We start from the raw sequence: 52,785 nt of genomic DNA, 5'->3' as shown, positions 1-52,785 counted from the left end.
GGGGTTGCGGCGGGTTCGCTGGCTGTCCCGGATACCACTACAACTCTCGAGAACAGGTGAGCCTCGTGCCTCCACGTGCCAAGCAGTCCACGGCTCCTTCGACGATGAAGGAGCTGAAGGACACTCTGTGGAAGGCCGCCGACAAGCTGCGCGGTTCGTTGTCGGCGCACCAGTACAAGGACGTGATCCTGGGGCTGGTGTTCTTGAAGTACGTGTCCGACGCCTTTGACGAGCGGCGCGAGCAGATCCGTGCCGATGCCGAGGCAGACGGGTGGACCGAGGACCAGATCGCCGGGCTGATCGACGACCGGGACGAGTACCAGGGGTACGGGGTGTTCGTCGTCCCGCCGGTGGCTCGGTGGGCCTATCTGGCGCAGTACGCCAAGGGCAAGCCGGCCGAGGGCCACGAACCCGATCGCACGATCGGTGAGCTGATCGTGGCGGCGATGGACGCGCTCATGGTGGCCAACGAGAACCTGCGCGGCACGCTGCCCCGGCTCTACAACAACGACAACATCGACCAGCGCCGTCTGGGCGAGCTGATCGACCTGTTCAACAGCGCCCGGTTCAGCCGGCAGGGCGAGCACCGGGCCCGGGACCTGATGGGCGAGGTCTACGAGTACTTCCTGGGCAACTTCGCGCGGGCGGAGGGTAAGCGCGGTGGGGAGTTCTTCACCCCGCCGTCGGTGGTGCGGGTGCTGGTCGAGGTGTTGGAGCCGACCAAGGGCCGGGTCTATGACCCGTGCTGCGGCTCGGGGGGCATGTTCGTGCAGACGACGAAGTTTCTGCGCGAGCACGACGGCGACCCGAGCGAGGTGGCGATCTTCGGTCAGGAGTCGATCGAGGAGACCTGGCGGATGGCGAAGATGAACTTGGCCATCCACGGCATCGAGAACAAGGGCCTTGGTGCGCGGTGGGGTGACACCTTCGCGCGCGACCAACACGGCGATGTGCAGATGAACTACGTGCTCGCCAACCCGCCCTTCAACGTGAAGGACTGGACGCGCAGCACGGACGACCCGCGCTGGGTGTACGGGGTGCCGCCGGCGAACAACGCCAACTACGCGTGGATTCAGCACATCTTGTCCAAGCTCGCGCCCCGCGGACAGGCCGGCGTGGTGATGGCCAACGGATCGATGTCCTCGCAGAGCAACGGTGAGGGCGACATCCGGGCGGCGATCGTCGAGGCCGACCTGGTGTCGTGCATGGTGGCGCTGCCCACGCAGCTGTTCCGCTCGACCGGGATCCCGGTGTGCCTGTGGTTCTTCGCGCGCGATAAGGGTGCCCGCGCCGGTGAGGTGCTGTTCATCGACGCCCGGGAGCTGGGTGTGATGGTCGACCGGGCCGAGCGGGCGCTCACCGACGAAGAGGTCGTCCGGATCGGCGACACCTTCCACGCCTGGCGCGGCTCGCAATCGGCCGTCGCGAAGGGGCTGTCGTACGAGGACGTGCCCGGCTTCTGCCGCTCGGTGCCACTGGCCGAGATCAAGGAAGCCGACTACGCGCTGACCCCCGGCCGCTACGTGGGGGCGGCCGCGGTCGAGGACGACGGCGAACCCCTGGACGCAAAGATCGACCGGCTCCGCGGCGAGCTCCTGGCCGCCTTCGACGAATCCAACCGACTCGAACAGCTCGTCCGCACCCAACTGGAGCGCCTCCATGCCTGAGGTCTCCCTTGCTGAGCTGCGATCGCGTGGGGTTCTTGACTTCGGTGACGGATACAGGACGAAGAGGTCCGAGCATGGGCAGCCCGGGTTCCGCATTCTTCGGGTCGCCGATGTGACAGACGGCGAAGTTCATACAACAGGACCCGACTTCGTGAGCGAAGTTTACGCAAAAGCTATCGGCTCGAAGGCGAGTCAGCCCGGGGACGTACTGCTGACCACGAAAGGAACGGTTGGCCGCGTTGCCGTCTATCCGAATAGTGCGGAGCAAGTCGTCTACAGTCCACAGCTTTGTTACTTCAGGGTTCGCGACGAAACAGTCCTTCATCCACGACTACTGGCTTACTGGTTCAGGTCTGGCGCCTTTCTCGGGCAGGCGGCCCACCGAGCGAACAACACGGACATGGCCGCGTACATCAATCTTCGGGACATAGCTTCCTTATCTCTCGACCTGCCTAATGCGGACGAGCAGCGGGCGATTGTGGAGGTGTTGGGCGCCCTCGATGAGAAGAGTGCCGCGAACGCCGCCGTGATCGAGAAGGCTGACGCACTGGCCGCAACCATCTACGAGGAGGCCGCCAGCGAGACAGCACCGTTGTCGTCGTTGGCTCGTTTCGTTAACGGCAAAGCATTCACGAAGGGCGCGACCGGAACGGGGCGAGTCGTCATCAGGATCGCCGAGTTGAACTCGGGTGTCGGCGGGTCCACCGTCCACAACGACATCGACGTTGCTGGCGACCACGTCGCCCGCCCCGGGGACCTCCTGTTTGCCTGGTCCGGATCGCTGACGGCAGTACGATGGTTTCGGCCGGAAGCGATCATTAACCAGCACATCTTCAAGGTCGTGGCCGATAAGGGCTGGCCTCTATGGCTGGTGAACCAGGCAGTGCAAACCAAACTCGTCGAGTTCAAGGCTATTGCGGCCGACAAGGCCACGACCATGGGCCACATCCAGCGCCACCACCTCGACCAGCCGACCCCCGTCCCCCCTTGGGGTGCGGTGGGCGGGATGGACGGCCTGATGACAGGTCTGTGGGACGCCGCCTTGGCAGCTGAGATGGAACGAGAGCGCTTAGCAGCCACTCGAGACGAACTGCTGCCGCTGCTGTTGTCCGGCCGTATCGCCGTTCGCGACGCTGAAGAAGCGGCCGAGGCAGTGACGTGACTAAATTTGGACGTCGACCCCGCGAGCGCGGTTACCTCGATAGGGCGCCTTATCAGCTCACGAGGGCCCACAACGGTCGGTAACCAGGCAGCTTGGGATCAGCAACGACACCGTCTACGGGGAGCCGGCATGACCTTTAGTGAGTCCGACTGGGAAATGGTCGCGATCGAGCAGTTCGCCGGGCACGGCTGGGCACCACTCAGTGGTGTCGCCATCGCGCCGGGCGCGGAGGATGGCCGGACCAGCTGGGCCGACCTCTTCTGCCGGGGACGCCTGCTGGCCGCCGTTCACCGGCTTAACCCGCATGTGCCGCTGGAGTACCGCGAGCAGGCCGTAGCCGACATCCTGGCGCCGAAGTCGGCCGACGCCATCACCGAGAATTACCGGATGCACCAGATCATGGTGGGCGGTTTCCGTGGTCTGACCTACACCGATTCCGCCGGTGTCGAGCAGAACCCCACCATCCGCGTCGTCGGCCATCGAGTGGAGGACAACGATTACTTCGTTGCATCGCAGGTCACCATTCGAGATCATGACGTCGAGCGCCGATTCGACGTCGTCGGCTACCTCAACGGCATCCCCGTCCTGATCGTCGAGCTCAAGCGCGCCGACGGTGACCTGTCTCAGGCGCACGCCCAGCTGGCTACCTACCTGCGAGAGTTCCCGTTGGCCTTCCGCGGCTGCGCGCTCACCGTCATCAGCGACGGTCTGGCCGCGGCCTACGGCACCCCCTTCACTCCGCTCAACCACTACGCGCCCTGGAACGTCGACGATGACGGAGCCGTCGTCGCCACGGGCAGCAACCCGGCCGATGTCGACGTCCAGATCGCACTCGACGTGCTCATCGACGGGCTGGCGAACCAGGAGCGATTCGGTCAGCTGCTGCGCAACTTCATCGCCTTCGACGAGCTCGGGGACGGTTGGCTCAAGCGGGTCGCCAAGCCCCACCAGTACTTCGCGGTCACCAAGGCAGTGGGGAGCACGGTGGACGCGGTCCGCAGAGACGGGCGGGCTGGCGTCGTCTGGCACACGCAGGGCTCGGGCAAGTCGATGGAGATGGAGCTCTACGCCCACGCGGTGGCCGACCACCCGGCGCTGGCCAACCCCACCCTCGTCGTCGTGACCGACCGGACCGAGCTCGATGACCAGCTGTTCACCGGCTTCGCCGTCTCCCGGCTGCTCCGCGAGAGCCCCGTGCAGGTCGGCAGCCGCGACGAGCTGCGCACCGCATTGGCCGATCGCAACACCGGCGGCATCTACTTCACCACGCTGCAGAAGTTCGGTCGCACCGATGCCGAACGGACCGGCGGGCAGGCCCACCCGCTGTTGTCGGACCGGCGGAACATCATCGTGATCGTCGACGAGGCTCACCGTAGCCACTACGACGACCTCGACGGTTTTGCGCGGCACATTCGGGACGCTCTTCCGCACGCCACCTTCATCGCGTTCACCGGCACCCCGATCGCACTCGCCGACCGCAACACAGCCGAGGTCTTCGGGCCGGTCATCGACACCTATGACCTGACGCGCGCAGTCGCTGACGGCGCCACCGTGCCAGTCATGTTCGAGCCCCGGTTGATCACCGTCGAGCGCACCGAGGACCTCACCCCGGAGCAACTGGACGCCGCTGCCGACGAGGCGACCACGGGTCTGGACGACGTCGAGCGCGCCAGGGTCGAAGCGACCGTCGCCGTCCTGAACGCTGTGTACGGGGCGCCTGCGCGATTGAAGGCGTTGGCCGCCGACATCGTCGAGCACTGGGAACGCCGGCGGGACGCCGTCCGGCCGTTCCTCGGTTGGTCCGGACGGGCGATGATCGTCGGAGCCACCCGGGAGATCTGTGCCCGGCTCTACGACGAAATCGTCGCGCTACGGCCCGAGTGGACGTCCAACGCACTCGACGCCGGCGTGATCAAGGTCGTGTACTCCGGAACAGCAAGCGACCAGCCCCCAATCTCTAACCACGTGCGGCGCCAGTCGCAGAACAAGGTCGTCCAGGCCCGGCTCAAGGAGGAGTCCGGCGAGGACCCGCTCGAGCTGGTGATCGTGCAGAACATGATGTTGACCGGCTTCGACGCGCCACCGCTGCACACCCTCTACCTGGATCGCCCGCTCCGGGGGGCGCTGCTCATGCAGACCCTCGCCCGCGTCAACCGCACCTTCAAGGCCAAGGATGCCGGCCTACTGGTCGCCTACGCACCGATCACCGAGAACCTCGCCGCCGCGCTGGCCGAGTACACCGAGCGAGACCAGGACGAGAAGCCGGTCGGCCGCGATGTCGCCGAATCCGTACAGCTGACCCGAGATCTGATCGGCCAGCTGGACGACCTGTGCGCGGGGTTCGATTGGCGCTCGAAGCTCAACGGCGACGCCCGGAGCTACCGCGACGCCCTGCTCGGACTCACCAACTGGGTCCGTTCCCCCACGACACCCGGTAACCAGGTCGGGGACGACGAGAAGCCACTCGTCGACCGGTTCCGGGAGTTGACCAACAACCTGTCCCGGGCCTGGGCGCTGTCCGCCGGCGGCACGAACCTCCCGGAGCTGCGCGCCCCTGCACAGTTCTACGAGGAGGTGCGGGTGTGGATGGGCAAGTTCGACGCCGCTGCGCGCCAGGCCGAAGGTCGTCCGGTGCCGGCGGAGATCGAGCTGATGCTCGCTGGCCTCGTTGCGTCGGCGACGGTCACCGGGGAGATCGTGGACATCTACGAGGCGGCCGGGATGGAGCGGCCCAAGCTGACCGACCTGACGCCTGAGTACACCGCCTCGGTGCAGCAGGCAGCGAACCCGCACCTGGCGATCGAGGCGCTGCGCGACATGCTGGTCGGTGAGTCGGCAGCTGCCACACGTCACAACCTCGTGCGTCAGCGGGCGTTCTCGGCCCGGCTTCAGGAACTGATGAACAAGTACACCAATCAGCAACTGACGTCGGCCGAGATCATCGCGGCCATGATCGAGATGGCTCGCGACGTCGCGGCCGAGGCTGCGCGCGGGGCGAAATTCGACCCCCCGCTCAGTTCCGATGAGTTGGCTTTCTACGACGCGGTGGGAACGAACAAGTCGGCGGTCGAGCTTCAAGGGACAGATGTACTCGCGCAGATCGCACGCGAGCTCGTCGTAGTCATGCGCCGCGATGTCAAGACCGACTGGACGGTGCGGGATGACGTCCGCGCCAAGTTGCGGTCGTCCATCAAACGGCTCCTGATCAGTTACAAGTACCCGCCGGACCAGCAGCCGGAGGCCATCCGCCTGGTCATCGAGCAGATGGAGTCGATGGCGCCGCGAGTTGCGGCATGACAGGTCGGCCTGCGGGCAGCGAGGACGGTACCGACTACGCAAATCAGTACGAGGGCGACATGTCGACCGCGGAACTTGCTGACGTGCTGCGTTTGCCCGCCGGAGGACTGGTGGACGTCATCGGTGGAGGGTGGCGACGGGCGGATGACATCATGCAGGCCCAGGACCTCACGGTGCGTGAGTGGTACGTGAGCGGAGACCCAGAACAAGTCCTCATGGGCGTTGATGGTTGTGTTGTCGTTCTGGCCCGGCCGGTCGGCACTTGGCATGGGCACAGGTGCGGGATCACCCCGGAGGACAGCGTGACTTTCTCATCTGCGGAGCTGGTGTCCAACTCTGAGGTTGTCCGCGCAACCATCCACGGAATCACCGCAGCGAGCAGGCGCCGCATCCGATGGTGTCGAACGTGTCGTTCATCCTTCTCGCCCTGGCACATGGATGCCAGCGGCGAGTGCCACGGGTGTATGGCCGAACATAGGGGCGTCACCTTCTAGGCGAGGGCGCGCCAAGGGACCTGCACGTTCGGACCATAAGCAAATCGCCTGGTCCATATTCTTCGACATGGCCGCAGGTGGGCCTAACGCCTCCGCGAACTCACTGATTGAGCAGACAGAGGACCACCGTCAGCACTTATGGCAGCCGCCGCATCGCGACCATCCCCCACGAACTGGTACCAGAGATGCCGGTTCCGCGACGTCTGAGAACGACCAAGAATGGGATGCGAAACCTCTCTGTGGCCCCTGTTGGCAAGAGCGACCAGGCCAAGTCTCGCGTCTGGTTGCACCTGCCGCAGGGACCCACTTCGCTGCTTGGCGAGCGACGGTGACGGCCGGCGTCCTCAGGTGGCGCTCACAGACTCATGCCGTCGCTCACCCAGGTGTAGGCCGTCATCTTCTCCCACGGGTCCTCGTCGACAGACTCGTGGTATCGACGGTCATTCAGGGGAAACCGAACGCCGGGGGAGGACGAGGCCCACAAGGAAGCGAACAGGAGGTTCTCCCCAAGCTGATCGGTGAGAGCCCTCGCCACCTCCTCGGCGTAGTGCCAGACAAGCGCCTTGGCGAACCCGTCAGGGAGCTCGTCGTCATCATCGGTGTACGCGGCGAGCCCCCGACGTTCGCTGAGCTGCCCCCATACGAACGCCGACACGAGCGGCTCGCGGCCGCAGAGCTGATCGCCCATGTCCTGCCACTCGTCGACGTGCTCGGTCTCGTGGGCGTGTGCGTGGAAGACGCGGTACAGCGTGGTCAAGGCAAGGAGCCTCGCGACCGCTTCAGCTCGGTCCACCGGGTCGCCGACTGCGGTCATGCCTGCTTGGTTTAGCGCCGACCACGCGTACCTGAGCCAGGCGTGCTCTGAGCCCTCGTACCAAACGTGGGACCACTCCTGGGCTAGCTCCCCGACCACCGCCCAGCCGGTCTCAAAGTCTTCGGCCTGTGCCTCGTCGACGTCCTGAGGCTCGTCCTCGTACTGCTCGTCCGCCTCGTCTTCGTCCTGGTGGTCCTCGCCGTCATCGTCCCGTCCGGTTGCGGAATGTTCCTCATGCAACCAGCGCTCCCGGACGGCATCCGAGTCACCCAGTTCGCGCATCCAAGTCCCGAGGCGTTTGGGGTCCAACCCGTGTTCCCGAGCCTGGTAGAAAAGATGGGCCAGCTCCGCCTCGCGCCAACCCCCCAGGTCCTCGTCCGTCAAACCGTAGTTCCGTACCTCGACGAGAAAGTTCGCCCCGAAGTCTGTCTCGTCGAAGAATGGGAGCGGCCGGGGTTCTTTCGTCATGATGACAACCTAGGTTTATTTGGCAGACAAGGGCGGAGCCCGGCGTCCTCAGCGTGTACCGCTGCTCGTAATCGATGGCGCTCAGCTGGGTGTACATCGTCGACCGATCAGACCAGACCGTAGCCACCATTCCTCAGCCGGAGTTCAGTATGCATCGCTGCTGATCGTTGGATGATCCGATGCAGAGGGCAGTAGGCGACGGGCGGCTGAGACAATTGCGGCTCGACGACGCGGATCGACCACTACGTCCAGAGATACCGACGGTCGCTTCTTGAAACCAGCGGCAACGATCTGATCGCGTTCCAGCTCGATGCCGGCCTCTAACAATCCGTCCAGGAAGGCGGTCACGGCTGCTTCCCCCGCAGACCGGCTCCATTCGAACGTGCAGGACAGCAACGGGCGGTCGCCGGCGTACACGCTGAAGGGGGTCGGCGCCCTGCCGTCCACCATCGGGCCCCACATCGAGTAGCTCGGGACGCTGCCCGCCCCGCCGCCCTGCACGCGGAATCCGGCATGAGCCATCTCCTGCTCGAAGGCCCGCAGACCATCAGCCAGCTGCGGGTCGCGCGAGCGCAAATCTGCGTCGACGTCTTCGTACGCCCATCGACGTGTGGACGAGCTGGAGCGGGCATCCTTCTGATCAGCTGACTCACGCCCGTACACGGTCGGTACCAAGACCTCGGTGTCGCCGAATGTCAGCTTGTTGAGTTCCACTGCCAGCAGGCGGACACCGGCCGACGTGTGTTCGTTGAGGTACCGCACGATGCGCCGAAGATCATCATGGATGCGGTCGACGGCGAGGACCAAGGTGAACGCGCCAGCAGCCAGGTCGGCCTCGAACCGCTCGCGGGCTTCCGTCCGGCCCTCGAAGAAGGCGTCCAGCGGGGGCCCGCCGCGGCCCGCCCACAGCTCGGCGAACGAAGCGGGGGTGGTCTCGGCGAGCCGTGCGGCGTAGTCGAAGACCTGCCCAACTATCTCACGCCGGATCTGGGGATTCCGTACGAGCTTGCACTCGACGAGCGTCAGCCCCCCAGTGGTGTCGACGATGACGAGGTCAGCAGGCCCGGCAACCGTGCCGAACTCCGTCACGGAGATCGCGTCCGGGTTTACTCCGTCGATCAGGGACGGCGTGACGTGCAGCATGGCCTGCATGTCGGCCTCGTTCGCGTAGCCGTGCATCTCCGGGGCAGTCCATGGGCCGTTGCTCGATCTCACGAGTACCGTCTGGCCGGTCGTGGTCGGACCGGTCGTCGGCTTGCTGCTGTCGATCTCAATCGCCACCCATCTGGTACTCGTGCGATTGTCGGACCAGGCCCATGACGTAGGCGAAGTCGGAGTCCTCGCTGAGGCCCACCTCGGTGTCCCCGTTACCCCAGTGCCCGCGACCGCTGACATCCCACGCAAGGTGACGTTCGTCGTGCAGGGCCTCGAACGGAAGGTTCAAGCTCAGGCGCAGCCGGGCCTTCTGGGGGACGACGTCGACGATGCTCGACTCAGCGCGGAACGCGACGTACAGCTTGCGGTACGTCCGGGTGATGCCGGGATCGAGCGCCATGACCTCGGCGGTGAACCGCTCGAACAGCGCACGACGCTCCGGCGTCAACAAGTTCGGGTGATCCTCGATGCTGAAGTCGTTGTCGTCGCGGCGAGCCGTGAGTTCGGCCAGGAGGTCTGGGGCGACGTCAGGACGCTGCCAGATGCTGACCGCCTGTGCCGCGAGGCGATCGGCTCGGTCCCTGATCTCGGGCTCTCCCCACGTGGACAGCTGTCCCAGGCCCTTGTTGAGCTGCAGCGGGCTCTCAGCGAAGCCGCCCGGCATATCGCGCTTGGTCGCGAAGGGGTGATCCGAGTACTCCGAGTTGTAACCGCTCAGCGTGAGGTTCCCGAGCGTATGCAGGTACTTGCGCTGCACTTCCTGCCAGTCCGGGCCCAGAACGTCCCGCCAGGCGGGCGAGAGATTCTCGTTCTGCGGGAGGATGTGCTCAATTGTGTAGTTCTCGATCGTCACGGTCTCCTTCCTCCCGTGGTTCTCCAGCACCCGGAGGAAGTACGAGCGCCGACGGAAGTTGTACAGGTCCGTCGTGGTCAGCGCTTCAAGGAACTCCGCATCCGTTGGGAAGGCCCGGTAGCTCTTCATGTTGATGAAGTGCGCGGCGACGCTCTCGACGTACCGGTCCTTTCGAACAGCCGATCGGAACGTCGCGAACGTGGTGTTCAACGAGTTCGTGGGCACCCGACAGACGGCGCGGCGGAAGACGTAGGACACGACCAACCGGACTATCGCAAGCAGTTCGTCGCGGTCCAGGACTCCGAGGTCGTAGTCGGTGTAGCACTCCAACAGGAAGGGATAGACGACGTCGGCCTTGATCTGGTCCAGGTCTCCGAACGCGGACCTCAGTCGTCCCTCGGCCTCCTTGCCCAGTGCGATGGCGCAGTAGCGGCGGGCGTATTGGCGAAGCTCCGTGACGAGGGACCGCACGTCGTCACCAGCCGCCACCACAGCCACTGCATGGGCCTTGAAGGCCTCGTAGATGTCGTCGAGGCGCGGGATGGTGCCGGTCTTGATCGTCAGGTAGTGACGGACGAACTCGTCGAACTGACTGTCCCGCGCTCCGACGAACTCGAGCTCCATCGGTCGCCAGTGCGAGGTGTACAGGTTGCTCTGGTCGTTGGGTGGTAGGTCCATGAGGACGTAGTTGCGAATCAGGTCGGCTTGGGAAAGCTTGCGGCCGGTCGAGTTCATTGCCTCGAACACGAGCTGCGGGTTGTCGACCCCGCGGGTGAGCTTGACGTCGACGACGACTAGTTTGTCGAGTCCTCGGCAAACGACGGAGATGTCGAGCTTCGGATCAGACAACTTGGTGCGGAAGAACTCAAGGTTGGGGACGATGCGGCTCACGACGTCGGGTCCGGGGCTGACACCGTTAAGCAGTGAGATCAGGGCGTCACGATCGGCCTGGGACAGGATGAGCTTGTACTGCTTGTCGCCGCTCTCGTAGGCGTTGGTCAGGAAGAGGCCGTGAATCTTCTGCGGCGAGAAACCTTCCACCGGTTCGCGTTCTCGGTCGGGGAAGGTCGCAAGGCGCTCGGCCAGAGCCATGAGCAGCAAAGTCACGGTCGTGACCCGCTGCTGTCCGTCGATCAGCAGATCGGGCTCAGCGGACGTGTTGGTCCCCTGTTCCCTGGCCACGTAGACGATCGACCCGGTGAAATGAGCCCCGAGTTGTTCATTCGCACCGGCCCGCAGGATGTCTGCCCACAACTGTTGGCACTCGCTCTCCTGCCACGAGTACAGCCGCTGGTAGATCGGCACGATGAACTGGCTGCTGGCCTTCAGAAGGGTCAGGAGGTGGGCGTCGACCGCCTTCATTGCCCGAGCCGCCCTGTTGCCTTCGACGCCCCTTGTCCGGCTGATCGCACATGCCCAGCACGCATTCCAGATCCCCCACAGAGTCGGTACGACGGGCCGGTCCGTCGTACTCGGTCTTCCTACCTGAACCGGACGGCGAAGTCTCGAACACGGCCGGCTGCGGATCCGAGGGTGTGGTCAAGGTCGGACACTCGCCACAACTGGGTGAGGTGGAACTCTGAGGTGTCGAGATTCGTCGTGACGGGATGGCAAGGTTGCGGAACGAGGTTGGTCGCAGCCACATGGGGGAGATCGTTGTCGGGGCGCACCGCAGTCGAAGGCCGGTCGTTGCCGGACGGGGAAGCAATCAGCGCGGCCTCATTGCCTAGGCACCCGGAGCACGAGGTCGAGCAGGCCTACGTCTCCACCGCCTACGAGATGCTCGACAAGGGCCTCGCCGCGGTCGAGGTCACCTACAACACGTACGAGGAAGGCAACCGCGCCACGTCCTTCGCCCTCAAGCGTGCGTTGGACCTCCTGCGGAATTCGCGCGGATCCGGGCAGCTCGTCTTCGGTCGTGTTGATCGCCCGCACGAAGAGCCGCTCTACATCGGTCGACGCCGTGTGCACGACGAGACGAAGAACCTCCTCGTCGCAGGCTGGCACTCCCCGGCGGCGCAGGTGTTCTACGAGGCCAGCCCTGCCCAACCATCCGGTCTCGCGCTCAAGCGGGTCTTCGTCGAGCAGGACCGGGTCTTGTCCCAGGTCGTCGACGAAATCACCGCATCGACAGCAGTCGACGTCCTCGCCGGCCGGTCGGACGGCCCGACTCCGCTCAGCGACGCCCTGCTGATCGAGCTGGACCGGTCTCGTGACGGCGTCATGCGCGAAGTCGTGGCCACGATCCAGGCCGAGCAGTTCCGCGCCATCCGCGCACCGCGGCAGGGTGTGCTCGTCGTCCAGGGCGGGCCCGGGACCGGCAAGACGGTCGTGGGTCTCCACCGGGCGGCATGGCAGGCGTTCAACGACGCCGATCTGAGGCGCACCGGGATCCTCGTCGTCGCGCCCTCCACTGCTTTTCTGAGCTACATGAGCGGTGTGCTCCCATCGCTTGACGCATCCGACGTGCTGCAGGTCGATCTCGGGTCTCTCTACGCAGGGGAGGCGCTGGCGACTGGTTGGGAGCGCCCGGAGACAGCACGCATCAAGGGCAGCGCCGCGATGAGCGAGGTGCTGCACCGGGCGCTCACCGCGCGTCGTGGGTGGGCCGAGGGCGATCTCGAATTCGCGCTGGGTGGGGCGAGGGCATCACTGACGGGTGACGAGGTCCGCGAGCTCGTCACCGACGCGGCGTCTCGTCGCCTTCCGCACAATCAGGCCCGTGACGTGCTGCGGCAGTCTTTGTCGGCTGCCGCATTCCGCGCCTACTCCGAGGCACAAGCAGCAGCTGGACGAGCGGTCATCGCGACCGAGCCAGCGCTGCGGAGGCTCTCCACCTTCACCAACGCTCTGGACCGGATGTGGCCGACGCTCACACCTGAGGAAATGCTGCGCGGCGTCTACGGCACCCAGACATGGTTGGTCGATGCGGCATCGGGGGTGCTCTCGGCTGATGAACGGGCCCTACTCTTCCGCGAGCCGCGCTCCTCGATCGACGACGAGCCCTGGACAGCCGCGGACCTGTTCTGCCTCGATGAGCTCTCTTACCTCTTGAACGGCGAGGGCCGCTCGTACGGACACGTCGTCGTGGACGAGGCGCAGGACCTCTCACCGATGCAGGCCCGAGCGTTGGCCCGGCGCTGTCCGAGCGGGTCGTTCACGCTCCTTGGCGACCTGGCCCAAGCCACCGGCCAGTGGATCCGCGACGATTGGCAAGAGCTGACGGTCCACCTGCACCACCAGCCGGCGCAAATCGAGGATCTCACCGTCGGCTACCGAGTGCCCGGGCCCGTGGTCGAGCTGGCAGCCGGACTGCTACCGCACATTGCACCGGACCTCGCAGTGCCCCGCTCGGTTCGTCAGGGCCTGGGAGCACCGACGGTCCATGTGGCAGCGCAGTCGGACGCCGACCTTCTCGCAACTGTGGTGACGCTGGCGAGCGCGGACGTCGAGGCAGGTCTGACCACCGCCGTCGTCGTCCCTGATCAAGACCACGCGGAGGTTTACGAGGCCCTCACCGCGAAGTTTGCTGACCGCGTCGGCGACGGTGCGGCAGAGGATTTCGGGCGGGCTCTGACCGTCGTCCCAGTGTCCATGGTGAAAGGACTGGAGTTCGACGCGGTGTACGTCGTCGAACCGTCCGCCATCGCGGCCGGGGGTGCCGACGGCCTTCGCCGTCTCTATGTGGCGATGACCCGCTGCACTCAGCTCCTCAGGTTGATCTGCACGGCTGACCTTCCCCCCGGTCTGCGGCACCTCCTGCCGAACGAGGTCCCCGCCGACCAAGGCCGCGTCGACGAGACGGATGACGTCGACGACCCACGGAAGCCGACTGCGGGCCCCGGCTTGGCCGAACTCATCGACATGCTGGACGACGACGACCGCGAGCTGGTCGTTGCGCTGGTTCACCGCCTCGCAAGGAGCACCCAACGATGACTGCGTCGCGCCATGTCCCCCAGCTGTTGACGCGCGACGCCGAAGCGAAGCTCAACCGCCAACTCCAAGCGTGGAAGAGCGCGCTGGTCGCGGTCGACCGGCGTCAACGGCTCGTCTACTTCAAGCACACCAAGTCGGCGTCGCTGCAGGTGCAGCCAAGCCGCCTCAGGGAACTGTGGGAGGCCCTGGGGTCCGTTGAGGTCGCGGTGCGGGGAACCGCCGTGCTGGGGGAGGAGTCCGAGCGTCGGCCGCTCCCGCGGGACGGTCGCGTCGTCGTCGAGGTCACCAACAAGTCCGAGAAGGACCTGCCAGCGTCGTTGCGGCGACTCGACCAGGTCAGTCAGCAGACCTTCGCCGACCGCGGGTTCTGGAGCCTGTACCTCGGCATCGGTTTCCTCTCATGGGTCGACGCGGACGACAAGCCGGCCGACAGCCCCTTGCTCCTCCTGCCCGTGCGACTCAGCCGAGCCGGCGATGCATCGCACTGGACACTTGCCGCCACCGAGGACGACGTGGTCCTCAACCCGGCACTCGGTCTGGTGATGGAGCAGCTGTTCGGCATCGCGCTGCCGCCTGCCGACATCGACTCGACGGACGTCGAGGGCTACCTGCGGCAGGTGGCAACCGCCGTCGCGGGCGACCACCGGATGCAGGTGACCCAGCGCGCGGTGCTGACCACGTTCAGCTTCCACAAGGAGGCCATCTACCGGGATCTCCAGGAGAACGGTGAGGCGGTCCTCGCCGACCCCATGGTCCAGGTACTGGCGCTCGGTCCTGACGCACCTTCGGGCCAGGACTACGCCTTCGACACAGCAACCTACGACGACGTGGACCGGGTGCTGCCACCCGAGCAGATGATGTCGATCCTTGATGCGGACAGCACGCAACGGCGCTGCATCATCGCCGCTCGCGACGGCAAAAGCTTCGTGATGGACGGCCCGCCGGGAACGGGCAAGAGCCAGACGATCGCGAACGTCATCGCCGAGTTGATGGCCGTGGGCAAGTCGGTCTTGTTCGTCAGCGAGAAGGCCGCCGCGCTGGACGTCGTCCGCAACCGCCTGAGCGCCAAGCGGCTCGACCCGTTCATCCTCGAGCTGCACAGTCATGCGGCGACCCGTAAGCAGGTCGCCGGTCAGCTCCACTCCGCCCTGACCACGCGGACTCGGGTATCGACCGGCTTCAGCAGTGCCCAACGCAGTTCCCTCGTCGCAGATCGGACGCAGCTCACAGAGTTCGCAGCCGCGATGAACGAGCAGCGGGAGCTCCTCGGGCAGAGCCTGTTCCAGGTCCTCGGCAGGACGACGCAGCTGGCCGCCTACACGGGGGTCAGCGTTCCCTACCGGGAGGAATGGCTCGACCTGCGCGAGCACGAGCTCGCTGAGATCCGCGACCGGGGGGTACGGCTGAGCCGTGTCTGGGACCCGGTCACCGCTGGTCCGGACTTCCTGTGGCGAGATCTCGACATCGTGCCGGGCTCCCGGGTCGACGTCGACGACCTGCACCGCAGGGCGCACGCCGCGGCGGCCGCAGGGGCGTCGCTCGTCGACCTCGTCGACGCGGTGGACACCGAGATCGGTCGAAGCTTTCCGCGCTCGCACGACGCGGTGCGCCGTCGCATCTCCCTCCTGGCACTGGCTGAGCAGCGTCCGCGCCACGCCCCCGTCGAGTGGTTGTGCCTGGACGGTGCAGCCCTGAGCGAGAAGCGTGCTCGTCTGGTGGCGCGCAAGCAGGCTGTCGAGGAGTTCACGGCTGCTCAGGCCGAGCTGGAGGGCACTGCAGGTCCGCGGCACGGGGCCCTGGAGAGCGAGCTCGTCGTCCAGACCGAGGGGTTGCACGACAACGGCCGGTTCGGCTGGGCGGTCGGTGACGCAGTGGTGGCGAGCGAGGTCGCACAGCTGGTGGCCTGGTTGACGGCTCTGCCGCCGAGGCTGGTCGAGATCGACCAGCATGCCCGTCGACTCGGGGTGGATCTGGGGTTCGGAGCGGATGGGCCCAGCCTGGAGGTCGCCCACCGCCTCGCCGACCTGGCTGCTCTCGGAACCTCAGCAGCACGCCCGCTCAACGAGTGGTTCAACCCGCACCTCCACGCCGCCCTCGCCGAGTCCGAGGCCGTGCTGAGAACCCTCGTCGCGACCGTGCGCGAAAGGCGAGCGTCCATCGACGAGGTGTTCACCCCTGCGGCCCTCGAGCTCGACCTCCGTGCCCTCCACCGACGATTCGCCGAGTCGCACACCGGATTCGGTCGCTTCTCCAGCCAGGCGCGAGCCGACCGCAGGGCCTTGAAGGCCGTCACGGTCACAGGGAAGGCCAACGCCGAGGTGCGGGCTCGGCTGGAGGAGGCCGCTGCGTGGCAGCAGGCGGAGCGCGCCCTGTCGAACGGTGAACAGGAGCGTGCAGCCGGCCTGGGCTTCTACTACCGCAGCGTCGACACGGACTTCGACCGCGTCAGCGCTGCTCTGGAGGTGGCACGACGAGCTGTCCAGATCGCGGGACGTGACCTCGACGTCCCGGCCCTGGCCAACCAGCTCGGCGCTGACGGTCAGCCAAACCCTCTGTTGAGCGCGATCGGGATCGAGCTCCGGAACTCCGTCGCGCAGCTGTGGGGGGAGGTCCACCAACGGTTCGGGCAGTTCACGAATCACCTGACCGGTCTACCGCTCGTCAATCTGGCGACGTGGGCGGAGAACCTCGCCAAAGCTCTCGAACCCGTCCAGCAGGCGTCCGACCACGTGGCCACGATCGTCGGTCGCGACCTGCCGTTGGCCGAGGTTCGGAGCATCCTCGTCGCAGCTGCGGGCCGGGACGCCAGAAGCTCGGCGATCTTGGAGGCGTTCGAGGCAGACAGGAACGAGCTTGGTCCTGCCTATGACGGACTCGACACCGATTGGGTCGATCTCGGGGGGTCCCTTGCCTGGGCGGAATCGGTACAAGCCCTGCTCGGTGGCAAGACCGAGCCCCTGGTCGCTCGGTCGCTCGACTCCCTCACCATCACCTCGGCCGAGCTGGAAGCCCGGCTTAGGGCGTGGAGTGAGCACCGCCCGGCGCTCGTCGAGGTCTTCGTCCCGGCTCGCCGCGCGGAGCTGATCAGCGAGCTCGCATCTGATCTCGCCGGAGCCACGGAGCTGCTGCGGGACATGGCGGACACAGCGCTCGACCAGGTGCCGGTCTTCGAGCAGTACACCCGGCAGCGGGCCTGGTTCGCCGTCAAGTTGGGCATGGTGGTGGACGAGATCGTCGAGCAGGCCCGCCCCGCCGACCAGGTCGCGCCGCTCATCGAACGAGCGGTTCTGCTGGCGTGGGTGGACGCCATCGTCCGGACGGACGAAAGGCTGGAGCGGCATAGTCCCGCGGATCGGGATGCCCTGGTCGAGCATTTCCGAGGCCTCGACGCACAACTGGTCGAGAAGCGTTTCGCGGACGTCGTGGATGCGTGCAACGCCCTGCGACCGGCGTCCCTGCACTCGCCGGCTGCGGCCACTATCAAGCGCGAAGCAATGAAGAAGTCGCGCCACAAGCCGATCAGGCAGTTGATCGGCGAGACAGCAGGACTGCTCCGCCATCTCAAGCCTTGCTTCATGATGAGTCCGCTGGCCGTCTCCCAGTACTTGCCGTCCGACATGCGGTTCGACGTCGTCATCTTCGACGAGGCGTCGCAGGTGCTGCCGTGGGATGCCATCAACTGCATCTACCGGGGCTCCGCGCTGATCGTCGCCGGCGACCAGCGGCAGCTCCCGCCCACCAACTTCTTCGGCTCGACGGACGACGACGTGGCGGAGGACGACGAGTCGGCGCCTGACTCCTTCGGTTCGGTGCTCGACCTCGCCAAGGCGGCCGGGACCATTCCTAGCCTGGGGCTCGACTGGCACTACCGCAGTCAGCACGAGTCCCTCATCACGTACTCCAACCACCGCGTGTACGAGGGTCGGCTGCACACCTTCCCCGGCGCCACGTTCGCAGCAGACGACCTGGGCATCGAGAGCTTCGTGGTCGAGGGCGTCTACCAGCGGGGCACGACGCGGGACAACCCCGTCGAGGCCGAAGCGGTCGTGGACAGAGTCCTGCACCATGCTGTGCAGAACCGGAACCTGTCGATGGGGGTTATCACCTTCTCGGCCGCGCAGGAAGACGCTGTGCTCGCAGCCCTCGAGCGTCGCGCGGCCACGGAGCCTGTCCTGGGTCGTCTGCTCACCCGGACGGACCGCCTGGACGGGTTCTTCGTGAAGAGCCTCGAGAACGTCCAGGGGGACGAGCGGGACATCACCATCTTCAGCGTCGGCTACGGACCCGATGCCGACGGCAAGTTCACGATGAACTTCGGCCCTCTGAACAAGAAGTCCGGCTGGCGCCGTCTCAACGTGGCCATCACACGTGCTCGTCGGAAGGTCGAGGTCGTGTCGTCATTCCGGGCCTCCCAGATCACCAACGACGAATTCCCGGCCCCGGATCCGGACCAGGGTGGGATCCCCCATCTGAAGGCCTACCTGGACTACGCGGCCCGTGGCCGCACGGCCCTCGCAGTCGGTGCCGTCGACGGGGACGCCGCACCCGAAAGCCCTTTCGAGGAGGACGTGCTGGATGTGGTGCGGTCGATGGGATACCAGGCCACACCGCAGGTGGGGAGCGCTGGCTACCGCATCGACCTGGCGGTGACGCATCCGGAGCGACCGGGTGAGTACGTCCTGGGTATCGAGTGCGACGGTGCCCAGTACCATTCCGCGAAGTCAGCTCGCGATCGGGACCGTCTGAGGCAGCAGGTCCTCGAGGGCCTCGGGTGGCGGATGCACCGCATCTGGGGACTCACCTGGGTGCGGGACCGGAACGGGTCGATCCGACGTCTGAAGGCCGCCATCGACGCCGCGGTGGCCGATGAGCCGATTCCCACGGTGCCCCAACCTCGAGTGGCGGCCCCGGTGGAGGTCATCGAGGAGGAGATCGACTTCGACGCACCTCCGGCGTGGGCCGTGCCGCTGCCGAGCGCAGTTGGGTACGGCCGGACGCGGAGTGAGTACAGCGGCTTCGCGCCCGGCGCGGCTGAATCTCGACCGGCACTGCGGGCCTACATCGAGCGGGTGTTGAGGGCCGAGGCCCCGATGCACCGGGACCGGCTGCTAGAGCTCCTGAGAACGGACTGGGACATCGGCCGAGCGGGTGCCCTCATCCAGAGCAACGTGGATTGGGTGCTGTCGCGCGTCCAGGTCGACGGCCTGCGCGTCATCCGCGATGACAGGGACTTCCTCAGCATCGCCGGGCGAACCGCCGAGACCGTCCGGGTCCCGGCCGACGACGACGCTGTCCGGAAGGTCGGGCACGTGCCGCCCGCCGAGCTCGATCTGGCGGTGACATCGCTCGTACGCGATGCGGGCGTCATGACCGACGAGGCGGTGCTGACTGCCGTGCGGAACCTGTACCGGTGGCGGCGAGCCGGTGCGGACATCCAGTCCGCCGTGTCCGCCGCGGTCTTGCGTGTGGAGAGGGCAGGCGTGGTCCTTCGCAGGGGCAGCGACCTGGTCGTGGGGGACCCGGCGAGGGGGCAGTCGGGGACCTGGGCGCCGTCGGCCGCGCCCGCTCCTCGCCGGGAGGCCGCGTTCGCGCCGCCCGACCCGGCTGAGGCCTTCCGATCGAGAATTGCTTCTGGCGTCGACGCCGCGGGTTCCTTGCTGAACGACTGGTACCGCGAGCGATTGGACGCACTCGGTGCGGTGGACTTCGCCAAGTTCATCGTGGGGAGGGCGGAGCCTCTTCGTCTCCTGCGGCGCTTGGACCAGGAGGACATGATCGAGCACAGCGTCGAATGGGCTGTCGTGGATCCCGACTTCGCGTCCTTGTTCTCACGTCGGGAGATCGCTGTTGCACGGCAGCGACTGATGGATCTCGGCTACGAAGAGCAACCGTGAGCGCTCTGCCATGACAGCCAGCACGAGATCGGACCACCCCGGATGAGCAATCACTTGATAGGCGCCTTCGGCCTCTTCTGGCAACGGGATGAGGTCTTCGGCCCGCACGACGCCGGCGAACGCTGGCAGCTACTGGGACGACGGAACCAGAACAAGGGGGCCTTGCGCGTCTGCGACTTTCGTCGCGCACGAGGGTTCTACCTCCTCTACAACGACTACGGCGCGACGTATGTCGGATTGGCGTCCGGAGCGCACGGGCTCGGTCAACGGTTGAAGGCTCACGACCAGGACAAGCAGAAGGACTGGTCGCGGTTCTCCTGGTTCAGCTTCGACAATGTCGAGGACTGGCCTGAACGGGACGGCTGGAGTCGCATCGTCACCCGGAACGCGGTCGAGAACGTGAGCACGCGGAGTGCCGTGGGTGAGTTCGAAGCCCTGCTCATCCAAGTGCTTGGCACGAGGAGCCAGAACCAGATGAGGTTCACGGGGGCCGAGCGGTGGGAGCAAATCTTCGTTGCGGACTACGCACCGGGCTTTTTGATGAGCCGCGTAGACCGGCGACCCATCAAGAGCCGGCTACTCGCGTCGTACTTGGAGCTCTGAGCGGCTGTTCTGACGGGGCCTGCTACTGCTCCGCAGTTCAGTGCACACGCTCGAGTGCGGCGGTGAAGCTGTCGTTCCACCGGCTCAGGTGCGTCCACCTGGCTGCGACGGTGTCCATTTGCCTGCTGCGCGGTCAAGCGCTGGCTGAGCAGCAGCCACGCGCGCAGCACCAGTCAGGTCCGCGACTGGCCCGCGTAGCAGCGCACGGCGCCGGCCGGCCTCCGGCCCTCGCTGCCGCGATGTCGCCGAGGACGTCGGTCAGGACGGCGTCCAGCTCGCTGATGGCGTCGTCGTCGGTCAGGTGTGCGAATCGCGGCACCGCGTGGCCGAGCGGCTCGCCGACCCGGCACAGCGAGACGACGGCGAAGTCGGGTGAGCTGTGCCGGGCGCGGTCAGGTCGCTGGCCCACACGTCGTCCGCGACCTCGACCGGCTCGATTATGGCGGTCGTCGATGGCGGTGCCGGGTGAACCGGGACCCGGTCAGCGCAGCGGCGAGCTCGTGCACGTCGGCGAGGTCCCAGCGTCGGTGGCCGCCCCCGGGAACGCAGCCGTGCACGACCGATGTCCACCGCATCGGGATGCCCGCGATGCGGAACACGGCGCCGGCCAGCGACTGCAGCCTCCGTGTCGGTGTCCCCGCCCACCGATGCGGTCAAGAGCGTGCAAGTTCACCACCGACCATCTTGGGGATCCGTCGTGGTTAGCTCGCTGTACGCCCTTGTCTTTTGCGGACTGGGGCTCGCGGATGGCGCCTGCCCTTGACTTAGTCGTCGGCTTCGCTCTCGAACAACCCGCCGGTGGGGACCATCACCTCGCCGATTTCCAGCATCAAGCAAGCGTGCTCAGAGCCCACCCCGTGATCAACAGTGCGATGAGCGCAATTCCAGCTGCACCGAAGAAGCCTGCACCAAGGAAGAGCGCGATGAAAAAGATGATGACGGTACCTAAGCACCCAACGCCCGCAACGCCCTGCTCAACGCCACCGCCCGCCACGTTTTGGTGTCCTCTCAGCTCGGAACGCAGCGGCCGTCGCCGGCGGCTTCGTGCTGCTGATCCCGCAGATCTTGAGCGCTCCCGGGCTGGGCCCCTGGCGTGTGGTAGTCGCACTCACCTGAGCCGCATCCTGACAAGACAGAAGCCATGAAGATGGTTGCCAGGATTACACGAGCGTGCCTCATTGATTTCCAATCGTGACACAGGGCGCCTTGTAGTCATCGCAAATTGTCGCCCCATCGGTTGTACTGGTCCAGTGCTGACCAATCGTGCCGCTTGACGAATGTTGTCGCTCGATTGATGAAGACCTGACAGGACCCTCGGTGCATCGCTGCAATGTCCTCGTTTGCAATGCAATCCTGCCGGACGCATCCCCGTGGCGGTCCTCGCGTTCAGTCATTGGGGAAAGCTGCCGTCGCACGGAACTTACTCGTCCGCGGCAAAACTGCCCTCGACCGGACTTCCACGAGACCTCGGCCATCAGGGGGAATCAGGTCGTGGGCCGTCGACGTCGCTTCCTCCCATGGCATGGGCGGCTTCAGTCACATTCGTGGCGCCGGCGGGCCCCGGCTTAATGACTGTTTCCTCGGGGCGCAGGAAAAGGAGCGCGGTCGACGGCTGAACGGTCCCCGTACGGGTCAATATGCGTTCGTAAGCTCTCAGCTGCGGAGCGTAGAAGCCGGCTCGCGCGTCAAGACCGCTGCCCGGCACGGCGTCTGTCTTGTAATCCACGATCAGCACGGACTCGTCAGTGCGCCTTACTGCGAGGTCGACGATGCCCTCGAGGACTGTGCCGTCGGGTTGGACCGCGCCGACGTACATCTCGCGCCAATGGGGTCTTCTGGCCGTCTCGCGGATCAGCTTCGAGTCGAGGGCAGAACGCACCAAGGCCGTGACGACCTCGGCGTGCGGCTCGACGCCCTCCGCGGCGCACTGCGCCGCCACGGCTTCGTCGAGTCCGGCACCCGTCAACAAGTCGACGGTCTGCAGCACTGCGTGCACCGCCCGGCCGATCGCCGTCCCGTACCTCCCCTTCGACCACGGCGGGAGGTCGATGTTCTGCGTGCCCTTGGCCAGGCCCGCGTCGTCGACCCCGAGGGCCACCGCAGGCTCGCTTCCCTCCAGTCCGGATGCGGAGACGGCCGACGTGCGTCGGCTCGCCTCGCGCGCCGGGCTGACGGTGGCCCACCATGCTTCACGGTCTGGCGGGGCAATCCGGCCGGTGGTGATGGACGGTTGCGCGGCGCCCGCAGGGAGCTGGTCGACCGACCACGCCTCGGCGCCGGACCGTGCGCCGCCGTCGTCGGCCAGCAGCTTCGCGCTCGTCTGGGAGGTCCCGGACGACCGGTGAAGGGAGACGACGAGGTGGTCCCGCGCTCGCGTTGCCGCGACGTACAGCAGTCGGCGGCGCTCTCGGTCGTCCATCTGCTCGTCGACGGGCGCGGCCACGTCGAAGTCGCCGGTCGTGACGCCCTTGCGGATTGACACCTCGTAGCCGTCGGCGGTCCAGAGCACCCGCACGCCACCGGGCCGGCGCTGGCCCGAGGTCATGCCGCTCATCACGACGATCGGGAACTCGAGCCCCTTGGCGCCGTGCACGGTCATGATGCGCACGGCCTCGGCATCCGTCTCGGGCAGCGCCGACTCGACGACCCGCGACGAATCGCCGCTCTGCTGCTGCGCCCACGCCAGGTAGGCCCGCAGCCCACCGTGCTCGGACTCTGCCCACGCGCGGGCCTGGTCGATGACGAACCGCAGCCGCCGCCACTGGTCACGAGCCTGCGGGCCCTGCGCGGCGACCTCGAGCATGCGGCGGTCGGCGACGAGCCGGGTCAGCACCTCGCTCGGTGCCATCCATCGAGCCGCCCGGTGCAGCTTCTGCAGGTAGGCGAGTGACGGGCCGACGGGATGGTCCGCCCGTGCCTCGTCGAGCGGGGCGATGACGCTCAGGGCCCCGCGCCCGTGCTTCCAGGTCCACAGGTCGTCGTCCCCGCAGCCGAACAGTGGCGACCTCAGCGCGGTCACCAGAGACAACGCGTCGGACGGGTCGGCGATCGCCCGCGCCGCGGCCATCAGGTCGCGGACCTCCTGCGCCTCGTAGACCAGCGAGCTGGACTCGGCCCGGTACGCGATGCCTGCCCGATCGAGGGCAGACTCGAGGAACGGCAGCGACGTGCGGGCCGGCAGCAGGACGGCGACGTCGTCCAGCCGGGCCGGCCGCCACTCCCCGTCGACGCAGACCGGCCAGCCCTCCTCCACCGCCCGGCGGATGACGCCAGCGACGTCAGCGGCCTCCCGCTCCCGCAGGATCGACGCGCTCGACCGGGGGAGCCCCTGGTGCGGCTCCGCGCCCAGGACGACGACCGCGGGAGCGCCGTCATGCGCGGGGCGGTCAGGAACCAAGGGCTGGAACGCAGGCTGCCGATCGGGCTCGGCCACGATCAGCCGGTCGAACACGCTGTTGACCCAGTCCACCACCGGCGCGACGGTGCGGAAGTTCGTCGTCAGGCTGACGTGCTCCCCGACGACGTCCTGCGCCTTCATGTACATCGCGATGTCGGCCCGGCGGAACCGGTAGATGGATTGCTTGGGGTCGCCGACCACGAACAGGGAGCCCGGCGGGACGTCGACGTCCTCCCACCGATCAGCCGAGGCCGCCGACCCACCGGCGATGCGGACGGCGAGCTCGATCTGGATGGGGTCGGTGTCCTGGAACTCGTCGAGCAGCAGGCGCTGGTACCGGTCCTGCAGTGCGGCGCGCACCGGGGCGCCGTCCTCACCGCGGAGCACCTCGCGTGCGATCACCAGCAGGTCGTGGAACTCCAGGCGGCCGGCCTCGCGGCGCTTCTCCGCAGCTTCCAGCACCCGCTCGGCGATCCAGCGGGACAGGATGCGCAAGGTCGGCTCGAGGACGGCGGCGACGGCCGCGGCGGCGTCCACGACGAGCTGCCGGCATTCGTCCTTCAGCCCGTCGAGCGCTTGCTTCCCGCCCCAGTTGCCGGCCTGGCCGTAGCTGAACTTGAGGTCAGCCGCGGTGCCGAGAGCGGCGAGCTGGAGACCGGCGTCGCTGGCCCCGGCGAGCGTCGTCCCCCAGGCGCCGAGCTTGGCCAGGTGCGGCAGGAACTTGTCGTCGGCCGAGAGGCAGGCGTCGGCGCGGGCAGCGAGCGTCGCCGCCCGGTCGGCCAGCTCACGGACCCCGGTCAGGCTGGGCGTCGCCGACTGCGGGCCGGCGAGGACGCGCTCGGCGACCAGGTCCCAGTCGGCGTTGAACAGCTTCGCCAGGGACCGCAGGTTCTCCAGCTTGACGCCGGCCGACATCGCCAGCATCAGCGGCTCGGCGATCGTGTCGTCGTCCAGCAGCTGCCGGCGCTGCTCCGCCCACCGCGCCTCGAAAGCCACGGCGGAGCTGAGCTCGTCGGCTACCTCGATGAGGGGCGGCAGGCCGGCCTCGATGGGGTGCTCGGCAAGGATGCGCTGCGCGAAGGAGTGCAGGGTGCCGATGGCTGCACCGTCGAGGTCGTCGAGTGCTTCGTCGGCGCGCTCGTCGTCCGCCTGCTCCAGCGTGGCGCGCAGCCGGTCGCGCAGCTCGGCGCCGGCCTTCTCGGTGAAGGTGACGGCGGCGATGCAGCGCAGCGGGACACCGTCGTGGACCACGAGGTGGTGGATGCGCTCGACGAGACTGCGCGTCTTGCCCGAGCCTGCGCCGGCCTCGACGAACAGCGTGCGGTCGGTGTCCTCGCGGATGGCCCGCCGGGCGTCGTCGTCCTGCAGAGCGTGGGTCACGGCGCCGCTCCGGTGGTCGGCTCGATCAGGTCGACGAGGTCGCGGAGTGCGGGGTCGTCCTTGCTCTGTTCCCACCGGCGGCGGGCGTCGGAGTGGCCGATGCCGTCGGGGTTGCAGAAATGGCACTGCACCCAGCTGAAGTCGGCCTCGGCGGGTGGCTTCGGCGGGAACAGGCCGCGGCGGATGCCGGTGACGATGGTCTGCAGGGTCTGTGCGTAGATCTGCTCGACCTCGTCGCTGAGCGGGACCTCGATGCGGCCCTTGTCGCGTCGGACGAACCAGTAGGCGGCCTGGACCTCGGCGTCCTCGCCGTGCTGGGCGCGGGCGGCGTGAGCGTAGACCGGCAGCTGCAGCTTGGTGCCTCCGGCGACCGGGTCCTTCGTGATGGCCTCGAAGGACCGCTGGCTGCCGCTCTTGATGTCGGTGACGAATAGCCGCCCGTCCTCAGCCGCGTCGACCTTGTCTGCGGCTCCCCGCATGAGCAGCATGGAGCCGTCGGGGAGCGGGATGGCCACCGGGTCCGCGCCCTTCATGCCGAAGGCCAGCTCGCTGGCGATGACAGCCGCTCGGTGCTCGGCCCGCCAGACGTCGTCGGCCTGCAGCATGGCGGTGAGGTCAGCCGTGACGCGGGCGATGGTCCGTTCCCAGAGCCGCGGATGACCCGCGCGGCCGTCCTTCTCCAGCTCGGCGCCCTTCTCGGCACAGATCTGCACGAGCCGCTCGTGTTGCTCGGCGCTCCAGGGTGCACCGTGGCCTGGCAGGCGCCCGGCGAATTCCCGGCACAGCGCGTCGAAGCTCTCGTGCATGAGCGTACCGATGTCGGCGGCGCTGGCCTCGACGACGTCCTCGGGCTGCTCCACCTGCTCGACGCCGAGCATGCGCGAGACGAAGTACGCGTGCGGGCACCCCGCGTACTTCTCGAGGGCGGTGGGGGAGACGACCCGTCGGCCGTCGGCGTGGTCGGGCAGGCCTTCGACGCCGGAGAGATCGCCGTCGAACCGGGTGAAGCGCGGCGCGGACCGCTCGCGGAGGAGGTGTGCGGCGGCCGCGGCTACGTCGTCGTCCAGGTCGACCCCGGCGTGCGCGGTCTGCGTGCGCCACTCCTGCTCGCTGGCGGGTGCTGGGGTCGTGGTGAGGGAGCTCGCGAAGGACGGCGATGTCGTCCAGTGGCTCGAGTGCTTCTCCCACTCGGTCGCGGCGAGCTTCGGGTTGCCGGTCAGGGCGCGCAGAGTCGGCAGCAGCCAGCGGCTAGGGAGGTGCTGGCTCTTGGTGCGCAGGTCGCCGCGGGGGAAGCTCGCCGTGACCTCCGGGGCCGCGGAGAACGCGGCGAGCAGGTGGCGGTGCTGTGCGTCGAGCCGTTCGCGATAGCCGAGCAGCTGGCCACCCGCTACGTCGCGTGCCCGCTCCGGCAGCAGCGGGTCCTCCTTCAGTCGGCCGGGGAAGACCGATTCGGCCAGGCCGAGCACGAAGACGCGGTCGGCGTCCAGCCCGATGGCGCTGGACACCGGACCGACGAAGACGCCGTCGCCGAAGCGGCCCACCCGCGGCAGCGCAGCCTCGAGCTGGTCGGCGACGGTCTCGCGGAGTGCGGTGAGGGACGGCTCACCGCCGTCGAGTCCGTCGAGGACGGCAACCCCGCGCAGCGCCGCCTCGGTGGCGACGGCGGCGTGCTGCTCCTCGTCGGGCAGGCGGGTGAGCGTCTCGGGCTCGCCGATGAGGTCGTGCAGGAGCCGGAGTGCCCAGTCGCTCAGCAACCGCCAGGATCGGAGCGTCCGCCCCTCCGCCAGGCGGTCGCGGAGGCTGCAGGCGAAGTCGCGCAGCGCCTCGGCGTTGTCGATGTTCGCGGTGAGTCGGGCGACCATGCCGGGCCTGAGGTCGTCGCTGGCCTGCTCCGCGTCGAGGCGTCCGCGCTCGTCGTCGGCGTAGCGGCTCAGCCGGGTGGCCCAGTCGGTGCCGTGCACCACGCCGGCCGTGCGCGAGAGGCGCTCCCAGCGGCTGACCGGGATGGGGTCGCCGGCAGCGGTGTGCATCGGGGCGGTCGCGAGGACCCGGAAGAGGTCGCCGCGGGGGACGTCGCGGTTGGGTCCGTCGCCGGCGAGGTCGATGAGCTCGAGCACGGCACGGGCGAGCGCCCGCTCCTGGACAGGACGGGTGCCGGGCCCGTTCACGACGATGTCCGCGGCGTCGAGGTGCTCGTGGAGCAGTCGGGCGTACGGGTTCTGCGCTGTGTAGAGAACGGCGACGCGGTGAGCGGGTGTGGTGGAGAGCGCCTGCACCACCTCGCGGACGACGCACCTGACCTCATCGTCGGCGTCGGACGCGGTGAGGACGGCCGTCGCGATGGGCCATGCGTCGGCGGTGGTCGCGCTGGTGCCGACGCGGGCCAGCGACCGGTGGACGGCGGCATCCGCCTTCGGGAAACCTGTCAGACCCGCGACGGTGTGCACCGTGCCGGCTCCACGGAGCGCGAGCACGAAGGCGGCCTCGGCCTGGTCGAGTACCTGGGGGAGGTAGAGGACGACGGCGCCGAGCTCGGCGATGCGCTCCGGGTGGTCTCGGGAGATGGCGGCGGCGGTGACGAGCAGGTCGTGCTGGTCGTACCAGGCGGAAGCCAGCGACGCCTGGACGCTGCGGTGCATGCGGACCAGGTCGGGGCCGAGCGGCTGAACCTCGGCGAGGGCATCGAGGGCGGTGTCGTCGAGGTCGCGCAGCTCGCGGCCGGCGCGGACGAGGGCCTGCACGGTGGCCGGGTGCTTCGCAACCTTCGAGAAGACGCCGGCGTCATGGTGCAGAGCGGCCCGCCAGGCGGCGGCGAGGACGGGTCCGGTGGAGGGGCGGCGGGGGTGCAGGGCGGCCGCGGCGAGCTGCTCCGCGAGGCGCTTCGCCGTGGTCGGGAAGATCGCCGCGACGCCGTGGTGGCCGTCGCCGAGCCCGTGTGCCAGGAACCGCCGAGCCACGATGCCGGCCAGGTTGTTCGGCATCAGGATGGTCACCGGCGTCATCGGGTCGCCGGCCTTGAGCTCGCGGACGACGTCGCGGAGCTCGCGCAGCGCAGGCTGCCCGTACGCGGTCATGTGGTGATCCCCCGTGATCAGAACTGGCTCGGACCGTAACAGCCGTCACCGACAACCGGGATCCCTCGAAGGCGTCAGTTCAGGGCTGCCTACGAGCCGAGAACTTGCCGTCCCTGCATCGACGCCACGTCCCAGTGGTTGCTCGTGAGCAGCCACAGAAGGATGTCGTGGAGCCGCAGCCGGTAGATCGGTACATGTCCCCGGGCTAGGAGAAGGTCGTTCACCTCAGCCTCGAGGCGGTCGAAGGCGTCGGCGTTCGTCGTCAGCTCGTGGTGGATGACGGCCCACAACCCGACCCCGCGCCGCGCCGCCAGCGTCCTCAGGGCGGGCCTCGTCTGGCGATCGATGAGCGGGAAGAGGCAGGGCAGCTTGTGGTGCAGCAACTTGTGGGCGCGCGCGATGTCGACCCCGTTGGTGGACATCAGCTCCGACCAGGCCTTGGTCATCGCCTCACCTGGACTGCCTGCCGGTGGCTGGAGACCGACCGCCGACGCGTTCAGTTCCCAGAAGGAGCGGCCAGCGGCGAGGTCCCGGGCGGACCGCATGTGGGGCCAGGCTCTTCGGCCTGCATCCAGCAGGGCCTCGATGACACGCTGGTCGAGCTGAGCGTTCATGCCATCGGTGACGAGGACGTCGAGCGGTGCGATGCCATCGTCATCGGCCGCCGGGGTTCCGTCATAGACGCTGTAGGCGAATCGCGGGACGTCGACGGTGATACCCGCGGGATAGCTCGGTGTGCCCACGGTGAGCGGCCGTTTCCCGAGGCAGTAGCCGATCACGGCGGCCAGGGCGTCGTCATACAGGATCGGGGCCCCGCAGCTGGGCAGGTCCAGGACGGTCACCGGATCGTCTCCATCGGCTCGTAGGGCCTGAGGGCAAGGCTGGCGCCCGAGGGCTCCCTGGTCCGCCGCCTGTCTACAGCTTCGATGCAGGGCCGTCCACGCTCAGAGGTGCATGTGGGGCACCTGAGACTCGATGGGCCGATCCGGTGTCGAAGTGCTGGGCGGTCGTGACCAGCCATGGCAACGTGGCTGGGAGCCGCGCGACTCGGGCGGCCATCACGGGGGAGACGGGATGAGCGTTGCTGTTGTCGACCTGGAGACGACGGGTGTGCTGCCGAGCACCGATCGGGTGATCGAGGTGGGCGTCGTCCTCCTGGACGACCACGGGTCCGTCGAGCACGAATTCGCCACCCTCGTCGACCCGGGCCGTGATGTCGGCCCGACGTCCATCCACGGCATTCGCGCCTCCGACGTGGTCGGCGCGCCGAGCTTCGACGACATCGCGCCGTACCTCAGCGCGCTGCTGTCCGGGCGGGTGGTCGTCGCGCACAACGCGCTGTTCGACCTACGCTTCCTCAGCCGCGAGTTCGGCCGTGCCGGTCTACCGGTGGCACTCACGCCCGCACTGTGCACGATGCGGTTGGCCGGGCACCTCGACCGGTCGATCCGGTCACTCGCCGCGGTGTGCGACGCGCTCTCGATCGAGAACGACCAGGCGCACGCCGCGCTGTCGGACGCCCGCGCCACCGCCACCGCGCTCACCCGGTTGCGGGAAACGCTCGGAGAGCTGGCACTCCTGGACGCCGCGCTGGCGGTCGACTTCGACATCGACGGGAGCTACCTCGGCTCGCGGTCGGTCGCCGAGCTCGACTGGGCCACGCTCGTTGCTGGGGTTGCGGCGAGTCGCCGCCCCTTCGTCAACCCGTGCCGCAGCATGCCTCGGGACGCCGCGGCGGCACGCGTCCGGCAGCGCGACGGGTACCTGGCGACGCTCGTCTCCGCCCTGCCCGAACTCAGTGGGGCACCGCTCACGATGGCCCCGTACCTGGGTGTGCTCGATCAGGTGCTGGAGGACCGCTTGGTCACCGTCGACGAGGCGGACCAGTTGGTCGCACTCGCCGGTGAACTCGGATGCGGTTCCGAGCACGTCAAGGCCGCCCACCGGCTCTACCTCGACGCCCTGGCCACCGTCGCTCTGGCCGATGACGTGGTCACCGACGCGGAGAGGTCCGACCTCGACCGGGTCGCCACCCTCCTCGGGCTCAGGGCCAGCGACGTGGACGTCGCGCTCACGATGGTGAGGTCCGGTGCCCGGGTGGCCATACCGCGTCGTCCCGCTGCCGGCTTCGCGGCCGGCAGCAAGATCGTGTTCACGGGCGAGATGTCGCGTCCGCGGTCGGCGTTCGAGGACGCCGCACGTCAGGCCGGCCTGGTCCCGGTTGCGTCGGTCTCCGGCAAGACCGACGTCGTGGTCTGCGCCGACCCGGAGTCGCAGTCGGGCAAAGCGCGCAAGGCTCGCGCCCTCGGCATCCGGGTGATTGGCGAGGCCGTTTTCTGGGAGTCCCTGGCGGTGAGCTGACTCCATCTGCCGCCAGCGCGGTACCGACGTCCTTCTAGGTCCAAGGAGTTCGAGCGTGACCAGTGACATCCAGCTCATCAGCGATGGCGACGGCCTGGCCATCATCGGTGAGCCGTCCGCCATTCGACGCTTCGTCGCCGACGAGGGGTTGTCGGCGCGGGAGCTCGAGCTCTCGCGGCTCGGTGGCGTGCTCAGTGCGGGCGGGGCTCTCGTCCAGGCAGGGGCGACGCTCGCCGAGAACTCAGGGAGGTGGGTCAAGCTCACGCCCGAGTCGGCGCAATTGGTCAAGAAGTACGGGCTGATGAACAGCAAGACCCCCGGCGTCAGCCACGCCATGATCGGCCAGCCCGGCTCCATCACGAACTGGCTGCAGATCGACGGCGGGGTGGGGGCCCTGGCGAGCAACCCCGCACTCCTCACCGGTGCCGCCGGCATCATGACCCAGCTCGCCATGCAGCAGGCCATGGACGAGATCACCGACTACCTGGCCAAGATCGATGCCAAGCTCGATGACGTCCTTCGCGCCCAGGAGGACGCTGTGTACGCCGACCTCATCGGCGTGGGCTTGGACATCGACGAAGCCATGGTCCTCCGGAAGCAGGCGGGCCGGGTAAATGAAGTCACGTGGTCCAAAGTGCAGCACTCGTCGTCGACGATCGCGCGCACGCAGGCGTACGCCCTGCGCCAGTTGGAAGCGATGGCTGAGAAGGCTGAGCGCACCTCGAAGATCGCGGACCTGGCGGACACGACCAAGGTGGCCGCCACGAAGGCCGAGGAATGGCTGGGTGTCCTCGCCCGAACGGTCCAGCTCCAGGACGCAATTGCGGTGCTTGAGATCGACCGAGTCCTCGAGGCCGCACCGGACGATTTCGATGGTCACCGCATCGGTCTGAAGGTGGTTCGACAGCAGCGGGTGGAGGGCATTGCCAAGGTGACTAGCCATCTCCTGACCCGCATGGCGGAGGCCGCACGAGCGGCGAATGCAAAGGTGTTATTAAACCCCATGCAGTCGCCGGCGATCGTGCAGTCCAGTGGCAAGGTTGCTACCGCCATCGCGGACTTCCACCAGCCCCTTGCCATCGAGACGGATCGGGAGCTTCTCGCTGCGCGGGCGTGGACCGAGGCGGCGACGGAGTTCAGGGGCAGGGTGCTCGAGACCGGGGCGGACGGGCTCACTGCTTCCCGTCGCGTCGGCGTCGAGACCTTCGACCGCGCCAAGTCGGTGACCGGGCGGATTTCCAGCGGTATAGGCGGTCTTCGTCGGCGCGGCCAGGATTCGCCGCCCGACGCGACTGGGGACTGAGCCGTGCCCACCGAGATGGGGTTGTGGCGGGTGGACAGCGGCACTCCGACGCGGCTGTCCCCGCAGGGCGTGCCGCTGGAATCGCAGCTGGAGACCATGATCGAGGCGGATCCCACGATCTTGGGCACGCCGCTGATGCTCGTCGGCCGGCAGGTCCCTACAGCCCACGGGAAGTTCATCGACCTCCTCGCGGTGGACGACGACGGCGCCATCCACGTCCTGGAGCTCAAGAAGGACAAGACGCCCCGCGACGTGGTTGCTCAGGCGCTCGACTACGGGTCCTGGGTGCGGACGCTCTCGCACGACGACGTCCTGGAGATCTTCCGGGCCTACAAATCCGATGTCGCCTTCGAGGTTGAGTGGGCGTCCACTTTCGGGACTGAGCTGCCGGACGAGCTGAACTCCGCCCACCGGTTGACCATCGTGGCTGCCGAGGTGGACCCGGCCACCGAACGCATCGTCGAGTACCTGGCCGAGTTCAACCTCCCCATCAACGTCGTCTTCTTCCGCTACTTCGTGGACGACGGCCGTTCCTACCTGGCCCGGACCTGGCTCATGGACGAGGCCCGCACCCAGCCGAAGCGAGGGGGCGCGGCTGCCGGCGGAACGCGCGAACCCTGGAACGAGCTGGACTGGTACGTCAGCTTTGGCGAGGAGAGCGGATCGCGGAACTGGGACGACGCCCGCGAGCACGGGTTCCTGTCAGCCGGCGGGGGCGAGTGGTTCTCCCGGACGCTGCGCAAGCTGCCCATCGGGGCCCGGGTGTTCGCCTGCATCCCCGGAACCGGCTACGTCGGGGTGGGCGTGGTGACTACGACGGCCGAGCCCTTCGAGGACGCCATGGTCCAGTCCGGCAGCGACGAGGCGCGTCTGGCCAAGCTGCCGCTGCGGGCCGCCTACCACCACGACGAGCTGCCGACGGGTGAGGACCACCGGGAGTTCGTCGTCGGGGTGCAGTGGGAGCAGACGCGGGATCGGGACCACGCCGTGTGGTCCAAGGGCATGTTCGCCAACCAGAACAGTGCGTGCAAGCTCCGGAACAAGTTCACGCTCGACAAGCTGACCGAGGCGTTCGACCTTGATTGAAAGCCGGTCGCCTAGTCCGTCAATTTGTCTGTGAGGAAGCACGACGCGTCGAAGATTATCTCCGGATCGCAGCTGGCTCGCGGTAGCGGTCCTTCCCGCCAACCATCGAATCTGACGGCGAAGTAATTTAGGCTCCGGCTATGACTGTCCAGCCAAAAGAATGACCAGGGACCCCTCGCTAAGTGGCGGGGTTGTGGCTAGAGTCAGGGAATGGCGAACCCACTTTTCTCAAGCTACTCGGGCGGCGAGAACCGCGTGACCAGCTCGATGGTTGCGGTGTTCGAGCGCATCGATCTCTCCCTGGTGCAGGAGCTTCTCCGTGCAGCCACAGGTGCGGACAACACCATCTCGGGCGTCACTTTCGCTAACCAGATAGTCAAGGGTGAATCGGTTCCCGACGCGCGTATCTCGGCGCATTTCGACTGGTGGTTCGAAACCAAGACCGTCCGCGGGGCTTACGCGAACGATGGTCACGGGCGGAAGCAATTGAGGCAACACTCCAAGCTGTTGCTCGAGGATGCCAGTTCACTCCTGCTGGCTCTGACGCCGGACCCCGTCATGCCGGGATGGTTCAACGAATTGGATGATGTTGACTCGGCGGCGAAGGGTCGTGTTCATTGGCTCAATTTTGCGGGACTCGCTGATGCTATATCAACTGTGCTCAGTGACGACACCCGCTTGGTTGGGGAACAGACACGCTTCCTGTTGACCGAACTAGTCGCGTTCTTCGAGAGTGAAGGACTTTTAGCGCACGACGACGTCGTTGTGATTGCGGCCAAGAGTGCATGGCCTGAGTTCGCGAAAATCACGGCTTATGTTTGTCAGCCAAACCGATCTTTCCGTAGCGGCCTTACGCACATGGCATTCTATGCTGATGGTCAAATAAAGCCAGTTGTCCCCGCGATTGAGCGGCACTTCCGCGCTGTGAATTTCTCAGACCAGAACGTGCAGAGTCTCAGGGCTGCTGGCGAATCTCGCCTGGCAGGTGTTGTTGAGGCGCTCCTTCTCGATGGTAGCCGGACTCCGGGCGCACACTACGACGTCTTTTTACTATCCTCGAAAGAGTCCTCTGCGACTTTGATACTGGAATCTCCGATTGAGAACGACTCGTTCGCCCCGTCGGGGAAGCGGACAGCGTGGGTTCAAGGGCAGCGATATACCAGCGCTTCTCGGTTGACAAGCGGCGCAGAATTTACAAGCGAGCTCTAATCAGCGGTCGAGCCGCAACAGTGGTGGTCGGTCTGTGTTGCGAGGTGGGCGGCGGGCCTGTCGCTTATCTCAGGCAGGCGGTTGCTTCCGCTGTCGCATGGGCAGAACGAACACTCCAATTGTTTTCGGCAGACCGGGTCCAGCTCGGCAAAACTGCAGCGACCGATGTCCGGACCGTCTACGGTGCTGCTCAGGGCAGAGGTCGCTCTTCGCGCGCGGCTGCGTCGCCCAGCTTCTCAAGCCCCTAATTCGTGAACCCGGTGCGGCCCGGAGAATGCCCGCCCAGTCTTGCGAGAACGCCTAAATGCGCCGAGATACCCGACGGGGGCCACCGTCACATGCGCGCGCCAAGACCGGCCGTCGTTTCGAGCTGGCAACCTCTCCAGCAAGTCCGAGACGGCGGCATACCAGCCCGCATACCGCGGCAAGAGCATGGACACCTCGCGGCGTTCGTCGTCGGATCCCCTGATCACCAAGGGGGTCTCGGTCTTCGCCCGCGAACCGTAGTTGCCTGGACCGAAAAGGTGATCGATGAAATGTCCGAGATGCAGTGGATCGGATCCGCCGCCTGCAACTTCTGCCCAGCGATTCTCTGGCTGACCCGAGAGTGGCTGTGTCGAATCCATCGTTAGCCCAAGGCGAGAGGACACTATGTCGCAGTACGGCATCATGCCGCCGCCATGGCGGGCCCAAGCTGGAAGGGCCTGCGAATTCGGGCCCCACCATCGCTCCAGCACCTTCAGGTGTGCCGATGTGGTCGGCCGGCCCTCGGAAGCCCACCGTTCGATGGCCAAATCTGGTCGAACCCAGCCCAGGCAGCCGAAGGTCAGGGTGAGCAGCGGCGCCCAAAAGGCAATTCGTCGTTCCAGGAGCGCACGTTGAGGATCGTCCTCGCGAGGTCGTTTCGGAGGTTCCCAGGGTCCATCTGGATCCTGCTGAAAATGAAAGAGCGATGGGATGTACCTCACCCACGGCCCCTGGTCTCCGATGAGTTCCTGGCTTATCGGCATTGGGCCACCAGTCTCCAAGTCGGCTCACTCCTCAGGTCGGTGGACTGCAGCTTGGTCCGCGCCCTTATCTGAAGATGGGGGCCGCTTATGACGACCGTGTCCGCCTGTCGGGGCGCGGTCAACCCTTTGTAGCGCGGCGGCGGCAGGAAGGATCTTGCCCCGTTTCGCGACGCGCCGAGGGGTCATCTAGCCCGCCCGCGCTCCATCCACGCGGTGGTCGCGTCAGCGCAGGGAGTCTGGTATTCCGTAACCACTTGCTCCGGCACGTTCTGGGCCACGAGGTGCCATCCGCCTGCCCGGACGTCCATCGACAGGCGTGCAGTGCAGCGGATCAGGGACGAGCTGGGTCTCTCGTGCTCTGCCGCGGCCCAGCACTTGCCGCGAGCTGCATGACCTCACCAGACATAGCTCGCCACCAGGCTGCGGATCGCGGCCAGGTCGCCCTCCAGCTCGCGGCGGGTGTCCGCCGTCCAGGCCATGGCGAGGGCCTCGCAGATGTCGGTGGCGGCCTTCAGCTCGGCCATCGTGTCCTCGTAGCCGTCCGGGACGACCATCGACGCGAGCCCGTCCCTCGCATGGGTCTCGACCTTCGCCTCGTAGCGCTTGCCCACCCATCCGCGCAGCAAGTTCAGCGCGGCCGTCGGGCGCCCGTAGATGTTCTCCCCGCCGAACTTCTGCAGCTCGCGAACCACGGCGGTGGCCAGAACCGTCCGTTGCTCCAACAGGTCGATGGCCTCGTACCGCTCGACCGCACCCGCCTGTGATGACGCAACCATTCTCATGTCGTCCTCCCCGAGTCAGTGCACGCGCTCGAGCGCGGCGGTGAAGCTGCCGTTCCACCGGCTCAGGTGCGGCCACCTGGCTGCGACCGTCTCCGTTGCCTGCTGTGCGGTCAAGCCCTGGCTGCGCCGCAGCCACGCGCGCAGCACCAGCCCGGTCCTCGACTGGCCCGCGTGGCAGTGCACCAGCACCGGCCGGCCCTCGGCCCGCAGCGCCTCGATGTCGGCGAGGACGTCGGCCAGGACGGCGTCGAGCTCGCTGTTGGCGTCGTCGTCGGTCAGGTAGGCGAAGCGCTGCACCGCGTGGCCGAACGGCTCACCGACGCGGCACAGCGAGACCACGGCGAACTCCGGTGAGCTGTGCCGGGCGCCGTCCAGGTCGCTGGCCCACACGCCGTCCGCGACCTTGACCGGCTCGATCCGGGCGGTCGCCGACGGCTGGTGCCGGGTGAACCGGGACCCGGTCAGCGCGGCGGAGAGCGCGTGCAGGTCGGCCAGGTCCCAGCGCCGGTCGCCGTCCCCGGGTACCCGGCCCTGCACGACCGACGTCCAGCGCATCGGGATGCCCGCGATGCCGAAGACGGCCCCGGCCAGCCCGCCGGCGACGGCGGCCACCGTGTCTGTGTCCCCGCCGAGGTCGATCACCCGCCGCATGACCTGCGCGAACGACGTCGCCTCGCGCAGCGCCCACACCGCCTGGCCGAGCGTGGGCCACACGGCGCCGTTGGTCTCGGTCGCGTCGTCCGGCGTCCAGTCCGCCGCGAGCACCGTCGCCCAGCGATCGCGGTGCTGCGCCGGGACGTCGGCCAGCGCGTCGTCAACGGCGGCGAGCGGGTCGTCGCCGTCCAGGGCGACGCGGACCAGCTCGTGGAAGACCGCGCAACCCTCGCCGGCCGACGGGTCGCCGTGGGTCAGTGCCGAGATGCTGCGCGCGGCGTCCATCGTGGCCTTGCGCCCGTGCGGGGCGAAGAAGACCGCGGCGGGCGCCGTCCGCATCAGCGAGCCGTTGCCTGCGGCGTGCCCGGACCGGGCGAAGTGCTCGGCCGCGGCGCTGTCCCACGGCAGGCCGGACCCCAGGACGGCGCGGGTTTGGTTGCCGATGTCCGGCGGGTTCGCAGCGGCCCAGCGGCGGAACCGGTCGAACACGTCGGCCTCGTCCAGCCCGCCGCGCTCGACGAGGGACTGCGCCAGCAGCAACGCCATCTGGGTGTCGTCGGTGAACTCACCCGGCGCCCACCGCAGCGCCCCGCCGCCGCACATCTCGGACGCGGCACCTCGCGCGTCGGTCGGGAAGCGGGCGCTGAACCGCCCGGGCGGGCCGAACTCGAAGGGCGCGCCGAGGGCGTCGCCGACGGCGGAGCCGATGACCGCGCCGGCGACGCGGTGGGAGCGGGACATGGTCATGACGCCTCCAGGACGGGGTGGGTGAGGTCGATCGCGGTCAGGTGGGCGGTGCGGTCGCGCCAGCGGACGTCGTCCACCCGGACGCGCCCACCACCACTGAACCGCCGTCCGGCGCCGGCACCGCGGGCCGGCGCCAGGTCGGTCGCCTGCACGCGCTCGGCGAAGCCTCGGGCCAGGGCTGCGGTGGTGCGGACCGACGGCCGGCCGAGCGCGTCGAGGACCGCGGCCTCGAGCAGCGCCGTCCAGTGGGCGGCGAGCGCACGGCGGGAGCCGAACAGCTCCATCGAGACCGGGCGGCCGGCGATGCCGATGAGCACCCCGCTCTGGCCGGCCAGGGGCGCGAGCCCGTCGGTCAGGCCGTGCCCGCGGGAGCGGTCGAGCCGGTCGACGAGGGAGTCGGTGGGGGAGGGGCCGGCCACGGCGCCGTAGCCGCTGACCCGCCGCCAGACCTCGTGCTGCGCGTCGGCCCGTTCGAGGTGAGGCCGCAGGGCGACCGGAGCGCGGCGTGGCCGCCGGCGGTGCTGGGCGTCGCCGCCCCAGCGGCCCTGCTCGACGCAGAGGACCGGGAGCACCGTGGGGACGGCGGGCTCCAGCACCGTGGTGGCGGTCAGCGTCCGGTTCTGCCAGCCGCCCTCGAGCAGCTCGCCCGCCAGCAGGAGTGCCGGCCGGTCGGCCCGGTTGGTGACCACGAGCTGGTCGACGGCGGGCGCCCCGGACCGCTCGGCGACGTCGACCGCGGCCGAGGCGCCGGTCAGCAGGCCGGTGAGGGGTGGGGCGTCGGTCCAGACCGGGAACACCGTGAGCGGGCCGCGGTGCGTGCCCTGCCCGACGTGGATGCGGAGACGAACCATGCCGACCACCCCGTTCGAGTAAGCGCTTTTCTGCGCTAACCAAGGAATAGGCGGGATTTGCGTTAATGTCAAGCCCATGTACCGGGACTCGTCGGGCAGGGCTCTCAGCGACTACGAGCAGCCGTCGGTGGCAGTCGACACGGCCGTGCTGACGGTCGGGCCGTGGTCCCGGCTCGAGGTCGTGCTGGTCCGCGGGGACGGAGCGTGGGCGCTGCCCGGGACGTTCGTGCACGCCCGCGAGCGGTTGGCCGAGGCGGTGCAGCGCAGCCTGGTCGACAAGGTCGGGCTGCGGGGGCGGTCACCGGCCCAGTTGCGGGTGTTCGACGCACCCGACCGCGACGACCGTGGCTGGGTGCTCAGCGCCGCGCACGTGGACGTCGTCCCCTGGGCCGAGCTGGCGCCGGTGCTGGAGCGACGCCCAGACGACATCGCGGTGCGGCCGTGCGCCGAGGCGCGGGGGTTGGCGTTCGACCACGACGCGATCGTCGAGCTGGCCGCCGAGCACGTCCGGGCCGGCTACCGCGAGCGGCCCGACCCGACCGGGCTGATGGCCGAGCCGTTCACGCTGCGGGAGCTGCGGGTCGTGCACGAGGCGGTGCTGGGCGGGCTGCCGTACTCGACGGACACGTTCCGGCGGTCGATGTTGCCGTTCCTGGTCGAGGTGCCCGGGGTCCGGGAGGGGACGGTCGGGAAGCCGGCGCAGCTGTACCGGCGAGCCTGACCCCGATGAGTGCGCTGGGCGCGCCGTCCGGCCAGGACGTCGTACCCGTGCGCGACCATCGAGCGATGACTGCACCACCTGACTCGCAGGCACAACCGCTGGTCAAGATCGTGGGTGGTGATCGGGCGCACCTGCCGACGTGCGGTCACCTGTTCGGCAAGGAAGTGGTCCCCGCTGCCGGCGAGCAGGTCTGCGATCTGTGCCAGCGTGAGATCGACGGATTCGGACGGACGAATTTCGAGGACCTCGACGCCGCCCTGCCGGCCATGGGGGTCTCCAGCACGGACTGGCCCGCGGTCAAGGCAGCTCTCGCGAAGGTGGCGCACGACGAGGTCTTCATGCCCTACAGCCGCAGCTACATCGCGCTGAACCGGGATGGTCAGGGCGTGGCATGGGTGGGAAAGAACTACGTCGACGTCGCCGGTGGGACGCGGACGGAACTACCCGGCTACGCGAGCGGGCCACGAGGAGGCGCGGTCACCGCGGAGCCTCGTTACGGCGAAGTCTGCGGGACCTGCTTCATGACCAAGCCGGTCGGGGGCACGCACGACTGCTGGTGACTGAGCCTGCCCCGATCGGACGGCGGGTGACCCCGCCGCCCGACCTGGGCGTCAGTCCCGTTCGTCCCAGTCGCCGAGGTCGCCGCGCGTGACGCGGCGGATCTTGCCCAGCTTGCGGAGCTCGCGCAGGGGGTCGCGGTGCGCGCGGCCGAGGCGCTTGTCCTTCCAGGGCCGGCAGATCCGGCAGCCCTTCCACTGGCGGTGCGGGGAGTGAGCCATGACAGCTCCTGTCCGTGACTACACCCGCCACGGAGGGCGGGGTAGCTGGCGCCGCTCCATGTCCGGACCGTAGCTCGCCGCGTCCGTGCTGAGAACTGTCGGACCCTTGTGCGACGGTGCCGTTCCGGTCGTCGCGGGGGCGGCCAGGACGGGGGTCTGCTGCGTGGACGAGATCGGGGTGGTGTGCGGGCAGGTCTGCCCGCAGTGCGGGATCGAGGACGCCGTCCCCGTCGTGCGCGGGCTGCCGGACTCGGCGCTGGCCCAGGCCGCTGACCGTGGATTGGTCGTGCTCGCCGGGTGCGTCGTGTTCGAGGACCGCGGCGCGTTCCACTGCCGTGGGTGCGCCCACGAGTGGGGCTCGGCCGACGACCCGACCACCGACGAGCAGCACCTCGCCGACCTCCTCGGAGTCAGTTACGACAGCGTCGTCCGCGCCATCGGCACCGGCTGGCGCCGCGTCGGCACCGACCTCGCCGCCGTCACCTGGTTCCTGAGCGGCGAGCCGCCGCAGGTGGCCGTCGGCGTCGCGGCCGGGATGCTGACGCTCGCCCCCGTCAGCGCGGTCGAGGACCTGTCCGCGGCGTGGGAGGCCGGTCGGTCGTTCACCCGGGACGACGTCCTGTGCTCGCCCGAGTGGCTGGCCGAGGCAGCCGACGAGTTCGCGCGGGCCCGCCGACGCACGTTCCGCTGGTGCGGGCGTTGCCGTCGTCCCTTCGCGCCCGAGGACTTCGCCGGCTACCGCGGCACGTGCGTGCCCTGCGCGGAGCGCGCTGGCGGGACACGGTGATCGAGCCACCGAGCTGGGCGGTTGCGGCTGCGATGCTGACCGGCGACGTTCCGGTGTCGACGGGGGAGCAGGGATGACGGCGCGGATGTACCCGGCGGACCCGAGCTTCGAGTCCAAGGCGGAGGAGCTGTTCGCGAACACGCTCCGGGAGCAGCTCCCCGACGACGCGGTGATGATCTGCAACCAGCGCTTCACTGACCGCGGTGCCGACCGCGAGGCCGACGTCATCGTGGCCTGGCCCGGCCACGGGGTCGCCGTGCTGGAGGTCAAGGGCGGCAGCGTCTCGCTCCGCGACGGCCGGTGGTGGCAGACCGGCGGCAGGAGCAAGGCCATCCACCCGGTCGAGCAGGCGCTCAAGTGCAAGTACGCGCTGCGCGACTACCTATACGCCGCGCCGCGGTGGTCCCGCGGCAACCCACGCCTGGTGCACCTCGTGGCGCTGCCGACGACGACGCTGCCCGGCGGCTTCGTCGCACCGGACGCGCCGCGGTGGGCGCTGATCGACAAGACCGAGCTGTCCGAGGCGGCAGGGCGGATCGCGTCGGCGCTGCGGCAGGCGGAGAACCAACCCGAGCCGCCCACCGCAGACGACGTCGAGCTGCTGGTCGACTGCCTCGTCGGGACGCTCATCCCGCAGGCCGACCTCGTCGCGCAGCTCGGCGAGCGCGAGGCCGCCGTCGAGCTGCTCACCCGTGACCAGGCGCGGCTGCTGGACTTCCTCGAGTCGCACGATCGGGTCGAGATCCGCGGGGGAGCAGGGTCGGGCAAGACCTGGCTGGCCGTCGAGAAGGCCCGTCGGCTGACGGCCGAGGGCAAGCGGGTGGCTCTGCTCTGCTACTCCCGCGGACTCGCCGAGTTCCTCCGCCGCCGGGTCACGACCATGCTCAACCCGCGCCACCGCCCCGCCTACGTCGGGGAGTTCCATGAGCTCGGCATCGCGTGGGGCGCCGAGCGCGGGGACGACGACAACAGCCCGTACTGGGAGCAGGAGCTGCCCCGGCAGATGGTGGCGCGGGCATCGCAGCTGCCGGACGCCGAGCTGTTCGACGCGGTGGTCATCGACGAGGCGCAGGACTTCGACCAGTCCTGGTGGCCGGCCGTGCTCGCTGCCCTGCGTGACCCGGAGAACGGGTGCCTGTACGTGTTCTCCGACGAGGGGCAGCGGGTCTTCATGCGCCAGGGGCAGTCGCCCGTGCCGCTGGAGAGCTACGACCTGGTGCAGAACCTGCGCAACACCAAGCAGATCGGTGGCACGTTCTCCAGCCTGGCCAAGGCGCAGATGAAGCTGCTGGGCGGGGACGGGGTGCCCGTGCAGTTCGTGCCCTGCGCGACGGACGACGCGCTGCAGGTGGCCGACGACGTCGCTGTCGGGTTGCTCGACGTCGGGTGGCCTTCGGAGTCGGTCGCGTTGCTGACCACCTACCGCCGGCACCCGGTGCAGGTCGAGCGCCAGGCGGCCGGTCAGGACGCCTACTGGGCCTCGTACTGGGACGACGAGGACCTCTTCTACGGGCATGTCCTCGGGTTCAAGGGTCTGGAACGGCCGGCCGTCGTGCTGGCGATCAATGGGTTCCGGGACGAGGCGCGGGCCAGGGAGATGCTCTACGTCGGGCTGTCCCGAGCGCGGGACCTACTGGTCGTCTGCGGAGACCTGGAGCTCATCCGGCGGGTCGGCGGCGATGCCGTCGCGCACCGGCTGGGGATCCAGAGGTGACCGCGCGTCCCGGACCGCGCCGTGCCGTTTCAACCACCCTGGTCGATAGGTTTCTCGCATGAGCTCCTTGGCCGCTGTGCCTGCCTCCATGTCGCCGTACGAGCGGCGGCGGTGGGTCGAACTGCAGGACCACTGGATTCACAGGTCCGAGCGATCGTCGATCGTTTCGGGGAAGGCGCGACGAGCCCTGGGGCACGCCGGGGCAACGGTGCGGACCGCGGCCAGTAGCGCGGCAGAGAGGGTGGGGGACAAGGTCCCCCAGTCGGTCAAGGACAAGGGCGGCGTCGTCCTCGACGCAGCACTCCTGCCTGCTGCGACGGGTGCCGCCCGCCTGATCGACCTCGCCACTGACTGGGCCGCCGAGCTCACCGATCCCGAGAAGGTTCTCGAGTTCCATCGAGAGAACGGACGCGAGGTTCGGTCGCTGCAGGACCTTCGCGGTCACGATCTGGAGCACCTGGACGCCCTGACCCGTCGTCTGCCCCTCAGGATGGCGACGCTGGGTGCCGCAGAAGGTGCCGCCCTCGGCGCCCTCGCCATGGTGCCCGTGGCGGGTGGAGCGCTGGCCATCTCGGCTGACCTCCTCGTTATCCATGTCCTGACGACATCGCTGGCCACCCGAATCACCTACGCGTACGGGTTCGACGCCCGCTCAGAGATCGAACGCCACATGGTCGACCAGATGGTCAGGCGGACCTTTACCGAGCAGGCGGCCAAGGCGAGTGCCGTGCACAAGGCCGCGAATGCTTTCGGCGACGGCCTCGGGCGCGTGCGATGGAGCGAAAAGCTCAGAAATGATCACAAGATCATGGCAGCGCTCGAGAAGCTCATGAAGCAGGTCAGCATGGGTCGGCCCGTCCCCGTCACGCAGGTGACGAAAGCTCTTCCGGTCGTGGCGATCGCGGCTGGCGCAGGGACCAATGCACATCTTCTGCGCGACACCGCAGTGCAGGCCAACGCCTTTGCGCAGACTCGGTTCCTTGCAGAGAAGTACGACCTGCGGATGCCGGCGGGTCTGACCTCGTGGGGTCAGATCGAGGAGGACGACCCGCTGGACACCTGAGGCCTGAGGCCACACGAACCGCCGCGTGGTTTGGCAGGACCTAGTCCGCCGTCTTGTGAAGGGTTGCCCCGGTGCAGCTGCCTCACAGCCTGCTCAATCAACCTCGCCACCTGGTCGGGGTCCTCGTGCTCCCAGAAGCGGAGCACGGTCCAGCCCATCCCCTCCAGCTGCGCGGTCACCGAGAGGTCGCGCAGCTGGTTGGTCTCCAGCTTCACCACCCACCACGCCGAGTTGGCCCGCGGCAGGTGCAGGTGCTCCGGGCAGGCGTGCCAGAAGCAGCCGTCGATGAACACCGCCAGCTTGACCCGGGTGAAGGCGATGTCGATGGACCGCCGCCGCTGCCCCGGCACCCGGAACGCCACCCGGTAGCGCAGCCCCGCCGCGTGCAACCGCCGGCGCACCGCCATCTCCGGCCCGTTGTCCCGCTTCCTGGTCCGCTGCATCCGTTCCGAGACGAGGGCCGACGACGACCCGGGATGGGGTGGGGGCGTCGGCACCTGTGCACGGTGGCACGACCGCCGCCCGGGCAGACGGGGCCTGTGGACGGGGAATCGCGGCCCGGCGAGACCGGGTGGACCATGAACCGGTCACCACACCGAGGGAGAAGCGGTGCTGACCGGTTCCGAGACCATCAAGTACCTGCAGTCCGGCGACGACCACCGTCCCATGCACCGAGCCCGCGTACCCGAGGTCGCGACGCCCCGCACCATGGCGTCGACGATCGCGGTGTTCTACGCGGTGGGCGGCCTGGCCGGGCTGCTCGTCACCCTCACCGGCCCCACCTCGGGTGCCGCCCGCTGGACCATGCTCGCGATCGTCCTGGTCGCGCTGTCGTCCGCGCCGGTCGTCCTCCGGTGGGGCGTGCGGTGGCCGCGGTGGACCTTCCACGTCTTGGTGGTCTCCGCCGCCGTCCTGGTCGACGCGGCCGTCCTGCTGAGCCCAGGCCCCGACATCGCCGTTGCGGTCGCCACCATGACCTCGTTCCTCGTCTTCGACGCCTACCTCTTCTTCAGCCTCCGCGCCGGCACCGTCCACCTGGCCGCCGTCCTGGTCGGCGTCGTCACTGCACTCACCCTGCGCGAGGACGTCGGCCTGCCGGCGGCCCTCGCCCTGGGCATGGTGATGACCGCCCTCGGCGCCGTGACCCGGCGGCTGGTCCTCCGCGCCTCGGGCGCCACCCGCGACGCCCTCACCGACCTGCACAACCGCCGCGGCTTCGACCAGGCCCTGCAGGACGCCGTCGCCCGCACCGGCCGGTCGGGCGAACCGCTGGCAGCCGCGTTGTTCGACCTCGACGGGTTCAAGAAGGTCAACGACACCCAGGGGCACGAGGCCGGTGACGAGGTGCTCCGGCGCGTCGCCGACGTCTGGCGCAGGGCCCTCCCGCGCCCGGTGGTGCTGGCCCGGCACGGCGGTGACGAGTTCGCCGTCCTGCTCCCGGGCCTGCGTGGCCCCGAGGCGCTGCAGCTGCTGCGCGGGGTGCGCGCCGAGCACCCCGACCTGCAGCTGTCCGGCGGCGTCGCCGAGCACGTCGGCGGGGAGAGCGGCGCCCAGCTCATGCGCCGGGCCGACACCGCGCTCTACGCCGCCAAGGCCGCCGGCCGTGGCCGGTTCGAGCTGGAAGGCGGCGAGGTCTCCGCCATCGCCCGCGAGCTCGCCGCCGCCGTCGCCGCCGGTGACCTGCGGGTGCACCTGCAGCCCGTCGTGGCCTTCGACGACGGCGCGGTGGTCGGCGTCGAGGCGCTGGCACGGTGGGACCGGCCCGGGCACGGCCCGGTCCCACCCAGCCAGTTCATCGAGCTCGCCGAGCGGTACGGGCTGATGGGCCCGCTGGGCGAGTACGTGCTGCGCACCGCGTGCCAGGACCTGGCCGACCTGCACGCCCGCACCGGACGGCGGCTGCGGTTGGGCGTCAACGTCTCGGGCCAGGAGCTCTGCGAGCCCGACTACCCCGCCCGCGTGCTCGCCGTCCTGGCCGAGACCGGGTGGCCGGCCACCGAGACGGTCCTCGAGGTGACCGAGTCGACGCTGGACGGCCAATCCGCCACCGCCGTCGCCGCGTTGCGGGCCCTCCGGTCCGAGGGCGTGGTGGTGGCCCTGGACGACTTCGGCACCGGCTACTCCTCGATCAGCCGGCTCGACACGCTGCCGGTGGACATCCTCAAGGTCGACGCCTCCTTCACCGCCACCGTCGCCACCTCGCCCCGCCGGGCCCAGCTCATGCGCAGCCTGGTGGCGCTGGCCGACTCCCTCGGCCTCGACGTGGTCGCCGAGGGCGTGGAGACCGCGGAGCAGCACGTGCTCGTGCGCGACGTTGGTTGCCGCTTCGGGCAGGGCTGGCTCTTCGGCCGGCCGGTGCCGCCCGAGCAGTTCCCGGTCTACCTGGACCTGCCGGACAGGGCGCCGCTGCAGGTCTGATCGGCCACATCTGCCTCCGCCCAGGTGTGGACCCCGCCGCGACCGGTCACACGCAACCCCGGACCAACAACCGGAGGAGGACGACGTGGCGGTGCAGTCGGTGGCGGTGCTCGGGCTCGGGACGATGGGGGCCGCGATGGCGCAGCGGCTGGTCGACGCAGGCCTCGACGTCCGCGTGTGGAACCGCAGTCCGGAGAAGGCCGAGCCGTTCGGTGATCGGGCCGCCGCGACCGCGGCCGAGGCGGCCGAGGGCGCGGACGTCGTCCTCACCATGCTGTTCGACGCCGACTCCGTGCGGTCCGTCGCCGACGACGTCCTGCCCGCCATGCACGAGGGCGCCATCTGGATGCAGTCCTCCACCACCGGACCGGACGCCGCGGAGGAGTTCGCGAAGCGGGCGCAGGAGGCCGGCGTGCACTTCCTCGACGCCCCCGTGCTCGGCACCAAGGCCCCCGCCGAGCAGGGCAAGCTCACCGCCCTCGTGGCCGGGGACGACGCGGACGTCGACGCCGTCCAGCCCGTCCTCGACGCCATCTCGGTCAAGACCGTCCGGCTCGGCGCACCGCCGAAGGCGTCGGCGCTGAAGATCGCCGCCAACGCCTGGATCGCCACCGTCACCGCCGGCATCGGGCAGTCGCTCACCCTGGCCGACAAGCTCGGCGTCGACCCCGCCGACCTGCTCACCGCGCTGGAGGGCAGCGCCGTCGACACCCCCTACCTGCAGATGAAGGGCAAGGCCGTGATCGGCCGCGACTTCACGCCGTCCTTCGAGGTGACCGGGCTGCTCAAGGACGTCAAGCTGGCCGCGGGTGTCCCCGGCGTCGACCCCACGTTGCTCGACGCCCTGGCCAGCCTCTACGCCAGCGCCGCCGACTCCGGGCACGGCGACGAGGACATCTCCGCCGTGTGGCACGCGTTCCAGCGCTGAGGGTGACCGTGCACCGCATCGCGCTCCTCGACGACCACCAGCACGCCGCCGACCGGTTCGCCGACTGGTCGCAGCTGCCCGAACCTGCCGAGGTCGTGGCGTTCGCCGACTCGGTCACCGGGGACGCCCTGGTGCACCGCCTCCGCGGCTTCGACGTCGTCGTCGCCATGCGCGAGCGCAGCGCGTTCCCGCGCGAGGTGCTCGAGCAGCTGACCGACCTCCGGCTGCTCGTCACCACCGGCATGGCCAACGCCGCCATCGACCTGGACGCCGCACGCGACCGCGGCATCACGGTCTGCGGCACCGGCTTCGTCGGACCGCCCACCGCCGAGCTGACCTGGGCGCTGATCCTCGCTGTCGCCCGGAGCGTGCCGGTCGAGGACGCCTCGATGCGGGCCGGCGGCTGGCAGCACACCGTCGGCCGCGACCTGCACGGCGCCACCCTCGGACTGCTCGGCCTGGGCAACCTCGGCGCGCAGGTCGCCCGGGTCGGGATCGCGTTCGGCATGGACGTCGTCGCGTGGAGCGCGAACCTCACCGACGAGCGGGCGGGGGAGGTCGGCGCCCGGCGGGTCGACCTCGACGACCTGCTGCAGATGTCGGACGTCGTGTCGGTCCACCTCAAGCTGTCCGACCGCACCCGCGGACTGCTCGGCGCCCGCGAGCTCGGCCTGCTCAAGCCCACCGCGATCCTGGTCAACACCAGCCGCGGTCCGATCGTCGACGAGGCCGCCCTGGTCGCGACCCTGCGCGCACGCCGGATCCACGGCGCCGGGCTCGACGTCTACGACACCGAACCGCTGCCGGTCGACTCCCCGCTGCGCGAGCTGCGCACCGCCGTCCTCACCCCGCACCTCGGGTACGTCACCGAGCGGACCTACGAGGTGTTCTGGCCCGAAGTCGTCGAGGACGTCGCGGCCTGGATGCGCGGCGAGCCGGTGCGCGTGCTCACCAGCTGACCCGGGGCAGCGCCGGCACCACCCAGGTGTCGGCGGCGACGTGCACGCTGCAGTCGCGCCCCTCCCGCCCGCGCAGCACGGCCTCGATCGCGGCGACCCAGGCCTGGTCGTCGGGCGTGAGGTAGCTGGGGCCGCGCCGCTCCAGGCAGAACGCCAGGTGCAGCTCCGCGGGCTCGACGCGCTCGTGCTCGGCGACCACCTCGGTCAGCTGGGCCAGGTTGCCGAGCATCACCCGGTCGGGTTCGACCGGGATGTCGTCGACCGGCACCACCAGCTCCGCCATGGTGCCGTCGGGGAGGAACCAGGCCAGGCAGAGCGTCCGGGAATCCGGCGCCCGCATCTTCTGCAGCAGCCCGCGCCACCGCTCGGTGAGCTCGGCGGCGTCGGTGACGGGGACGGAACGGTGCAGTGGAGAGGTCATGGCCGGGAGGGTGCCTCGCCCGGCCGACACCGGGGCGTCGCCGTCCACAGGGTGCCGGGCCGTCCACACCCCGGTTGACTTGTCGACATGCAGACCTTCACCGCCCACGGCGGCCTCACCCTCCCCGCGCTCGGCTTCGGCACCTACCGGCTCAACGGCGAGGCCGGTGTCGACGCGATCTCGCGGGCGATCGACGGGGGCTGGACCCTGCTGGACAGCGCCTTCAGCTACGAGAACGAGGGCGCTGTCGGGCGGGCCGTGCAGAAGTCGGGCCGCCGCGACGAGCTGATCATCACCTCGAAGCTCCCCGGCCGGCACCATGCCCACGACGAGGCGATCGCCACCATCGAGGAGAGCCTGTTCCGCACCGGCCTCGACGTCCTCGACCTGTACCTCATCCACTGGCCCAACCCGAAGGTCGACAAGTACGTCGAGGCCTGGGGCGCGCTGATCGAGGCCCGCGACCGCGGCCTGGTCAAGGCCATCGGCGTCTGCAACTTCGAGCCCGAGCACCTCGACCGGCTGCAGGCCGAGACCGGGGAGCTGCCGCAGGTCAACCAGATCGAGCTGCACCCCTACTTCCCGCAGGCCGAGCTGCTCGCCTACGGCGCCCAGCACGGCATCATCACCGAGGCCTGGACCCCGCTCGGCCGCGGCAACGACCTGCTCGAGCACCCCGTGCTCACCGAGGTCGCGCAGGCCCACGACGCGACGACGGCGCAGGTCGCGCTCGCCTGGTCCATCGCGCTGGGCGCGCTCCCGCTGCCCAAGGCCGCCTCGCCGGAGCGCCAGGCCGAGAACCTCGCCGCCGGCGACCTCACCCTGACCGACGACGAGGTCGCCCGGATCACCGCCCTCGGTCGGCCCGACGGCCGCACCTACGACCAGGACCCCACCCGGTACGAGGAGTTCTGACCCGGGCGGGTGACCCCTGCTCAACCGCTGACGGGCGGGCCCCGATGACGTGGGACCCGCCCGTCACCAGGAGCACCCCGTGGACCGACCGCACGACACCATCTCCACCCGCACCCTGCTCTGGGGCGTGGTGGCACCGCTGCTGGTCGGCGCGCTCGTCCCGCCGCTGGCCGGCATCGCCACCGTGTGGCTGCTCGTCGGGCTCACCGTGACGGTGGTGCAGGCCGGGCTCGCCGCCGCCCGGCGCGCCGACCCGGGGGAGGACCACGACCAGGGCGACGGCCTGCACGAGGAGCTCGCCGCCACCCTGCCTGCCCCCGTGCCGTCGTCCCGCTGGTGGAACCGCACGCTCGAGGACCCCAACGTCGAGGCCGCCCGCGCGGGTAGCTGGGGCTGACGCACCCTGCCGCTACCGTCGCCGCGTGAGGATCGCGGTGGCCGGCGCGACCGGCGTCGTCGGCGCGCACGTGGTGCGGCTGGCGGCCGACGCCGGCCACGACGTCGTCCCCCTGTCCCGGGCGACGGGTACGGACGTCGCCACCGGCGCCGGTCTCCCCGACGCCCTCGACGGGGCCGACGCGGTGGTCGACGTGCTCAACGTGAGCACGCAGCAGACCGACGTCGCCCAGCGGTGGTTCCGGCGGACGACCGAGCACCTGTCCGCCCTGGCCCGGCACCTGGTGACGCTCTCGATCGTCGGCATCGACGGCGCGGCCAGCGGCTACTACGCCGGCAAGGTGGCCCAGGAGCAGGCCCTCGCCGCCGGACCCGCGCCCTGGACCCTGCTGCGGGCCACCCAGTTCCACGAGTTCCCTGGCCAGATGGCGCAGCGCCTCGGCAGGGGCCCGTTCGTCGTCGTCCCCGCGATGCGCATCGCCACCGTGGCCGCGGCCGAGGTCGCCGCCGAGCTCGTTCGCCTGGCCGGGGGTCCGCCGCAGGGCCGCGTGCCCGACCTCGCCGGGCCGGAGGACGCCGAGCTCGCCGACCTGGTCCGCCGCGAGCTGACCGCCCAGCGCCGTCGCCGGCTGGTGCTGCGCGTCCCGCTGCCGGGCGTCGAGGGCCGGCGGATGCGGCACGGCCTGCTGCCCGGGCCCGGCGCCCGCCGGGTCGGCCCGACGTTCGAGGACTGGCTCAGCTCCCGCTGACCAGCCAGGCCTCCACCGCGTCCAGGTGGCCGTGGGTCAGGCCGGTCTCCAGATCGGGTGCCACGACGTAGACCTGCGGGTTCTCGGCGAGGAACGCCTGGGTGTCCTCGGCCCGCAGCGCGAGGTCGTCGTCGATCCAGACAGTGCGCCGGGTGGGGTCCTCGGCGACCACCGCCCGCGCGGCGCCCAGCTTCCACCAGTTCGGCGCCCCGCCCAGGCTGCTCGTGTAGCCCGAGGGACCCTCGCCGTCGGCCCGTTCGTGCACCCGCAGCCCCCGCGGCAGGCCCATCGGCTCGGCCAGCAACAGGTCGGCGTTGCCCGCCCAGGTGGTCAGCCACTGGAGCTCGACCGTGCCCTCGGCGTGCCAGTCGGCCAGCCGCTGGGTGACGGTCGGATCCCAGGAGAGCAGGTAGCCGGCGAACGTGCCGCGCACCCGGTCGGGGGCGTCGCCGCGGTCCAGGGCGTTGAGGACACCGTCGACGTCGAGCAGGAGGAGGGGAGGAAGCACGGTGCTGTCCTACCGTGCTGGCGCGCCGGCCGCTCGACCGCCAAGGTGTGCGCCATGGGCAAGCTGATCGCCGTCGTCCTCGTCGTGGTCGTCCTGGTCGTGCTGTTCCGGATGTACCAGCAGCGCAGCCGGGCCGGCGGCCCCGCCACCCGCCGCCCGTACTCCTCGTCCGACGGCGGCGGCTCGTACGCCGACGGCGGAGCGGACCACGGACACCACTCCGGGCACCACTCGGGCCACCACGGTGGCCACGACGGGGGCGCCGACGGCGGCGCAGGTGGGGACGGCGGCGGTGGTGGCGGGGGCGGTGGCGACTGACCTGCGGTCAGCGGTGCGTGGACAAGGTCACCCGGCCCGTTGTGCATGACTTGATCACGCCTCGGGCAGGGTGACCTCTCCACGACGTCTTCGAGAAGAGGAGCGCGAACATGGCGAAGACCGCCAAGAAGAAGGTCCGCAAGGCCGAGTCCAAGCTGAAGAAGCTGGTGGCGCGGATCAAGGACAGCGGCTCGAAGAGCGAGCGCAAGAAGGCCGAGAAGGCCGCGAAGAAGGCCCGCAAGGCTGCGAAGAAGGCCCGCAAGGCCGCCAAGAAGTCCAAGAAGTAAGGACGGCGGGTGGCCGCCCCCGGGTCACTCCGGGGGCAGGCCCAGCGCCGCGCGGATGCGGGCGCGCGTCTGCAGCAACTGGGTGGAGGCCTCGACGTCGATCTCGTCGTCGGCGTCCAGGTCGATGCGGTTGAGGCCGATCGAGGACCAGCGCAGTGCCTGGTCCAGGTCGCCGGCGGTCTCCCACACCTGGGCCATCGCGTCGCAGTCGACGACCGCGGGCCGCGACCGCCGGATGTCGTCGGCCTCGTCGCGGGCCTCCTGCACCCGGTCGGCCGCGAGCAGGACGGCGACGATCGAGCAGCGGACGTCGGGCGTGGTGGGTCCGGCCAGCTGGGAGCGGCGCAGCACCTCGAGCGCGGCGTCGGTGTCGCCGGCGAGGTCGAACTGCCAGCCCGCCTCGGCGAGGAGCTCCGCGGTGGTGGGTTCGTCGTCCGGGTGGACCTCGGTGGCCCACTCCAGGACGGTGTCCGCGGCCTCGCGATGACCGGCCTGGTCGCGGTGGGCGGCGAGCTCGAGCAGGTCGTCGTAGGTCAGCGGATCACGCACCGGGTGAGGCTAGCCGTCCACAGGCAGGTCCCGCCGGGCGGTTGACCTGCATAGACTCCCGCGGACCGGTCGTCGAGGTACGGGGGCAGCTGTGCGGCGTGGAGCGTGGGTCGCGGTGCCGGCGGCTGTGCTGGTGCTCGCCGGGTGCTCGGACCCGCAGCCGGCCAACGACACCCTGCCGACGGCTGTGTCCACGTCGGCGTCACCCAGCTTGGAGCCGCTCGGGCCGGCTGACTTCCCGGTGCCGGACGAAGCGCGGGAGCAGACGCAGGCGGGTGCCGAAGCGATGGCTCGCTACTACTTGGACCTACTCGACCAAACGAAGGCAGCGGTCGGCCGCGGGGCCCTCGATGTGGAACCGCTCCGGTCTCTCGCGACCGAGTGCGAGACGTGTGATCAGGTTGTCGATGGGTTCGTGAACGCGGACAGCATGGGGTACACCTACGAGGGAGGCGATCTCGCTGATCCGACGTTCGGTTCCGCGGCAGTAGCGGGCGCCTCAGCCGATCTGGCGTTTTCTGTCCAACAGGCGGCAGCACGTGTTTTGGACCAGAGCGGCGCGGAGGTGCGGTCGTCACCCGATGTCCTGCTTCGTGGCGGGGTCGTCTTTAGGTGGGACTCCGTTCGCGAGGCCTGGATCGCTACCCAGCTGAACCTGACCAACTGATGCGCTCGGTGCCCGGCGCACTGGCGGCCATCGTCCTGTCAGCGGGTGCTGTTGTGCTCGCGCGGCCGGCAGCGGCCGATGAAGGCTGCGTCTATCTGAGCTGCCCCGACCGCCCCACCGTCGGGATCGGGAGCGGGGCGCTGTTCCCGTCCTACTACGAGGAGCGGCCGGGGGCGATCGACTACGCCAGCAACGCTGCACCCGAGGGATCACCGCCGCCTCCCTTTGAGTGGCGCCTGCGGACCCCGTGCCAGACCGACGACACCAACGTCGGCGCCTGCGCCGGGGATCAGCCGGACTGCGCCGCGCCGCCGGACCGGACGGTCATCTACTACGTGGTGTCCCGTCGCGCGCTCGTCACCGACGGGCCGGACATCGGCGCGGTGAACGGCAACTGGGCCCAGGTCGG

General features: G+C 69.0%; 39 protein-coding genes (1 of these 39 running past the window's edge). 25 read left to right on the top strand and 14 right to left on the bottom strand.

Annotated elements, in window-relative coordinates:
* From BLT39_RS11785 to BLT39_RS11775, 3 genes are all read left to right on the top strand, one after another.
* Positions 1 to 1,667: class I SAM-dependent DNA methyltransferase (locus tag BLT39_RS11785; protein WP_242658333.1), on the top strand; the 1,667-nt coding region annotated here is incomplete at its 5' end.
* Positions 1,660 to 2,829, top strand: coding sequence for a restriction endonuclease subunit S (locus tag BLT39_RS11780; RefSeq protein ID WP_091062888.1), 1,170 nt, complete (start codon positions 1,660 to 1,662; stop codon positions 2,827 to 2,829). The genes BLT39_RS11785 and BLT39_RS11780, both read left to right, overlap by 8 nt.
* A gap of 129 nt (positions 2,830 to 2,958) precedes the next feature.
* Entirely contained in the window at positions 2,959 to 6,126 is a 3,168-nt protein-coding gene (locus BLT39_RS11775) for a type I restriction endonuclease subunit R (protein WP_091062886.1), read from the top strand.
* A gap of 849 nt (positions 6,127 to 6,975) precedes the next feature.
* Here BLT39_RS11775 and BLT39_RS22090 read toward each other — a convergent pair.
* The 3 genes from BLT39_RS22090 to BLT39_RS11760 all read right to left on the bottom strand — a co-directional run bounded on the left by BLT39_RS22090 (position 6,976) and on the right by BLT39_RS11760 (position 11,272).
* Positions 6,976 to 7,902 carry a hypothetical protein gene (locus BLT39_RS22090; RefSeq protein WP_091062883.1) on the bottom strand — a complete coding sequence of 309 codons (927 nt, stop codon included), beginning with the start codon at positions 7,900 to 7,902 and terminating at the stop codon, positions 6,976 to 6,978.
* A 144-nt stretch (positions 7,903 to 8,046) separates the two neighbouring features.
* Entirely contained in the window at positions 8,047 to 9,183 is a 1,137-nt protein-coding gene (locus BLT39_RS11765; protein WP_091062881.1) for a PDDEXK family nuclease, read from the bottom strand.
* Complete coding sequence (locus tag BLT39_RS11760) at positions 9,173 to 11,272, bottom strand: DUF262 and DUF1524 domain-containing protein (protein WP_091062878.1); 2,100 nt, start codon at positions 11,270 to 11,272, stop codon at positions 9,173 to 9,175. The genes BLT39_RS11765 and BLT39_RS11760 overlap by 11 nt, the downstream gene beginning before the upstream one ends.
* A 417-nt stretch (positions 11,273 to 11,689) precedes the next feature.
* On the opposite strand from BLT39_RS11760, the gene BLT39_RS11755 reads away from it, so the two are divergent.
* From BLT39_RS11755 to BLT39_RS11745, 3 genes are read left to right on the top strand one after another with little or no spacing between them, the layout of a single operon-like run.
* On the top strand, positions 11,690 to 13,846 hold the full coding sequence (locus BLT39_RS11755; protein WP_131801481.1) for a HelD family protein: 2,157 nt from the start codon (positions 11,690 to 11,692) through the stop codon (positions 13,844 to 13,846).
* Positions 13,843 to 19,740: a DUF3320 domain-containing protein gene (locus BLT39_RS11750; protein ID WP_091062874.1), complete on the top strand. Its 5,898-nt coding sequence runs from the start codon at positions 13,843 to 13,845 to the stop codon at positions 19,738 to 19,740. The genes BLT39_RS11755 and BLT39_RS11750 overlap by 4 nt, the downstream gene beginning before the upstream one ends.
* 42 nt (positions 19,741 to 19,782) lie before the next feature.
* Positions 19,783 to 20,343, top strand: a complete 561-nt coding sequence (locus BLT39_RS11745; RefSeq protein ID WP_091062873.1) for a hypothetical protein — start codon at positions 19,783 to 19,785, stop codon at positions 20,341 to 20,343.
* 1,474 nt (positions 20,344 to 21,817) lie between these two features.
* Here the strand turns inward: BLT39_RS11745 and BLT39_RS11740 are convergent.
* From BLT39_RS11740 to BLT39_RS11730, 3 genes are all read right to left on the bottom strand, one after another.
* On the bottom strand, positions 21,818 to 25,120 hold the full coding sequence (locus BLT39_RS11740) for a UvrD-helicase domain-containing protein (RefSeq protein ID WP_091062870.1): 3,303 nt from the start codon (positions 25,118 to 25,120) through the stop codon (positions 21,818 to 21,820).
* Entirely contained in the window at positions 25,117 to 28,194 is a 3,078-nt protein-coding gene (locus BLT39_RS11735; RefSeq protein WP_091062868.1) for a PD-(D/E)XK nuclease family protein, read from the bottom strand. Before BLT39_RS11735 ends, BLT39_RS11740 begins: the two co-directional genes overlap by 4 nt.
* A gap of 89 nt (positions 28,195 to 28,283) precedes the next feature.
* Positions 28,284 to 29,036 (bottom strand): DUF6308 family protein, encoded by a 753-nt coding sequence (locus tag BLT39_RS11730; protein ID WP_091062865.1) that lies wholly within the window; start codon positions 29,034 to 29,036, stop codon positions 28,284 to 28,286.
* Between the two features lie 232 nt (positions 29,037 to 29,268).
* On the opposite strand from BLT39_RS11730, the gene BLT39_RS11725 reads away from it, so the two are divergent.
* The 4 genes from BLT39_RS11725 to BLT39_RS22085 all read left to right on the top strand — a co-directional run bounded on the left by BLT39_RS11725 (position 29,269) and on the right by BLT39_RS22085 (position 34,153).
* Positions 29,269 to 30,555, top strand: coding sequence for a 3'-5' exonuclease (locus tag BLT39_RS11725; RefSeq protein WP_091062862.1), 1,287 nt, complete (start codon positions 29,269 to 29,271; stop codon positions 30,553 to 30,555).
* 55 nt (positions 30,556 to 30,610) lie between these two features.
* The gene (locus tag BLT39_RS11720; protein WP_091062860.1) at positions 30,611 to 31,858 is read left to right on the top strand and encodes a hypothetical protein; all 1,248 of its coding nucleotides are present in this window, start codon (positions 30,611 to 30,613) and stop codon (positions 31,856 to 31,858) included.
* A gap of 3 nt (positions 31,859 to 31,861) precedes the next feature.
* Positions 31,862 to 32,944: an endonuclease NucS domain-containing protein gene (locus BLT39_RS11715; protein WP_091062858.1), complete on the top strand. Its 1,083-nt coding sequence runs from the start codon at positions 31,862 to 31,864 to the stop codon at positions 32,942 to 32,944.
* 210 nt (positions 32,945 to 33,154) lie between these two features.
* Positions 33,155 to 34,153: a hypothetical protein gene (locus BLT39_RS22085; protein WP_131801480.1), complete on the top strand. Its 999-nt coding sequence runs from the start codon at positions 33,155 to 33,157 to the stop codon at positions 34,151 to 34,153.
* Positions 34,154 to 35,558: 1,405 nt separating this feature from the next.
* On the opposite strand, the gene BLT39_RS11710 is transcribed toward BLT39_RS22085, so the two are convergent.
* The 3 genes from BLT39_RS11710 to BLT39_RS11700 are packed head-to-tail and all read right to left on the bottom strand — an operon-like array spanning position 35,559 to position 38,197.
* Positions 35,559 to 35,939: a hypothetical protein gene (locus BLT39_RS11710; RefSeq protein ID WP_131801479.1), complete on the bottom strand. Its 381-nt coding sequence runs from the start codon at positions 35,937 to 35,939 to the stop codon at positions 35,559 to 35,561.
* Between the two features lie 21 nt (positions 35,940 to 35,960).
* Positions 35,961 to 37,346, bottom strand: coding sequence for an ADP-ribosylglycohydrolase family protein (locus BLT39_RS11705; protein WP_091062854.1), 1,386 nt, complete (start codon positions 37,344 to 37,346; stop codon positions 35,961 to 35,963).
* Positions 37,343 to 38,197 carry an ARPP-1 family domain-containing protein gene (locus BLT39_RS11700; protein ID WP_131801478.1) on the bottom strand — a complete coding sequence of 285 codons (855 nt, stop codon included), beginning with the start codon at positions 38,195 to 38,197 and terminating at the stop codon, positions 37,343 to 37,345. The genes BLT39_RS11705 and BLT39_RS11700 overlap by 4 nt, the downstream gene beginning before the upstream one ends.
* A 127-nt stretch (positions 38,198 to 38,324) precedes the next feature.
* Here BLT39_RS11700 and BLT39_RS11695 point away from each other — a divergent pair, with 127 nt between their 5' ends.
* Entirely contained in the window at positions 38,325 to 38,918 is a 594-nt protein-coding gene (locus tag BLT39_RS11695; protein WP_242658332.1) for an NUDIX hydrolase, read from the top strand.
* 5 nt (positions 38,919 to 38,923) lie between these two features.
* Entirely contained in the window at positions 38,924 to 39,478 is a 555-nt protein-coding gene (locus tag BLT39_RS11690; protein WP_131801477.1) for a hypothetical protein, read from the top strand.
* A gap of 51 nt (positions 39,479 to 39,529) precedes the next feature.
* On the opposite strand, the gene BLT39_RS22465 is transcribed toward BLT39_RS11690, so the two are convergent.
* A complete protein-coding gene (locus BLT39_RS22465; RefSeq protein ID WP_165640252.1) occupies positions 39,530 to 39,697 on the bottom strand; it encodes a hypothetical protein in 168 nt (55 codons plus the stop codon).
* A 163-nt stretch (positions 39,698 to 39,860) separates the two neighbouring features.
* On the opposite strand from BLT39_RS22465, the gene BLT39_RS11685 reads away from it, so the two are divergent.
* From BLT39_RS11685 to BLT39_RS11675, 3 genes are all read left to right on the top strand, one after another.
* Complete coding sequence (locus BLT39_RS11685) at positions 39,861 to 40,484, top strand: hypothetical protein (RefSeq protein ID WP_091062847.1); 624 nt, start codon at positions 39,861 to 39,863, stop codon at positions 40,482 to 40,484.
* A gap of 73 nt (positions 40,485 to 40,557) precedes the next feature.
* Positions 40,558 to 42,198, top strand: coding sequence for an NERD domain-containing protein (locus tag BLT39_RS11680; protein ID WP_091062845.1), 1,641 nt, complete (start codon positions 40,558 to 40,560; stop codon positions 42,196 to 42,198).
* 58 nt (positions 42,199 to 42,256) lie between these two features.
* Positions 42,257 to 43,261 carry an EcsC family protein gene (locus BLT39_RS11675; RefSeq protein WP_091062843.1) on the top strand — a complete coding sequence of 335 codons (1,005 nt, stop codon included), beginning with the start codon at positions 42,257 to 42,259 and terminating at the stop codon, positions 43,259 to 43,261.
* Here BLT39_RS11675 and BLT39_RS11670 read toward each other — a convergent pair.
* Positions 43,228 to 43,704: a very short patch repair endonuclease gene (locus BLT39_RS11670; RefSeq protein WP_091062841.1), complete on the bottom strand. Its 477-nt coding sequence runs from the start codon at positions 43,702 to 43,704 to the stop codon at positions 43,228 to 43,230. The genes BLT39_RS11675 and BLT39_RS11670 overlap by 34 nt on opposite strands.
* 166 nt (positions 43,705 to 43,870) lie before the next feature.
* Here BLT39_RS11670 and BLT39_RS11665 point away from each other — a divergent pair, with 166 nt between their 5' ends.
* Genes BLT39_RS11665 through BLT39_RS11655 form a run of 3 tightly spaced genes read left to right on the top strand, consistent with a single transcriptional unit; the run spans position 43,871 to position 47,566 of the window.
* Positions 43,871 to 45,679, top strand: a complete 1,809-nt coding sequence (locus BLT39_RS11665) for a putative bifunctional diguanylate cyclase/phosphodiesterase (RefSeq protein WP_091062839.1) — start codon at positions 43,871 to 43,873, stop codon at positions 45,677 to 45,679.
* Positions 45,576 to 46,607, top strand: a complete 1,032-nt coding sequence (locus BLT39_RS11660) for an NAD(P)-dependent oxidoreductase (protein WP_278246973.1) — start codon at positions 45,576 to 45,578, stop codon at positions 46,605 to 46,607. The genes BLT39_RS11665 and BLT39_RS11660 overlap by 104 nt, the downstream gene beginning before the upstream one ends.
* Positions 46,608 to 46,615: 8 nt before the next feature.
* Positions 46,616 to 47,566, top strand: coding sequence for a D-2-hydroxyacid dehydrogenase family protein (locus tag BLT39_RS11655; RefSeq protein ID WP_091063130.1), 951 nt, complete (start codon positions 46,616 to 46,618; stop codon positions 47,564 to 47,566).
* Here BLT39_RS11655 and BLT39_RS11650 read toward each other — a convergent pair.
* Positions 47,556 to 47,987 (bottom strand): hypothetical protein, encoded by a 432-nt coding sequence (locus BLT39_RS11650; RefSeq protein WP_131801476.1) that lies wholly within the window; start codon positions 47,985 to 47,987, stop codon positions 47,556 to 47,558. The two genes, BLT39_RS11655 and BLT39_RS11650, sit on opposite strands and share 11 nt — an antisense overlap.
* A gap of 87 nt (positions 47,988 to 48,074) precedes the next feature.
* Here BLT39_RS11650 and BLT39_RS11645 point away from each other — a divergent pair, with 87 nt between their 5' ends.
* The 3 genes from BLT39_RS11645 (at position 48,075) to BLT39_RS11635 (ending at position 50,047) form a co-directional block, all read left to right on the top strand.
* On the top strand, positions 48,075 to 48,902 hold the full coding sequence (locus BLT39_RS11645; protein ID WP_091062835.1) for an aldo/keto reductase: 828 nt from the start codon (positions 48,075 to 48,077) through the stop codon (positions 48,900 to 48,902).
* 79 nt (positions 48,903 to 48,981) lie between these two features.
* Positions 48,982 to 49,299: a hypothetical protein gene (locus tag BLT39_RS11640; protein ID WP_091062833.1), complete on the top strand. Its 318-nt coding sequence runs from the start codon at positions 48,982 to 48,984 to the stop codon at positions 49,297 to 49,299.
* 25 nt (positions 49,300 to 49,324) lie between these two features.
* Positions 49,325 to 50,047, top strand: a complete 723-nt coding sequence (locus BLT39_RS11635) for an SDR family oxidoreductase (RefSeq protein ID WP_091062832.1) — start codon at positions 49,325 to 49,327, stop codon at positions 50,045 to 50,047.
* Here BLT39_RS11635 and BLT39_RS11630 read toward each other — a convergent pair.
* Positions 50,034 to 50,555, bottom strand: a complete 522-nt coding sequence (locus BLT39_RS11630; RefSeq protein ID WP_091062830.1) for an HAD domain-containing protein — start codon at positions 50,553 to 50,555, stop codon at positions 50,034 to 50,036. The genes BLT39_RS11635 and BLT39_RS11630 overlap by 14 nt on opposite strands.
* Positions 50,556 to 50,609: 54 nt before the next feature.
* On the opposite strand from BLT39_RS11630, the gene BLT39_RS11625 reads away from it, so the two are divergent.
* Positions 50,610 to 50,873 (top strand): hypothetical protein, encoded by a 264-nt coding sequence (locus BLT39_RS11625; RefSeq protein ID WP_091062828.1) that lies wholly within the window; start codon positions 50,610 to 50,612, stop codon positions 50,871 to 50,873.
* A 110-nt stretch (positions 50,874 to 50,983) separates the two neighbouring features.
* The gene (locus BLT39_RS21840) at positions 50,984 to 51,160 is read left to right on the top strand and encodes a hypothetical protein (RefSeq protein ID WP_207507878.1); all 177 of its coding nucleotides are present in this window, start codon (positions 50,984 to 50,986) and stop codon (positions 51,158 to 51,160) included.
* 24 nt (positions 51,161 to 51,184) lie between these two features.
* Here the strand turns inward: BLT39_RS21840 and BLT39_RS11620 are convergent, their stop codons facing one another.
* Positions 51,185 to 51,709 (bottom strand): tetratricopeptide repeat protein, encoded by a 525-nt coding sequence (locus BLT39_RS11620; RefSeq protein WP_091062826.1) that lies wholly within the window; start codon positions 51,707 to 51,709, stop codon positions 51,185 to 51,187.
* 127 nt (positions 51,710 to 51,836) lie between these two features.
* Here BLT39_RS11620 and BLT39_RS22460 point away from each other — a divergent pair, with 127 nt between their 5' ends.
* Positions 51,837 to 52,376 (top strand): hypothetical protein, encoded by a 540-nt coding sequence (locus tag BLT39_RS22460; RefSeq protein ID WP_091062824.1) that lies wholly within the window; start codon positions 51,837 to 51,839, stop codon positions 52,374 to 52,376.
* Positions 52,376 to 52,785: the 5' portion of a hypothetical protein gene (locus BLT39_RS22455; protein ID WP_165640251.1), read on the top strand. Its footprint extends 484 nt past the window's final position; 410 of the gene's 894 nt are visible here — the first part of the coding sequence; its start codon is at positions 52,376 to 52,378; its stop codon lies off the right edge, out of view. Before BLT39_RS22460 ends, BLT39_RS22455 begins: the two co-directional genes overlap by 1 nt.

The sequence above is a fragment of the Klenkia brasiliensis genome, assembly GCF_900100695.1.
Classification (GTDB): Bacteria; Actinomycetota; Actinomycetes; order Mycobacteriales; family Geodermatophilaceae; genus Klenkia; species Klenkia brasiliensis.
Note: the sequence above shows the minus strand (reverse complement) of the source record. Positions and strands in the feature narration are given on the sequence as shown.

Bases quoted from the DNA above. Each gene is read 5' to 3' on its own strand.
- BLT39_RS11780 (WP_091062888.1), top strand. From the start codon at position 1,660: ATGCCTGAGGTCTCCCTTGCTGAGCTGCGATCGCGTGGGGTTCTTGAC.
- BLT39_RS11775 (WP_091062886.1), top strand. From the start codon at position 2,959: ATGACCTTTAGTGAGTCCGACTGGGAAATGGTCGCGATCGAGCAGTTC.
- BLT39_RS22090 (WP_091062883.1), bottom strand. From the start codon at position 7,902: ATGACGAAAGAACCCCGGCCGCTCCCATTCTTCGACGAGACAGACTTC.
- BLT39_RS11760 (WP_091062878.1), bottom strand. From the start codon at position 11,272: ATGAAGGCGGTCGACGCCCACCTCCTGACCCTTCTGAAGGCCAGCAGC.
- BLT39_RS11755 (WP_131801481.1), top strand. From the start codon at position 11,690: ATGCTCGACAAGGGCCTCGCCGCGGTCGAGGTCACCTACAACACGTAC.
- BLT39_RS11750 (WP_091062874.1), top strand. From the start codon at position 13,843: ATGACTGCGTCGCGCCATGTCCCCCAGCTGTTGACGCGCGACGCCGAA.
- BLT39_RS11745 (WP_091062873.1), top strand. From the start codon at position 19,783: ATGAGCAATCACTTGATAGGCGCCTTCGGCCTCTTCTGGCAACGGGAT.
- BLT39_RS11735 (WP_091062868.1), bottom strand. From the start codon at position 28,194: ATGACCGCGTACGGGCAGCCTGCGCTGCGCGAGCTCCGCGACGTCGTC.
- BLT39_RS11725 (WP_091062862.1), top strand. From the start codon at position 29,269: ATGAGCGTTGCTGTTGTCGACCTGGAGACGACGGGTGTGCTGCCGAGC.
- BLT39_RS22085 (WP_131801480.1), top strand. From the start codon at position 33,155: ATGGCGAACCCACTTTTCTCAAGCTACTCGGGCGGCGAGAACCGCGTG.
- BLT39_RS11710 (WP_131801479.1), bottom strand. From the start codon at position 35,939: ATGGTTGCGTCATCACAGGCGGGTGCGGTCGAGCGGTACGAGGCCATC.
- BLT39_RS11705 (WP_091062854.1), bottom strand. From the start codon at position 37,346: ATGACCATGTCCCGCTCCCACCGCGTCGCCGGCGCGGTCATCGGCTCC.
- BLT39_RS11700 (WP_131801478.1), bottom strand. From the start codon at position 38,197: ATGGTTCGTCTCCGCATCCACGTCGGGCAGGGCACGCACCGCGGCCCG.
- BLT39_RS11690 (WP_131801477.1), top strand. From the start codon at position 38,924: ATGAGTGCGCTGGGCGCGCCGTCCGGCCAGGACGTCGTACCCGTGCGC.
- BLT39_RS22465 (WP_165640252.1), bottom strand. From the start codon at position 39,697: ATGGCTCACTCCCCGCACCGCCAGTGGAAGGGCTGCCGGATCTGCCGG.
- BLT39_RS11680 (WP_091062845.1), top strand. From the start codon at position 40,558: ATGACGGCGCGGATGTACCCGGCGGACCCGAGCTTCGAGTCCAAGGCG.
- BLT39_RS11675 (WP_091062843.1), top strand. From the start codon at position 42,257: ATGAGCTCCTTGGCCGCTGTGCCTGCCTCCATGTCGCCGTACGAGCGG.
- BLT39_RS11670 (WP_091062841.1), bottom strand. From the start codon at position 43,704: ATGCAGCGGACCAGGAAGCGGGACAACGGGCCGGAGATGGCGGTGCGC.
- BLT39_RS11650 (WP_131801476.1), bottom strand. From the start codon at position 47,987: ATGACCTCTCCACTGCACCGTTCCGTCCCCGTCACCGACGCCGCCGAG.
- BLT39_RS11645 (WP_091062835.1), top strand. From the start codon at position 48,075: ATGCAGACCTTCACCGCCCACGGCGGCCTCACCCTCCCCGCGCTCGGC.
- BLT39_RS11625 (WP_091062828.1), top strand. From the start codon at position 50,610: ATGGGCAAGCTGATCGCCGTCGTCCTCGTCGTGGTCGTCCTGGTCGTG.
- BLT39_RS21840 (WP_207507878.1), top strand. From the start codon at position 50,984: ATGGCGAAGACCGCCAAGAAGAAGGTCCGCAAGGCCGAGTCCAAGCTG.